We start from the raw sequence: 57,671 nt of genomic DNA, 5'->3' as shown, positions 1-57,671 counted from the left end.
CAATTACTTTTCCAAATGAACGAGCAAACTTCTTTCCAAAATATTCAATTTCGTTATAAAAAATTGCAAGTCTACTCTCTTTAAATTTCGCAGTAAAAGCTACAATACGAGCTTTTTCAAGTAAGAAGAACAAACTTAAAATAAGTGAAAGTAAAAATTGCAAACCAAATTTCCCGACATTGGCAATAGACTTATAAAGAATATCTACACCTTGCCCCACATATTTGGAAAGCTCCATATGGTTAATAGCATTAATTGAAGCCTTTATAATCTCATTATCAGGTGGATTTTTAAGGAACACATTGAACTGGTAGATCAATTGTGAAATTTGTACCGTTAATACCGGTAGATATTTAAATAATGTAATGGAGATCCCACCAACTAACAGTACATATAAGAATGCTATAATAATTTTCCGATTAATCGGCATAAAGTTATTTAATTTCCGAGAAATAAACTTTTGGAATCGATCCATTAAATACGTAAAAATGAACGTAATTAAAATTAAATTAAACATACTTTTTAGCCCGTATAACATAAGGGCTAGTAAGAGTAATACAAGTAACCTCTGAAATCCTTTGCTTTGAAACAGGTTTTTCATTTGCATAATCGACGAGTGATCTCTCCTGTCCTATAAAGTGAAACTTTAAAAAGTGGGTTTTCTCTATCTTCCCCCTATTATCCTCCCTCATAAATCGGGCTTTCCCAGGCAACTTATTCTCTACTTAAATTTTTTGCTGACGCTAGATTTAAGCTCTAGATATTACTGCCTGTTAACGTGTAATAAATCCTGTTACTTTCTATTTTACAATACAATCATCCTTTTCAGAACGCATTCTATAAAGTATTAATGAAGATTTAAGGAAAATTCTTTTTTTCTCGTATAAAAATAGGTCTTACCATTACTGTAACACAAAAAGCGAGCTATCAATAGAAATCTGTTCTACTAACAGCTCGCTTTTATACTTTTTATAAATTATATTCCGTTAACCGATAAATGGCATAACTATCGGAATAACAACTACTGTTACAGCAATGCTTGCCATCACTGCTTCTTAAATACGAAGCAGCTTTTTGAGTTCCTTTGCATATGTCCGACTTACCGGTACTTTGGAAGTATCTTTCATAATCAAATTATAAGTGGAATTAAACCAAGGCTGTATTTCTGAAATATGATTGATATTCGCAATAAAACTACGATGAACGCGCATAAAACTTGTTTGTGGTAATTTTTTTTCTAAAATAACAAGTGTATCATGTGTTACATATGTTTCTCGAATCGTCTTTACAGTTACTTTCCCATCAACGAGCCCTACATAAACGATGTCTTCAATATTCACAAGTACAATAGATTCCTCTATTGGCAACGCAAGCTTATGCATCTCAGCAGTTACGTCTGGTACCTTCACGTCTTGCTTTTTCTCTGTTTCACTTTGCTTTCGTTTCTTATATTTTTTCAGCGTCTGTGCAATTCGCTCTTCATCAAATGGTTTTAAAATATAGTCTAACGCATCCACTTCGAATGCTTGCAGCGCATATTGATCATACGCTGTTGCAAAAACAATGGCCGGCGGGTTCTTCATTTTCTTTAATATATTTGCAATCTCAAATCCATTATCATCTGAAAGCTGAATATCTAAAAAAACAAGATCCGGTTTACTACCCATCAGCTGTTCTAATGCATCTTCTACACAATCTGCTTCCTCAATTACGTCAACTTCCTTTGTTCGTTGTAATAGATACTTCAACTCATCTCTTGCTAACATCTCATCATCTACTACTAATACCTTTAACACTACTTCCTTCCTCCCTTACACTTTGAATCGGAATTGCAAAGAAGATCTCTGTTCCTTTTTCTAGTTCACTCTTAATATGAAGTATTGTTCCCTTCCCAAATAACCCTATTAATCGCTCATTGATGTTATATAAAGCTGTTCCCGTTCCTTTTTTTGATGGTACAACAGCTCTTCCTAATTGCTCTAAGCGCTCTTGTTCAATTCCCTGACCATTATCTTTCACTTTAAAGTGAACCATGTTCCCTTTAGCATGAGCATAAATCTCTACCTGACAAATAGGTTGTTTTTTCGGAAAGGCGTGACGAAGTGCATTTTCCACTAATAACTGTAATACAAATGGTGGCAACAAAACTGTCTGTAATCCTTCTTCAATATACGTTTTCACCTCATATTTATTTGGGAACCGTGCTTGTTCTAATGATAAATATGCATGTACATGATTCAGCTCTTGCTCTAATGGAATAAGTAACTGACGTGCTCCCTGTAAATTACAGCGAAAATAAACGCTAAGTTGTAATAACAGCTTCCTTGCCTTTTCTACATCTGTGCGGCATAAAGCTGATACTGTATTAATCGCATTAAATAAAAAGTGCGGATTGACTTGTGCTTGCAATGCCTTTATTTCTGCATCTTGAAGTAATTTACTTTGTAGTTCTGCCTCGCCTAACTCAAGCTGTGTAGAGAAAATCTTTGCTAATCCTTCTGCTAATTCCTCTTCTACACGACTTAATCGGTTCGGGTTTTTAAAATACAGCTTTAATGTCCCAATTGTATTCCCATGTGACGTTAACGGAATAACCACCGCTGCTTGTAATGGGCAACCTTCATGCTGACACTTAATAGCCACCCTCGATTTCGCTTTCATTATTTTCCCTGTGTTTAACACTTCTTTTGATAGTCCTGTAATTAGACTATGAGAAGGAATATGATGATCGGATGCTAGCCCAATATGCGCTAATATTTTTTCAGTATCGGTTAAAGATACCGCATCTGTCCCTGTAAAGCGATGGATAATTTGTGCCACATGTTTACACGATTCCTCCGTTAAGCCTTGCCGAAAATAAGGAAGGGTCTTATCTGCGATACGTAGTACTTTATGTGTTTGCAACGCTCTCGCATTTTCTTCTTGGCGCAAAATAGCTTGTACCATCGAAAGTAAAATATAACTACCGAAACTGTTTACAAGAATCATAGGTAATGCGATCGTTTTCACAACATTAAAACCATCTTCTACAATAAACAAAATCATAACCATTTCTAAAGTAACAATAAAAACACTTAAAATAGCTGACATTTTAGGTGTAATGACACGATTATACTTTCGGAAAATATACCCAATATAGCCAGTAATAATTCCTGCCAAAATAGATGAAATTGCACAGCTAAGAGCTGTCGTTCCCCCAAGCATATAACGATGAATACCAGCAATAAATCCGACGCCTATTCCGATAATCGGGCCACCTAATAATCCACTAATTCCAACACCCATAATACGCGTATTGGCAATCGTACTTGATGAAGAAACACCTTGCAGCCAATTTTCATTCATAATTGTATTTCCTGCAATCTCAATTCCCGTGTAATTGCTTAGAATTGCAAATAACGAAAAAATACAAATAAGCATCAGCTTGTCTTTATATTCATCCTGTTTATGAAGAATGCGCCGAAATGTTTTAATATGTGAAAGTAAAAAACCCAATATAACAATTAATCCAACGCGCTCAATCATCATAAGTACTAAATCTAGCATCCGTGATTCATCCTCTGTTTGTTTAGTTAGTTTTATTATCGGAAAATAGTGAAGGTACCGTCAAGGAGAACACCGTATATTTCATGTAATTTTATAATATAAGGCATTTAAAATAACCACATATTATTTATCTGACAACAAAACTCAAGAATACTAAAACTAAAGCAATATAATTACAGTCCTTTAACACAGCCCCGTGAGGTTGAGAAGGAAGTCGGAATATAAGAAAGAACTACTCCAAAAGGAACGAAAAGGCACTTTAACAGTTGCTGAATTTGAAACACTGAAGCATATAAAAAAGTTCCCACTTTGCAAATTATTTTCAAATAATAAAGTAACAATGACAACATTCGGGCTCATTATTATGTCATTTATTCAATTGGGCTTATCACAATGCTAGTATGTGTACCGGAGACAAAAGGAAAAGTACTAGACTAAACCTAATCAAAAAAGCATTGAAATTCTTCATTTCAATGCTTTTTTATTATTTATGAAAAAAATTTGGAGTTAGAATATCATTGGGATAAGGTTTGTGATAAATATGAGTTGTAGCCGGCGATAATGGTGGAATGAGCCAGACCCAGTTTCCCGTCACAACGCGTCCACAAGCAGCTTCTTGCTTTTCAAATTGTGCAAATTGCTGCGCTGCTGTATGGTGATCAACAATACTTACTCCCTGTTTCTTGAACGAATGTAAAACAGCTATATTTAACTCTACTAACGCTTTATCTTTCCATAGTGTACCGTTTCTAGATGTATCCAGGTTCATCATTTCTGCAACAGCAGGTAGTAAATTATAACGATCATGATCTGCTAAATTACGTGCACCAATTTCTGTTCCCATATACCAGCCATTAAAAGGAGCAGCGGTATAAGAAATACCTCCAATCTCTAGACGCATATCTGAAATCATTGGTACTCCATACCATTTTGCCCCTAAAGATGCAAATGGATATTCCGGATGCTCAATCTCAACCTCTTTGACCTCTTCTTTAGGAATTCCTCTATATACAGGTTCTCGTCCATCAATAGAAAATACGAGTGGCAATACATCAAAACCTGTATCTTCCCCATGCCAACCCAGCTCCTGACAAAACGCAGTAAATGGAACTGAATGGGAATCACCAATCACTCCCATTTCTGTTTCATATCCCGCATAACGAATCAACTGATGATTATAAATTCGAATATTATTTTGTTCGCCATTATACTGCTTAAAAATTGTAATCGTTGGTTTAATTTTCCCGTTATTCGTTGCATATCGAATATGATGAATAAGTGCATTATATACACCTTCCTCATCATTCACTTCACGGGCATCTAATATATGCATTTTATTCCAAAACAATCTTCCAATACATCGATTACTATTTCTCCATGCCATACGTGCACCATGGACAAGTTCCTCAAAAGTATGCTCATACGTTCCTGTCGCTTCTACTTCCGATGCAATTTGAGTGAGACGTTCTTCTATTTGCCACTCTCTACCTAACTCTTCATAACAAGTCGTAATAAACTTCCTTGCCTCATCTATTAATTCTTTCACTTTATTCATAAGCAATCTCCTTCTATTTCAACAAGACACTATTACTTTACAGTATAAGCAAAAAGAAGTGTAGTAACAAACCAAATCAAGCTACACCTCTAGAAGATTTAACAGCACTATTAAATGAATCTTTCGTAAGTCCCCGCGTTACAATTGTCACATCATATCCAGCTGGCAAGAGGGTTTCTACTAATCTTTTCCAAAATCCCTTGTTTCGCCTAATAATAATATCTTTTTCACATTCATCATTCCCCAGTTATTTTCATTTCTATGGCGACTAAATAAATGATTATACTTAAATTTATTACCACATAAAAAAAGAAGAGAATCCGTATAAATTCTCCTCTTAGTGTAAAACAATTATTGTACTCGATATTTAAAAATGCAATAACAAAAATATAAAATGGAAAGCACTGAAACATAAATCCATACCTGATATACAAGTTGCGTTCCCCATACTCCCATAAAATAAAGAAGAGACGGAAACGTAAGTGTTACCCAAGATTGTACAAATGCTATTCTTCCAAGGTATTGATTTATATTCTTTTTTTGTACGTTTAATACAAAAAATAAATACCAAAGAAGTGCCCACATAAACCAAGTTAGTGCATTAACGATGTCTTGAAATTGGACAAACGATACAACCATATAGAATAATGCAACAATTGCTACCCATAAGGAAAACCATCCTAGCCCATTACCACTCATACCTGTAATAAATGTGATACCTACATATAAATAAGTCAATCCAAATAAGAAAGTGGCTGCATATGAATACACAGTCCAATTACTTTGATCAGAGATCATAATAAGATAAAACGGAATTACAATTTGTAGCACTCCTACAAATAAATTAAAAACCCCTGCACTTTTTTCCTCTGCTTTTCCTAATATAACGAGACTATTTAAAAACAACACCGCACCTGAAAGTAATAATCCAACGTACCCCATATATATTCGTGTGAAAATCATATTTTTCCACACCTTAACCTCCTTATAACGTAAAATCCTACTAGTGATATTGTCCTACCCATTTCAAATTGCATACACAGGGAACAACTATTATTTCATGTGTACTAACATTTTTTATCTAAAAATAAGTCAGACTTCCTACCTTAAAACAGAAAGAAAGCCAAGGAATGCAATCACTGTATCATATAATTAAAACGTTTTCAAAATAGTATATTTCTTTCTAACAATAAATAAAATCCATTTCATATAACACACTCTGAAAACAATAACATCATCATAACAGCATTACCTCTAAAAATAAATGTCAAAGACATTGGAATAAAATTCAAAAACCTATATTATTCTCCGCCCATTTCTTTTAGAAATAAGTAGAATCAATCATTTTCCTTATAGCAAACTAACATCTCTATCATAAAATATCGTAAGCTAAAAATTTATGTTTTATGAAAGGGGAGATCATATGCCTAAACAAGTAGTCCACTCAACAGGTGTATTAACACGTGAACCACAAACAGCTTCTATCCAAATAAATATTGTAAACTTGGATAGAAATTATGCACATTCTATTAATGTAGAGATATTAGATTGGTCCAACCATTCTAATCCAGTACAACTACCAATTCTAGTTGGAGAAAATAAAGTGGTAACTTTCCCATACTACTTGGATAGTGGAAATTTAGCAGTTTTATATGCAGATTTAGATGATAAAATTAATCTTTATGAAATTCGTATCACTCACTTCGATCATTCCAATATTATTACAAATTGCTCCGGACGCAGCTCATCTTCATCTACAGCTCAAGAAGGTGATAAAGTATATCATAAGCAACTCGTTCGAGTTCATCAAGGATATATTCCTCATCAAATCCTGTAATGAACGCGCACTTAATTGAGCAAACTTAGAATCACCTTATCTTCGGTTGATTCTAAGTTTGCCGTCCCCCATACCCTTCCTACTAAAAAGGCCACATACCTCTCGATATGTAACCTTTACATAAATAAAATTTATTAATTCAACTAAATAACATAACAATATACACATATAAAGTGGGCAAGACTACCTAATAGCACAAAAACATGAAAAATTTCATGATGCCCCATATATTTAAATTCTAGCCATTTTGGTTTTGTTCCGTAAATAAATCCACCAATCGTATAAAAAACGCCACCAATTACTAAAAACAACATACCCTCTATACTTAGATTTTCCGATAGCGGTGCAAAGAATAAAACGATTAACCATCCCATCATAAGATAAATTGCTGTTGATAACCACCTTGGACAATTAAACCAAAACATTTTAAAAACGATACCACACACAGCGGTTACATAAACTAAGACGAATAATAGCAAACCATTTGCAGTTTCTAATGTAATTAAACAAAAAGGCGCATATGTGCCTGCAATTAAGATGAAAATCATAGAATGATCCAGTTTTCTAAAGAAATAAATAACACGTTCACTTGCTACAACACTGTGATACACGGTCGAAGCTGCATAAAGAATCATCATCCCTACTCCAAATAGAATCACCGCTGAAATTGTAGAAACAGATGGCATTTTTACAGAGACTTTTACAAGCATAGCTAGTAAAGCAACAAATGATAAAACGGCACCCCCTAGATGGGTAAACGCATTAATCGGCTCCCTCACATAAGCATTCACATTAACAACTCCTCACATAATTACATGTAGTTTTGATAACTACATGTAATTATATACACATTACATATAAAGGTCAACATTTACAATTCATTTGTTTCGTAATACCATATTAAAAGATAAAGTGTACATTATTCCTACAAAGGTGAGGGTTTATATGGAAAACATAAAGAACTTACTCGAAACATTACATTTAGAAAAAAACATTACGCTTGAAGATATCCCTAATGTGGATTTATATGTAGATCAAGTGGTTCAACTATTTGAAAACAGCTACGGTAATACAACACGAACAGAAGATGAAAAAGTGCTTACAAAAACGATGATTAATAACTACGCAAAAGGAAAATTGTTCATCCCCATAAAAAATAAAAAATACTCAAAAGAACATATGATTTTAATTAGTTTAATTTATCAATTAAAAGGCGCCCTCTCAATTAATGATATTAAAAGTGCTTTGGCAAATCTCAACGAGAAAATAATAAACGAAGATACTTTTGAACTAGACACCCTCTATAAAGATTATCTTGAACTCACAAAAATAAATGTTGAAAACTTTAAAAAAGACGTAGATAACCGATTGGCTGAGTTAAAAGCTACTACTCCATTTGAAGATAAAGAGTTGGAAAAATTCTTACTGCTAACCTCATTTGTAACAATGAGCAATATGTATAGACGCTTAGCAGAGAAATTAGTTGATGATTTAAAGAACTCTTAAACATAAAAAAGAGCCATCTATTTCGATGGCTCTTCTTCATAGAGTTTTTACTGATAGCGATCTAAAAATTCAAATATACGACGATACACATACATTTCATTTTCTTTCTTTGTAAATCCTTTTTAATGGTCTCTTTTCGAATGGATCTCTCTATCAAAATACTTAGCTATAACATCTCTATCTGAGTTATTAATAACCATATTAATTCTTCCTTGTAAATACCCATACAACATCCAGCTCGAACACTCTCTTAATTGATCATACTTGTCCTTTTTAGCTTTAAAACATAATACCGTATAGTCTTTTCTTATTTTGTAATAGTATTTAAAGATATCATCATAATCAATAATATATGCCCTTTGAATTTGATAAAGCTCCTTTACTTCATAAATCATAATTTTATGTCTTGTTCCAAAAACGACGAATCGACTTCCTACATCCATAAGCGCTAATGGCATTACAGCATAGTCTGCTGAACACATAATTGCGCCCAAATGATGGCCGCCTGTAGCTTGTGCTTGAAATTGTAATTCGATAAATTCGTTTTCTTCTAATTCATTATTTGCCTTTTCTTCTATCTCTTTAAAATTTTCTCTAGCAATTCGTTTTCTAATATCTTTTTTCTTATTCTCCAAATTCCCAATAAGGCGCTCCCCTATTGCTTCAAATTGGGATATTTCTTGTTCATCCCACTGCTCGAAAACAATTTGATCGATACTATAGTTTTCACAATTCATAATACCCCTCCATTACTCTTTTTAATTTTTGCTTTCCCCTTGATAATCTTGTATACACTGCACTTGTACTCATATGTAGTCCTTTTGAAATATCCTCTATACTCTCATCAGCAATATACCTTCGATAAAAAATATTATGGTCTACATCATCTAGCTGATGAATTGCTTGTAAAACAAACTCTTTTTCCTCTTCTTTGAGTAATACTTTTTCTACATCTCCATCATCTTGTAGAATCAGTTGCTCTATTGTTTGTTCAATATGCTTTTGCTTAAGTTTCCTTTTATAATCTAGCGCCTTAAACTTTGCAATAGAAATAATCCAGTTCTTAAGCTGTCCTTTTTTAATTTGAAAGCTGTCTATTTTATACCAAAGTATGAGGAGAACATCGTTATAACACTCTTCAATTTCTACTCTTTCATGGCGCTCCCCTAATACACTTCCAATTACTCCATAAATCAACTTACTATATTGAAGAATCAATTGATCCAATGCTTCTGTATTTTGTTTTTTTATTTCATCTACTAATTCCCTATCATCCATATTCGCTCCCCCTTCACTTATATATACGAATGTAATAAATATATTCTTACATGATTTCCTTATTTTTCATAAAAAAACTACCCACCTGTTAGATGGGTAGTTCCATTTACTTAATCGCCTCGTGAACTTTTAACTGCTTACCTTTTATCGTCGTATTCTTCATCACTTTTAAGACAAGAGGACCTTTACCATTTAATATATCAACATAAGAAACATTATCTTGTATTGTAATAATTCCTATATCATCTGCTGTGACACCTGGGATTTTAGCAATTGTACCGACAAAATCTACCGCTCGAATCTTCTTTTTCTTCCCACCGTTAAAGTACAGCTTCATAATATCTTTATTTAGCCCTACATTTTTCTCTTTTTTCATAATTGGTTTAGCATTTATTTTTTCTTCAAAAGCTATCTTTCCTTTTGTAACATCCTCTTTTGATGGAGCATCTATTTGTAGAATCTCAAAACCAATATATTCTTCAATTTCAGTCAAGAATCTATCTTCATAAGGCGTTACGAATGTAATTGCTTTTCCACTATTACCAGCACGTCCTGTTCTTCCTGTCCGGTGTACATAACTTTCTTTTTCTAATGGAATATCATAATTAATAACATGAGTAATATTCTCAATATCAATTCCTCGCGCCGCTACATCTGTCGCAACTAAATAACGGAATTTCCCTCTTTTAAAATCATCCATTACTGCAAAGCGATCTTCTTGTACCATGCCGCCATGAATCTTATCACAAGGGTATCCAGAGCGTTTTAACTGTCTAAATACATGGTCTACATTTTCTTGTGTACGACAGAAAATAATACAGCTATCTGGATTTTCAACTGTAGTTATATCTTTTAAAAGTGAAAACTTTTCTTCCTCTCTCACATTCAAAAGACTATGTTCAATTTTATCTGTCGTAATACCAGATGCTTTAATCTCAATGTTAATTGGCGACCTCATATATGTACGAGATAAATTTTCAACGTCTTCTGGTAATGTAGCAGAAAATAGCATTGTCATTCGATTTATAGGTAATTCATCAATGATTGCTTCTACTTGATCGATAAATCCCATATTTAGCATCTCATCTGCCTCATCAATCACTAAATATTTCAGACGCTCTAAAGAAAAAGTTCCCTTTTCAATATGATCTAACACACGTCCAGGAGTTCCAACAACAATATGTGTTTTCTGCTTTAATTCTAATTTTTGACGTGCAAAAGGTGATTTTCCATAAACAGCTGTTGCCTTAATCCTTTTAAACCTTCCTATATTCGTTATATCCTCTTTTACTTGCACAGCAAGTTCCCTCGTTGGTGTAAGTATTAATGCTTGCGGCTTATTTTCTTCCCATTTGACCATTTCACAAAGTGGGATACCAAAAGAAGCTGTCTTTCCGCTTCCCGTTTGTGATTTCACAACAAGATCTTTCTTTTCTAGTGCAACTGGGATGACTTTCCCTTGAACTTCTGTTGGTTGCTCATATTTCAAGCTAGTAAGTGCTCTTACAATTTCCTTACTTAATGCGTAATCTTTAAAACTTCTTTTACTCATGTACTAACCTCATTTTGTTATATAGTATATTCTTTTATGTATTTTTCACCATTGTGTAAATATCATATGCATTATTTCATTATACTTGAATCTGCCCTCAAATCGGGATTAATATATATTTCAAAATAAAAAGCAGACTTATCATTAAGTCTGCCTTCCTATCCTATACAGCTTCCTTCGTCTCCTTCAATACTTTCATATCAGAAATTGCCTCTGCATGCCTTGTTTCATCGAATTCATTTTCACTTTTTGCAACAACGATTGTAGCAATTCCATTCCCAATTAAGTTTACAATCGCTCTTCCCTCACTCATAAAACGATCGACACCAAGAAGTAATGCCAATCCTTCTAAAGGAATAACCTTTAGTGCCGCTAAAGTAGATGCTAACACAATAAATCCACTTCCTGTTACACCAGCAGCGCCTTTAGACGTTAACATAAGTACTAAAATAATAGTGATTTGCTGCCCAATTGTTAAATCGACACCAAATACTTGTGCTAAAAAGACAACTGCCATGGATAAATAAATAGACGTACCATCCAAGTTAAAAGAATAACCAGTCGGAATAACAAGGCCAACAACAGATTTTGAACAGCCATATCGCTCCATCTTATTCATCATTCTAGGAAGTACAGATTCCGAAGAACTTGTTCCTAATACAATTAATATTTCATCTCGAATAAATTTCAAATAATTCCATAAGCTAAAACCATATATCTTACAAATAATATTTAAGACAACAAACACGAATAGAAACATCGTTATATATACTGACATCATTAATTTCCCCAGTGGCACAAGCGAAGCTAGCCCAAAGTGACCGATTGTATATGCCATAGCACCAAATGCCCCAATGGGTGCTGCCTTCATTACATAGCCAATAATGTTAAAAAATACGTGTGAAAGCTTGTCTAGGAAATCAATCACCGATTTTCCCTTTTCTCCAAGTGCAGCTAGCCCAACACCAAATAAAATCGAAAAGAATAATACCTGTAAAATATCACCCTTAGCAAACGCATCAACCATATTCGAAGGAACAATATGAGTAATAAAATCAATCCAATTAATACCCTGTCCCCCGCCTTGTGTATATTTAGATACGTCTCCTTTTGCAAGTTCATTAAAGTTAAGACCTGAACCTGGCTTCATAACATTTACAACGATTAATCCAACAATAAGTGCAAATGTTGTCACAACCTCAAAATAAATAAAAGCTTTTCCCCCAACCTTACCAACCTTCTTCATATCTCCCATTTTGGCAATACCAAGTACAATTGTTAAGAAAATAATTGGCGCAATTACCATTTTTACAGCATTAATAAACGTATCGCCTATCGGCTTCATTTCCTTCCCAACACTTGGCCATATAAGCCCAACTAATACACCGAGTGCAATCGCTGTTAATACTTGAAATGTTAAATTTTTAAATAGTCGTTTCACCTTTAACTCTCCTCCCCTTCTTCACGTTTAAAAACTTTCCCATCCTTATGTTTTACATAATGATAGCGTTTCCAATAAAAGGTGAGAAGTTTATGGTCATAACGAATATTTTGGTCATTTTGGTCTCACTTTTCTACATCACGATACACATAACGATTGACTGGTCTCCCAATCCCTCCATATTGAACTGCTAAATGAATCAAACCTCTTTTTTCTAAATAATCCAAGTAGCGCCGAGCAGTAACTCTAGCTATTCCAATTGCACTTGCTACCTCCTCTGCAGAACGAGGTTCATCTTGTTTTTTTACATATTCTTCGATTTCATTCAATGTAAACTCGTTTAATCCCTTTGGCAAATTACTTGCTGTTTTCTTAGAACGTCCAGAATATAATAATAAATCCAGCTGTTCCTGCGAAATCGCCCCAGTTTCCTTCAAACTCATTCTATATCGTCGATATTTTTCCAATGCTTGTTGAATTCGGTATAGCTTAAAAGGCTTAATAATATAATCCATTGCCCCATTTTGAAGCATAAGTTTAATCGTTTCCCTATCTTTTGCAGCAGAAACAACGATTACATCTGTTTCTAACTCAAGTTTTCTAAATTCCTGTAATACCTTAATACCATCCTTTTTCGGCATAAAAATATCTAAAATAACGAGATCTGGATTCACTTTTTGAACGATGTTAATCCCCTCCTCGCCATTATTAGCAACAGCCACCACTTGAAACCCCTTTACACTTCTAATAAATTCTTTATTTACTTCCTGAACCATCGGATCGTCTTCAACCAATAGTACTTTGATTTCCTCTTTATATTTCATACAATTCCGCCCCCATCTCCATTGGAAAAGTAATGATAAAAGAAGTTCCTTCATCTTGAAAAGATGAAATGTTAATCTCTCCTCTTCCCTTTTCAACAATTTGCTTTACTAGAAAAAGCCCATAGCCTGTTCCACCAATCTTATTCACAGTAAATCCTTTCTCATACACTTTTGGTAAATGCTCCTCTTTTATTCCACATCCATTGTCCTCAATTAATATTGCACATACATCTTCAGACTGTTCAATACTAATATCAATTCTTTTATTCTCTACCTCAGTTTGCTCAAATGATCCAAAGGCATTTTCGATTAAGTTACCTAGTAATACAACGAAATCATGTTGATCCAGTTGATAAGGAAATACTTCTAAATAACTATTTTGGTCAATTACGACCTGTATCCCTAATTCCTTTCCCCGACTTACTTTGCTCAAGAGGAGACCAGCAATAGCATCATTTTTAATCGTTTCATTTAAAAAGTTTGTTACACTTCCTTGTTCTTCTGAAGTGTGGAAAGCAAGTTGTAATGCCTTATCGGCTTTGCCAAGTTGAATTAAACCTGCTATTGTATGAAGCTTATTCATATGCTCATGACTTTGTACTCGAAGTGCCTCAACAAAGGTTTTCACTCCTGTTAATTCCTCTGCAAGCTTCGTAACTTCAGTGCGATCTTGAAAGATTGCCACAGCCCCAATCAGTTCATTATCTTTCTTGATTGGTATGCGATTACTTAGAATTACCTTTCCACTTACTTTTATCTCTTCATTGTATACTGCCTGATTCCTCTCAACGATTTCTGGAAGTCTCGTATCCTTTAAGACTGTACGAATGGGCTTCCCTACAACATTTCCATCTACATGAAAAACCTGCTTTGCTTTTTCATTAAAAATAGTAATAATCTCTTGATTATCAATTGCAATCACACCCTCATTAATCGAATGAAAGGTTGCTGTTCGTTCTTCTAACATCCGTTTAATTTCATAAGGCTCTAACTGAAACATCTGTTTTTTAATATGATTAGCAAGCATCAATGAACCCATCAATCCAAATATTAAAGTTAATATGACAATAAAAGTAATTTCTTCTGCTAATCCCAGCATAATCTCCCAGAAATTCGGTATTTTATTTCCAACAACAACAACACCAATTTGATTTAAATTTTGATCCTTAATAGGCATAAAAGCACGAATTACAGTACCTATCTCTCCTTTTGCTTTTGAAAAGTAAATATGCTCCGCAAATGCCGCTTCTTCATCCGTCCCTTTTGATGGCCTTCCAATCATTTCTTTTACAGGATGCGAATATCGAATTCGCTCCATATTCATTACTACTATATAGTCTGTTTCATTAATTACTCGTATATTTTCAATAGCCGGGTTCAGTGTAAACCATCCCGTTGCTTCCTGAAGTGATTTCTTTACATCTGATAATTCCGCCACTGTCCGCGCCGTATTCATTGATCTAATTCTTAATTCTTTCTCTTCCTTTTGTTGAATATTTGCGATGATAACAATTCCACCAATGAGTAATGAAAAAATAACTACTGCATAGGATAAAATTGTAATTTTCCAGCGGATAGGCAATTGTTTCACTGTTCGTTCCCCTTTCCCCTAAAAGCACCTTTACGAATAAAAATCTTCTCGGTATGCTTACAATAACGACCCACGAGGAGGTTTAAAATGAAAAAAATAGCTACTTTTATACTCCTTTTTATTGTTTTAATTACTAGCGCGTTATTTGTAAAGTTTCAAAGTCCTTTTTCCCAAGGGAAACTTGCATATGATGATGACCAAGAAGGACTAAACAAACAAATTGTTTTCAAATTTAGTCATGTTGTAGCAGAAAATACACCTAAAGGACTTGCAGCTAGTAAATTTGCTGAGCTTGTTAACGAAAAATCAAATGGTAATATAAAAATAGAAATTTTTCCAAACGGGAGTCTCTATTCTGATATAGAAGAAATTCGCGCTTTAAAAGCTGGACAAGTTCATTTTATTGCCCCTTCTACCTCAAAACTTGGAATGTTATCTCACGAATGGGGCGTGCTAGACTTGCCATTTGCCTTTCCAAGTTATGAGGCCATTCAAGAAGGCTTAAACGGAAAAATTGGAGAGCAATTACTTCAATCCTTACAAAAAGATAAGATTAAGGGGCTTGCCCATTGGTCGAATGGCTTTAAACAAATTACTTCAAATAAAGGACCTATTTATACCCCTAAAGATATACAAGGACAATCCTTTCGCATTATGCAAAGTGATGTTATCCAATCTCAATTTGATTTATTAAAAGTTGATGCACATCAAGATTCATTTAATTCTACATATAAATTAATTGAAACTGGTAAAGTTGATGGTGAAGAAAATACAATTTCAAATATCTACTCTAAAAAATTTTATAACGTTCAAAACTATTTGACAATTAGTAATCATGGTTATTTAGGCTATGTTGTAATGATGGATCAAAAAACGTGGAATCAACAAACGGAAAAAACGAAGCAAATATTACTTGAAGCAATGAAAGAAACAACCGAATGGAACAACCATCAATCCATCCGAATGAATGAAAAACAACTTGAACTTATTAAACAAAACTCATCCATCCAAATTCATACACTAACTGATGTAGAAAGAAAAGAATGGGAAAAAGCATTATCTCCTATATACGAAGATCTTACTCCTACAATTGGAGAGCAATTGGTAAATGATTTAAAAGAATTAAAAGAGAAATATCAAGTCCTTGAAGATAATAAATAACAAAAAAAGAAGGAGATTTTAAGCACCTTTCTTTTTTTGTTATTCCATTATTATATTTCAAAATATTATTTGACATTATCAATTAAACTTTAGTCATATATCTTTCAAAAACGAACAATATAAAGATAAAACAACAGATTAATTCGGTATTATTTATGATATTTTAAAATTCCACCCCTATATTTGATAAATAAACACTAAAATCTTTGACTTAATAAAAAAAATAATGTACATTATTTTTTGGACGAACATTTTCTTTTACTAAAGAATAAAATATTCGTATTTAGGGGTGTAATCTATGGAAAAAGTATTCGACTATGAAGATATTCAATTAATTCCTGCAAAATGCATAGTAAATAGCCGTTCTGAGTGTGATACAAGTGTGACTTTAGGAAAACATACATTTAAATTACCTGTCGTACCTGCAAATATGCAAACAATTATAGATGAAAAAATCGCTGTATATTTAGCGGAAAATAGATATTTCTATATCATGCATCGTTTTGAGCCAGAGAAGCGTATCTCTTTCATTAAAGATATGCACTCTCGTGGATTAATCGCATCTATTAGTGTTGGCGTTAAGGGAGAAGAGTACGAATTTGTACAACAATTAGCAACTGAACAGCTTTCTCCTGAATATATTACAATCGATATCGCACATGGGCATTCCAATGCGGTAATAAAAATGATTCAACACATTAAAACACATTTACCTGAAAGCTTTGTTATCGCAGGAAATGTGGGGACTCCAGAAGCAGTAAGAGAACTAGAAAACGCTGGTGCTGATGCAACAAAAGTAGGAATCGGACCTGGTAAAGTATGTATTACAAAAATTAAAACAGGCTTTGGAACTGGTGGCTGGCAATTGGCTGCACTTCGCTGGTGTGCAAAAGCAGCTAGCAAACCAATTATTGCTGACGGCGGTATTCGTACTCATGGTGATATAGCTAAATCAATTAAATTTGGTGCAACTATGGTTATGATTGGTTCATTATTTGCTGGACATGAAGAATCTCCAGGGGAAACAATTGAAAAGGATGGGAAGCTCTACAAAGAATACTTTGGTTCAGCTTCAGAATTCCAAAAAGGTGAAAAGAAAAACGTAGAAGGTAAAAAAATGTTTGTCGAGCATAAAGGATCTTTAGAAGCTACATTGATTGAAATGGAACAAGATCTTCAGTCGTCTATTTCTTATGCTGGTGGAACGAAATTAGATGCAATCCGTACTGTAGATTATGTTGTCGTAAAAAACTCAATCTTTAATGGTGATAAAGTATATTAAGCTCTATTTGCCCTTTAAGGGGAATAAATATTGATTATTATAGAAAAAAATGAGCAAGTACCTTATTTCGTACTTGCTCATTTTTCTTATGCGATCTCATTTCTTATTTTCCAAACCTTTTACGATATCCACATTTTCTACATAATTCCTCTACAGCCACTCTACGTGAAAATCCATCTACAATATTTTTTGCTCTATCCCCTTCGATAATCTCAGAGAATGAGGCCTCATTAATATTTCCAAGATTAATGATTCCCTCACCATCTAAGCAACAAGGAATGACAGTTCCGTTTGCTAAAATACCAGCTTGATTTCGAAGACCATGACAGAAGCCCTTTCCATCATCCTCTTCTTCATGCAAGGCCGGCCATTGAAATTCGTAATCTTGATTAATAAAAATGCGATCTGCAATTTTCACGCCACTTCCTGGTGTGATCTTCTCTTCAATTTTGTATGGTAAATCAAATTCTTTCTCAATAATTTCCAATAATTGTCTGTTTCTTTGTATTTCAAGATTCGTCTTATTGTCTTGTGTCAGGTTCCATAGTCTCAGCGAAACAATTAATTCTGATTGACTTGTTGCTTCTTTAATAAAGGAAAGGATGCTTCTTACATATCCTTCTTTATCTTCAGATCCTGGATGCCCATCAAAACTATGAAGTGAAAAATTCATTTGTCTTAATGCAGGTTTATTTAATAATTTATGTCTCTTTTTATGAATTAACGTTCCATTTGTTGTAATATTAACTTTAAACCCTTTTTCATGACTTAAGTCCAGCAATTGGTCTATTTTAGGATGGAGCAATGGCTCTCCCTTTACATGTAAATAAATGTAGTCTGTGTGAGGTTTAATTTGGTCTAATCTCTTAGAAAAATCCTCCACAGAAAGAAATTGCTTCTGCCGTTCTGTTGGCGGACAAAAGCTACATGCAAGATTACATACACTTGTAATCTCTAAGTAAAACTTCTTGAACTTTTTCAACCTCAATTCCCCACTTCTTTAACTACTTAGAACAAAATAAAATATTGTTCTATCAATATTACAGCACAATTTTTTATAAATAGAAACATACTTATTCAAGGAAACTAATTTTACCATTTTCTCTGTTTGAAAGCATATGATTTTACTTATCTTACTATAATCTAAACAAATAATTCTTCTAATTATTATAAAACATTAAAAAGGCCATCTGGGATTTTTAATTAGGAAGGTTCCTTTGGGGAATCTAGCTTTTATTTGTTGAACATTTACGATGTGAGCACGAAATATAATGGGCACAAAAAAAGAGTCTGGATTCAGGCTCTTTTTTAAATTTAGATATAACAAAACTAATGATACTGATAGTTAAAAATGCATAACCCATTGGTAGTAAATAAAACGGTTCTACAAGAACACCATTTGCTGCAACTGTAGATTCAGCACTAAGAATGTTATAACTAATTAAACATCCCATTCCTAAGATCAGTGGTATTAAAGTTACAATATATTTTTTCATTGTGAAACCTCCTTGGGTAAGAATTGTTTGATATAAAATAAGTACTTTATGGTTAGAATTATAATCTTCACATACAGTTAGTACTATTTAAAAACATGACAAAAAGCTTACAAATTTGTAAGCAAGGAGGTTTATGCGAGGGGCGTGACAGAGTCATCATAAGCCGCACAATATAATCCAACAAAAATATAAAAAGTATAGTCACAATGAAAGGTCATTCAACGAGATTGAGAATGTACTGTTCACTTACGAACATTCTTCGCTGGTATCACACGTAGATAAAACATTGGAATTTTTAAGGATTTATAAAGCAACCCAAATACTTTAAATAAACGATAGAAAACAATATATAGAACAAAAATTACAAGAACCTGCTATTAAAGAAGTTTTGTTTAATAAAGTTTTTGATACTCTTTCTGCTTTTTCAAAATTTCCACCTACACTGCCTGTAGAAAAACACAAATATTTCACACATACATTCGTATATCATTCTGACAAAATAGAAAAAAGAAGCACCGAAGATATTGTTTTATTCTTTGATACTTCTTCCTCAAATAACTATGTGCTTATTTATGATACGGTTCTCCACGATTAATCCGAAATGCCCGATACACTTGCTCTAAAAGTACCAATCTCATCAGCTGATGCGGCAATGTCATTTTCGAAAATGAAAGTGATTCATTAGAACGCTTCATCACTTCTGAACTAAGTCCAAGTGATCCCCCAATGACAAATGCTACTTTACTTTTTCCATATGTAGCAAGACGATCCAGATTCGCTGCAAATTCTTCTGATGACTTTTGTTTTCCTTCAATTGCTAATGCAATAACATGTGTATCATCTGAAATTTTATCTAGTATACGTATCCCTTCTTTTTCTTTTACAATTAACATTTCTGCTTCACTTAAGTTTTCTGGCGCTTTTTCATCCGGCAATTCAATAACTTCTACTTTTGCGTACGCAGAGAGTCGTTTTAGGTATTCTGCAATACCTTGTTTTAAATATTTTTCTTTTAATTTTCCGATTGAAATAATCGAGATATTCACACGTATTCCCCACCTTACAAACACGTTATCCACAAAACTTATCCACATATCCACACCCGTTACCCACATATTGTGTGAGAATCTGTGTTCGATACAACATATGTCGCCTTGTTTTGACAAAATTCACATGTTTTTTGATCTTTTTCTGAGTTATCCACACTGTTGATAACTGGCGCTACTTCACATTCATCCACAATGATATCTAACGCTAATTCTACATGTTCTAAACAACAAGGTAGCTTCATATTTTTCACCTCACTATTTCACAATAGAAAACAGGAGGACGCCCTCCTGTTTTCTTAATAGTTTTGACTGCCTAATTTAACCGTTGTTGTTGCTCGTTTTGTACCACGATAAAACGTCAGAGTCATCTTATCGTCAATCTTTTTATTATATAATACCGTTCGGAAACCGATAATATCATGTATTGTCTTTCCATCAACAGCCACAATTACATCATGTTCCCTGAGTCCTGCATTTGCACCAGGCGATGGGCTTTTCACATCCAAAATACAAACACCCTCCGTTACACTACTTGGTAAATGCAATGTTTCAGACCAGTAATAATTCGGAATTTCATTTAAAGATCTAAGTTCAACCCCAACATAAGGTCTCCTTACTTTCCCATGCTTTTCAAGCTCATTCATAACAGGAACTGCTCTTGTAACTGGGATGGCAAGTCCGATCCCTTCTACTTCTTTTGCTGCAATTTTCATCGAGTTGATTCCAATTAGTTGCCCTGCCGCATTTACAAGTGCACCACCACTATTCCCTGGGTTGATAGCTGCATCTGTTTGCAATACTTCTACTTGCCAATCATAATGCCCATCTTGATCTAAGTCTACAGGAACAATTCGCTCATTTGCAGAAATAATCCCTTGCGTTACTGTTCCAGAAAACTGTAATCCAAGTGGGTTTCCAATTGCAATTACTGCTTCTCCACGACGAACCGTATTAGAATCCCCTATTTCAATAACTTTCTTTACAGGTTTTGCATCTATCTCTAAAACCGCTAAATCTGTAACTACATCACTACCTAATACTTTACCAGGAACCTTTTTACCATCGCTTAAGCTCACTTCAATACGATTCGCCCCTGCGACAACATGATGATTTGTCACAATGTAAGCATGACCATTTGTTTTCTTATAAATTACACCTGATCCTGTCCCAGCTTCCGCATCTGCTTCTGAAAAATTATCACGTTGTATATTAATAACACCAACAACAGCTTCCGATGCACGATCAACAGCATCTACAAAACCAGAGCGGCTCACTGTTTGTGATTGCTTTCCTACCATGTTCCCTTCACTGGCCTCAGCTTGCTCTAAGGGACCGGTTTCAGATTCAGAAAATAAAGGGGCTCCAAATGCAAACAATGAAGCCCCTACAATTGTTCCCGCTATACTAGAAATAACGATACTTTTGCGCTTCTTTTTCCCTGTTCGTTTCATACGGAATTCTTCTTCATCAATAAAGGACATACTTGTTCACCAATCCTTCCGAAAACAACTATATTCTCCTTTATTGTTTACTAAAACCAAGAATTATACGTATTGAATTTTCGTTGGTGCCTTTGGATCTGTATCATGTATCTCAAATGCTTCTCCAACTGCGAAACCTTTTTCCTCTAACACCTGCGCAACAGACATACGTGCTAATTCTTTCATATTATTATCTAAACTCAAATGGGCTAAATAAATGTGTTTCGTTTCATCTGTGATAACATCCGTCATTGCAAGCGCGGCATCTTCATTAGAAACGTGACCCACATCGCTTAAAATGCGTCGTTTTATACTCCATGGATAACGTCCCATACGAAGCATTTCCACATCATGATTACTTTCAAACACAAATGCATTTGCTCCTTTAATGATACCTTTCATACGATCACTCACATAACCCGTATCTGTAATAAGAGCCAGTTTTCTACCATTATGATGAAATGCATAAAACATTGGCTCTGCAGCGTCATGAGAAACGCCAAATGATTCCACTTCAATATCTCCAAATGTTTTTACATCACCAATTGAGAAAACAAATTTTTGATCGGTTGGAATGTTACCAATTAAATGCTCCATAGCACTCCACGTTTTTTCATTTGCATACACAGGTAACTGATATTTACGTGCTAAAACGCCGAGACCTTTAATATGGTCACTATGCTCATGCGTGACAAGAATACCCGATATATCTTGTATGTCTAGTTCAGCTTGCCTAAATAAAGCTTCTGTCGCTTTTCCACTCAAGCCTGCGTCAATGAGCAATTTTTGTTTCTCGGTCCCTACATATAGCGCATTTCCTGTACTGCCGCTTGCAAGCACACTAAAATGCAAACTCATTTCTGCTCACTCCATTATTTTTTCATTTTCCTTTTCTTTCCCTAACTTAATAACTTGTCCTTCAATAGCATTCACAAAATAATCTACTTTTCGATCTGTTTTTAAATTCCATGTCGGAGCAAGCACTTGCATATTAGAAGCAGAAGATGTAACGAGAGTCGCATATCCAATCTGCGCTTCTTTAAAATGCGTATTTTGTTTTATTTCATTCTTAAAGAATAAATTTTCTAAAGCTGTTTGAGCTGTAATAATCTCTTGCTCTTTTGCTTTCTCATTCTCACCCATCTCTTTCAAATCAGTTAGCATTGTTTGTGTATATGAAACAAATTCACCTTTCTCATTTATATCCACAACAATCATCCCATGATCATTATAGAAAATAGGCTTATCTTTATACTTTTGAAAGAAATAGATTTTCGTTGCTTCTGCTTTACCAAACTCATATTTCTGACCATCTAATACATAGCTTTTCAAAAACTCACTATATTTATCTTTAGACAGTGTTTTTGCGTTTAACAATGGTTCCTTTAATTTACTTACAATTGTGTTGGCATCTTGTAAAGTAACTGTTTGATTTTTTAAGGAACGTATATCCTCTTCTTTAAATTCCTTATTTTTCGCTGTAATAAAAGAATCTTTCTTTGGTTCTTTTGGCAAATCACCAACTGTAATGTTATCATCTTTTAATTGTTGATCTACCCTTGTTTCTGCCATTAAGTCTAATTGATTACTATCCTGCTTTGAAATGAATTGAAAAACGAGAAAGAGGTCTAAAATAAAAAAGGTAACAATAAATATTGTTTTAATCCGATTCCAGTCCATTTAGCTCTCCCTCCTTTTCTTCACTCCACTCAAACACTTGATAATTTTCACCATAAACGACATACCAAATCGGCTTTAAGTTTCCACTTGCAACTTGTCCATTTGGCCCATTTGGTCCATTTTCTGTTACTAATTTATAACCAATTCCTATATCTTGAATTAACTTTTTATCTAGATTCGATTTTTTTTGTAATGATTCTATAACAGTCCATCCAGATGGAAGTACCGTCTTTTTATCCTCACCCTTATCGATTAACAAATTAAATAATGGTCGCTTATAGCTAATTAATTCTTCCGATCCCCATACTTGTGTTAATGTAGTCATTCCTTCGCTATTAAATACGGGTAAATCTTCTTCATATAAACGGAACTTTGTTTTCCCCTTGGAATTTAGATAATCAAATCTATATGCATCTGTTAAGCCGCTATGACTATTAACAAATTCGAAACTTTTTTGCATAAGGAGATTTCCATACATGCGCGCACCGCTAGCCACAGATGGATTCGTATACGTTAGCATTCGGTTCTGCTTATTCACTTGCATAAGGCGAATACCATCCGTATAAGTTTCCTCTAATTCATTAGACATAGGGGTTACATAACGCGGATCACTAAATAGTGCATTTTTGAATGATTCTACTCCCATGTCTGTCGCAAAATACATTAAATCTTGCATTTCTGTTGAACCATCTGGTAAGAATATTCTTTTCGTATCACTTATGTCATACGCAAAATATGGTCTTGCCAAAGCTAAAAATTGATTTTGTGCATTTATAACGTCTCTTAGATTCACACCTGTTAATGTCATTTTATACACTTTATGATTGTTATAAGAAACAAAATTCACATCAATATTTTGATCACGACTTTTAGAAGGATCAACAATAATACGATCAAAATTAAACATATCTAATTTCTTATCTTTAATTGTTAATACGCCCCTAATCGCATCAAACGGAACTTCTGTTGGAAAGACAATTTCAATTTTGCCTTCCTCGTGCACATAAGAGAGGAAATCACCTTTAGGGATAGAGCTCGTAATATCCTTAAAATCGTGCAATTCCCCTCTCTCGATAATTGTATATAACAAGTCGATATTATCTTTCTTTTCACTTACAAAATGCTTCTTATCCTTATGAACAATTATAGAAGATGGCACAATTACATTTGAAACATCTTGTTTTAATGCATCTGCATTTCCTTGGACAAACTTTGTGCTTTGCATCGAATTAGAATCAGGTACATACGTCCATAAATTAAAAGTAAGAAACAGACTAATGACAACTAAGTTAATAAGGACAATAGTTTTAAAGTTTTCCATATTCATTCCCAATCGTCCTCTTCTTCCTTCGCCATTGGAAGTGTGAAGTAAATCGTTGTCCCTTTTCCTTCCTCACTTTTTGCCCAAATAGATCCACCATGCGCCTCAATCATTTCCTTAGCAATAGCTAAACCTAAGCCTGTTCCACCCATCTGTCTTGAACGAGCCTTATCTACACGATAAAAACGTTCGAAAATCTTCTCTACATTTTCTTTCGGAATACCCATTCCTTGGTCACTTACACTAATTTCTAACATATCCTCTCGATCACGCAGGCGATACGTTACTGTTCCACCTTCAGGAGAATATTTTAAAGCATTCGAAATAATGTTATATAAAACTTGTGTAATTTTATCAGCATCCATATCAATAAATCTAGATTTCTTAGAGAATGAACGTTTAAAGATTACATTTTGTTCTTTTGACATTTCAAAACGATCAATAACATTATTAAAGAAATCCGTAAAGTCTACCCACTCTTTCATTAAACGATGTTCTGTACTATCTAACTTTGATAATTGCAACAAGGCATTCACAAGTCGAATCATTCTTTCTGTTTCTTCTTGTGTAACTGTTAAAAATTGCGGTGCAATATTCGGATCTTGCCATGCACCATCACTAAGTGCCTCTAAATAGCTCCGCATCGTTGTTAATGGTGTCCGCAGTTCATGTGATACATTCGCCACAAACTCACGGCGCTCACGGTCAATACGCTCTTGTTCGGTCACATCATATAATACAGCGATTAAACCATTTGGTTTACCCGTCTCCTTTTGAATAACGGAAAAACTAGCTCGCAAGATGTATGGTTCATTTCGTGTACTAAAATCTAATAAAACAGAATCTGGCTCTTCATATAGATGATCGAGCGTAAATTCCTCTTGAATACCTAATACGTCTAAAACTGACTGATCTAACGCCGTCTCACGCGAAACATTTAGCATCTTCTCTGCAGGGTCATTTAGTAAGATAATATCCCCTTTTCGATCAGTAGCAATTACACCATCTGTCATATGAGATAAAACGGACGAAAGTTTACGTCTCTCACTTTCAGTTGAAGAACGTGCTTGTTGTAATTTTTTAGATAAATTATTAAATGCTAATGCTAATTGACCAATTTCATCATGACTATTTACCTTTACTTTACGGGAATAATTTCCCTTCGCCATTTCAATTGCTTGTCTTCGCATATCTGAAATTGGTCGTGTAATTGTTTGAGCTAATAAAATACCTAGAACCGCTGTTACTAATAAAGCAATCACTGTCCCAGTCGCAAAAATTTGATTGATATCCTTCATCTGTTTATAGACATCTTCCATCGAAGCAACGATATGAATGACACCAATTATTTTCCCCTTATCGTTTTCAATTGGGGTAGCCATAACTTGAACACGATGGCCCGTATTTCCATCTTTCTCAATCTTACCTTCAGCCTTTTTTTGTACAATAGCCCTTTGCACTGTTATGTCTGTTATTGTTTTACCTACCATACCTTGCTTAGATTGATTAGATATTGCTAATAGACGCCTATTTGGATCAATAACACGTACTTCTTGGATATCTTTTTTACGGTCTGCAGTAAATTCAGTGATTGATGTTTTAAGCGCCTCTTCTAAAGTTGGATCTGTTTTTTCACGCTCTTTTGCAAACTCTTGCTTCAAATTATAAGACAGTAAGTTGGTTTGCTGCGTTAATGAATCCTTAAAACTTTGTACGAGACTTTTCTCCAGTTCACGAACAAAATATACACCAATAACCTGCATTGCTATCAAAATTAATAGCATATATATGAGCACAAACTTTAAATGAATCGATTGAAAAAAACCAACTTTCTTCATATACTATTCCTGCTCTGGATCACGCAAGTAATACCCTACTCCACGTCTTGTTACAATTAAAGTTGGATGACTTGGGTTATCTTCGATTTTTTCACGTAAACGACGTACTGTTACATCTACTGTACGTACATCTCCAAAATAATCGTATCCCCAAACTGTTTGTAATAAATGTTCACGTGTCATAACTTGTCCTAAATGCTTCGCCAAATAGTGAAGTAATTCAAATTCACGATGCGTAAGTTCGATGCTTTCATCTCTTTTTGTTACACTGTACGCATTTGGATTAATTATAATTGGTCCAATAACCATTTCTGTATTTTCTTCTTTTTCGGCTGAGCCACCTTGTTGATGACGACGCAAGTTTGCTTTTACACGTGCCAATAATTCACGTGTACTAAATGGTTTTGTTACATAATCATCTGCACCAAGCTCTAATCCCAACACTTTATCGATTTCAGAGTCTTTTGCAGTTAACATAATAATTGGCATTTCAGAACTTTTTCGTATTTCACGACAAACTTCTAATCCATCTTTCCCCGGTAACATAATATCCAGTAAAACCATATCTGGTTGTTCTTCGTTTGCCTTTTCAATAGCTTCGTCACCATCATGTGCCATGACAATTTCAAAACCTTCTTTTTCTAAATTGAATTTTAAAATATCCGCAATCGGTTTCTCATCATCAACGACTAAGATTTTCTTTCCCATCATTGTATAGTTCCTCCTAATAAAAATATGGTCATTCATCCTCAAACATGCACAATTCTTTACATAGTATATATCTATACAACTTTATCCCTTGTTTGAGTATTTTATCCTCTATTCTCCTAGAATCATGTATGGTTCCCTTACATATGGAACGCTGTATAATCTATAGAAAAACCTCTAGCTTCAACTGCTAGAGGCTTCTCATTCTATTGTAAAATAACTACTCTCATTTGTAAAATTGAACAATATAAAAAGGATATTAAGTGGGCCCACTTAATATCCTTAGAGTGGCTCGGGACGGAATCGAACCGCCGACACGAGGATTTTCAGTCCTCTGCTCTACCGACTGAGCTACCGAGCCAAAACATATATATAAAACCACTAATGGTGGTATAAACAAAAGTGGCGGTCCCGACCGGGGTCGAACCGGCGATCTCCTGCGTGACAGGCAGGCATGTTAACCACTACACCACGGGACCACAAAACATATATATATAACATGACCCGTACGGGATTCGAACCCGTGTTACCGCCGTGAAAGGGCGGTGTCTTAACCACTTGACCAACGGGCCACGAAAAATAAAATGGTGAGCCATGAAGGACTCGAACCTTCGACCCTCTGATTAAAAGTCAGATGCTCTACCAACTGAGCTAATGGCTCGTACTCACCAACGTCATATTTTCGTGACGACAAGAGTTATCTTACCATAAGAACTTTTATGTTTGCAATACTTTTTTATATTTTTTTTACAAAAGATAAGAAAAAACTCATGTAAGCATGAGTTTTTTCTTAAATAAATCCATTTTATCTTAATTAACCACCGTATACGTTACGAACGATGTTTGTTTGATTACGATCTGGACCAACTGAGAACATAGATAATTGAATTCCTGTTAATTCAGAAACACGCTCTACATATTTTCTTGCATTTTCAGGAAGCTCATCTAATGATCTTACACCAGTAATATCTTCCGTCCAACCTGGAAGCTCTTCGTAAACAGGCTCACATTTTGCTAAAATGTTTAAGTTTGCTGGAACTTCGTCTAAAACTTCTCCGTTGTATTTGTAAGCAACACAGATTTTAACAGTTGGAATACCCGTTAATACATCGATAGAGTTTAATGATAAATCCGTTAAACCACTAACACGACGTGCATGTCTTACAACAACACTATCAAACCAACCTACGCGGCGTGGACGACCTGTTGTTGTACCATATTCACGACCAACTTCACGAATTTGATGACCAATTTCATCATGAAGTTCAGTAGGGAATGGACCGTCACCAACACGGCTTGTATATGCTTTACACACACCTACTACACGATTAACTTTTGAAGGACCAACACCAGATCCGATTGTCACACCACCAGCAACTGGGTTAGAAGATGTAACGAATGGGTACGTACCATGGTCAATATCAAGCATAACACCTTGTGCACCTTCAAATAATACGCGACGGTTGTCATCTAATGCATCATTTAATACGACAGATGTATCGCATACATATTGTGCGATTTGTTGTCCATATTCGAAGTACTCCTCAAAGATTTCTTCTACACTGAAACCTTCTGTATCGTACATTTTTTCAAATAAACGATTTTTCTCTGCTAAACTGCGTTCAAGCTTTTCTTTAAATGCTTCACGATCTAATAAATCAGCCATACGGATACCAATACGAGCAGCTTTATCCATATATGCAGGACCGATACCTTTTTTCGTAGTACCGATTTTGTTATCGCCTTTACTCTCTTCTTCTAACTCATCTTGTTTTAAGTGATAAGGTAAGATAACGTGTGCACGGTTACTAATACGTAAGTTATCAGTGCTTACACCACGATCGTGTAAGTATTTTAACTCTACAAGTAATGCTTTCGGATCTACTACCATACCGTTTCCGATTACACAAATTTTTTCTTTATAGAAAATACCAGATGGAATTAAGTGTAATTTATATTTAACTCCGCCAAAAACAATTGTATGCCCAGCGTTATTTCCACCTTGATATCTTGCAACTACTTCCGCATGCTCAGAAAGAAAATCAGTAATTTTACCTTTTCCTTCATCGCCCCACTGTGTTCCTACAACTACTACTGAAGACATTATTAAAGCACCTCCGCAATTTTCAAACGAACTTTTCAAACAATATAATTGTACCAAAATGAAAAAAGAAGTCAATTTAAAAACGAACATTTTTTTACCTTTTATCGGTTTCGTTCGTAAGAATTCTTTATTCGCACGATAAAAGCCCTATCTTATATAAAAAAAAAAAGAAACACATCTTATTATAAGAAATGCGTTTCTTTTTTATACTTCTACTATGCCGGTGGCGCATGTCCATCATCGAAACGTCGCTCTAAGTTTACGAATTTGTTAAATTCCTTCACGAATGCAAGCTCTACAGATCCTACCGGACCATTACGTTGCTTGGCAATAATAATTTCAATCGTGTTTTTATTTTCCGTTTCACGATCATAGTAATCCTCACGATACAAGAAGGCCACAATATCGGCATCCTGCTCAATACTTCCTGATTCACGAATATCAGACATCATCGGACGTTTATCTTGACGAGATTCAACACCACGAGAAAGCTGAGATAAGGCAATAACAGGAACTTGTAGCTCACGCGCAATTCCTTTTAATGTACGGGAAATTTCAGACACTTCCTGCTGACGGTTTTCACCAGATTTCCCACTACCTTGAATAAGCTGTAAGTAATCGATTAAAATCATTCCAAGTCCCTGTTCTTGCTTTAATCTGCGGCATTTCGCACGAATTTCACTAACTCGAATTCCTGGCGTATCATCAATATATATCCCAGCATTCGAAAGACTTCCCATTGCCATTGTCAACTTTGCCCAATCATCCGAAGTTAACGAGCCAGTACGAAGTCTTTGCGCATCAATATTTCCTTCTGCACAAAGCATACGCATAACAAGTTGATCAGCACCCATCTCTAAACTAAAAATTGCTACATTTTCATCTGTTTTAGTTGCCACATTCTGTGCGATATTCAGTGAAAATGCCGTTTTTCCCACCGAAGGGCGGGCTGCCACAATGATTAAATCGTTACGCTGAAATCCTGCTGTCATCTTATCTAATTCAGTAAACCCAGTTGGTATCCCTGTAACTTCACCTTTTTGATTATGCAAAAGTTCAATTTTATCATAAGCATCTACAAGAACATCCTTAATATTTTGGAATGCTTTTGCATTTGTTTGATGTGATACTTCTAATATTTTTTTCTCCGCTTCATTTAGCAAGCCCTCTACATCATCTTCACGTTCATAACCATCTGATACAATGTGAGTTGCTGTTCGAATCAAACGACGCAAAAGTGCTTTTTCTGCAATAATACGTGCATAATACTCTACGTTAGCAGCTGTCGGAACAGCCTCTGCTAATTCAGCTAAATAGGAAACACCACCAACCTCTTCTAGCAAACCTTGGTCAGCAAGTGCTGCTGTTGCAGTAACTAAATCAATTGGTTCTCCTTTATCAGATAGTTCAAGCATAACTCCAAAAATCTTTTGGTGTGCTGTCCGATAAAAAGATTCAGATAGCAGCAGTTCTGAAGCCGACGTTAACGCATCTTGATCGAGGAAAATCGCCCCTAAAACCGCTTGCTCGGCCTCTATATTATGCGGAGGGGTACGATCAGCAAGCACGTCACTCATACGCAATCCTCCTTGCCTAACTTATTTTTATTGTTCACGAACATGAACTTTTACTGTTGCTGTTACTTGTGGATGTAATTTCACAGTTACATTTGTATATCCTAATGCACGAATTGCATCATCCATTTCGAACTTGCGTTTATCAAGTTTAATATTGTGTGCCTTTTGCAACGCATCTACAATTTGTTTACTTGTAATAGAACCAAACAAACGGCCACCTTCGCCTGATTTTGCTTTTAATTCTACTGTTAATTTTTCTAAAGTTTCTTTTTGTTTTTTCGCGTTTTCAAGCTCAGCTGCTGCATCTTTTTCTTCTTTACGCTTTTGCGCCTCTAATGTTTTCATGCTACTATTTGTTGCTTCTGCAGCTAATCCTTGTTTTAATAAGAAGTTATTTGCATAACCGTCTGGTACGTTTTTTACTTCTCCTTTTTTACCTTTACCTTTTACGTCTTTTAGAAAAATTACTTTCATGATTGTGTGCCTCCCTGTAAATAATCATCAATAACACTTTGAAGTTTTTCTTCAGCTTCATCGACCTTTATATTTTGCATTTGTGTAGCAGCATTTGTTAAATGTCCGCCACCACCTAGGTTTTCCATAATTAGTTGCACATTCACTTCACCTAAAGAACGCCCACTAATTCCAATGAAGGTTTCCCCACGTTTCGCAATGACAAAAGAAGCAATTACTCCTGTCATTGTTAGCAAAGTATCGGCTGATTGTGCGATTAATATTTGATCATAATATTCATCGCCTTCTGCTTTTGCAATTGCAATTCCATTTTTATAAATGTAAGCATTTTGAATCGTTTTTGCAACTCGTAAATACTGCTGCATGTCTTCTTTTAATAATTCTTGTACAAGAACTGTATCCGCTCCGTGCGAACGTAGATAAGAAGCTGCATCAAATGTACGGGCACCTGTCCGGAATGTAAAGCTTTTCGTATCCACTATAATCCCTGCAAGTAATGCTGTTGCTTCTAACATCGTCATTTTCAAACGTTTTGGCTGATATTCAAGAAGCTCAGTTACAAGTTCAGCTGTCGAAGACGCATATGGCTCCATGTACACAAGAAGAGGACCCTCAATAAATTCTTCACCACGGCGATGATGGTCGATTACAACTACGTTTTCAATCTTATGCAAAAGTTTTTCCTCCATCACCATTGAAGGTTTGTGAGTGTCAACAACAACAAGTAATGAATCATCCGTTGCAAATTCCATAGCCTGCTGTGGCGTAATAAAATGAGACCATAATTCCTCATTTTGCTTCACTTTATCCATTAAGCGTTTAATACCTTTATCAGAATCATTCTCGTCTAATACAATGTATCCTTCACGCTCATTTAACTGTGCTACTTTTAAAATTCCGATGGCTGCTCCAATTGCATCCATATCAGGAGCCCGATGACCCATTATAATAACATTACTGCTCTCTAACACTAAATCTTTTAACGCATGCGAGATAACTCTCGCACGTACACGTGTGCGTTTTTCAACCGGATTTGTTTTACCACCGTAAAATTTCACTTTTCCTGTTGCCTGTTTAATCACAACTTGATCTCCACCTCGTCCTAAAGCAAGATCTAAGCCAGATTGAGCCATAGCCCCAAGCTCTGATAAAGATAAGTCGCCCGATCCTACACCAACACTTAGTGTAAGTGAAATATTTCGTTTTGATGTTTCCTCACGTACTTGATCTAAAATATCAAACTTTCCTTTCTCCATTTGTGCCAAAATACTTTCATTTAACACAACGAAGAAGCGCTCCGAAGAAGCTCGTTTTAAATATGCGCCGTATTTGAGAGCCCACTCATTTAGGCGTGATGTCACCAAGCTCGTGATGTTCGTACGTAATTGATCATCCAATCCTTGTGTAACTTCATCATAGTTGTCTAAATAAATAATCGCGAGAACTGTACGTTGATCCTCGTACATTTTTTCAATTTCCGTTTGCTCTGTTACATCAAAGAAGTAAATTAACTTTTCTTCTTTTCTTACAAACACACGAAACTTACGTTTATTTAAAGATACAATATCATCAGCTGTTTCTCCTTTAATAAAGAGAAGTAACGTTTCTGACACATCATACAAATGCCATCCTGCTAAAGAGTGTTGCCCCAAACAAGAAGACAAATAAGGATTTGCCCAATCAATTCCATAATCCTTATTGTATAACAAAATACCAATTGGCATTTGATTAAACGCTTCATTGCTCACTTTCTTTACTCTTGTAATCATTTCTGTTGTGTACTTTTCGAAACTCCTCTGAAAGGCCAACTCAAATCGAATTACCAAAAAGAGAACAATACAAAAAATAAAAAAAGCGGCCATTCCCATTATCCAGTGAAAATAACCTAGAATGGTAATAAGCACAAACATAAAAAATGCCAATACATAAACAGGATATAAAAACCGCTGGCTCTTATAAAATTCAGGCATGTACCCAACTCCTATAAAGTAAAACTAACACAAATAGGAAATTATTCAATTTCCATCAGTAGCTAGTTGAACAAATTAAACGCCCTAAGTTAAACTTCCACTAAAAGCTTACGTCACATAATAAACTTTATATAAATACAAATTGAAAAACCGATATAAAACCTTACTTTTTAGGTATGAGAAAGCCTCCAACTATGCATAGAAACGGTCAGATTCTCTTCCCACCCATGCCAAGTGAAAACAGAGTGAGAAAATCAGTGCGGGTCTCCTTTCATTTCATTGCAGTGATTTATATGCAAAAAAACGAAAAGCACGATTGGTAATGAGAGTTTCACCGAGCTGGTTTCATTTCTCGTTCTCGCTTATTTTGATTGTATTTTAAAACGTAACGAAAAGCCTAAATCAATTATACCTAAGATTGTGACTAGAGGAAACAACATTGGAATAATCATACATACGATAAAGCTGAGAATAGGAATAGCTTTTGCATAACCTTTTGCATGCGCGAAGAAGGCTATAAATGAAAAACCTTGGAATAAAAGTAGCAATGAAAAGATGGCATATAGATTAGAAAATGCCATATATACATATGAATCTGATTCAACCTTCATAAATGTTGAAAGTAAAATGAATACAACATAATACCAAACAATGCTTTTTGGCAATTGCATATCCTTAAACTTAGGCCACGGTGCTACAGTATACTTCAATCTCTTTAAAACATTACCTGCTATTAATACTGTAATCCAAGAATATATTAAAGAAACCATTACAAACAAACTTGGCAAAAGAATTCGTAGCATATCACTGAATTGCCCTAACAAATCTTTTTGCTCTTGGCTAATTGGCACACCCGCTGCCTTCATTATTTCTTCACTTTGTTCCATTCCTTGTTTGAACATATCTTGCATTTCCTTAAGAAAATCTATGTTAAAAAATTGTATACTCGCTACATAGACTAGTACAAAATTAAGCAAATATACAAGCGTCCCTACCAATAATATCTCCGCTGGCTCTTTTTTCTTCTTATACATATATCCTAAAGAGATGCCTATTATGCCTGACATAAATGTATTCACAAGACTAAGTGGTGAACTAACAATAATAGTAATAAGAATTGCCGCCCCAAGAAGCATGCATGTATTAGAAAACGGGTATCTTACCATAAACAATAAAAAAGGTAATGGCAGTGCAAATATTGCAACCATACTTATAACGGGTACATACAAGAACGTTAAAAGTAAAACTGCATATACAGCTAACAAAACTGCCCCTTCTGTAATAAGCCTTGTACGTTTCATCTTTTACCTCCTCTTTCTAAAAAGAAAAGCATAGCAAAATGCACAGTAGAGTCCGACTCTACTGTGCATTTCATACGCTATTATTCACCAACATATGGTAAAAGTGCCATTTGACGAGCACGTTTAATTGCAACTGTAAGTTTGCGTTGGTATTTTGCGCTTGTTCCTGTTACACGACGAGGTAAAATTTTACCACGCTCAGAAACGAAACGTTTTAATAAATCAACATCTTTATAGTCAATGCGAGTAATACCGTTAGATGTGAAGAAACACACCTTACGACGTTTCGCACGTCCACCTTTGCGTCCTGCCATGTCTATTTCCCTCCATTCTTTGTTAAAAATAACCGATTCATACCATTAAAATGGTAAATCGTCGTCCGAAATATCAATCGGTTGACCTACATTTGAAAATGGATCGTCATTCTTCGTAAATCCAGAGTTACCTGAATTACTAGATTGACCAAATGGGTTAGAGCCTTGGTTACCGTAACCAGCTCCTGATGGTTGCTGATTGAATGAACCACGTTGCTCCCCGCCGCTATTACGCGGCTCTAAAAATTGTACGCTCTCCGCAAGAACCTCTGTTACATATACACGTTTACCATCTTGTCCCTCATAATTACGAGTTTGAAGACGTCCATCTACGCCTGCTAAGCTACCTTTTTTCAAATAATTCGCCACGTTTTCTGCTTGTTTACGCCATATTACACAATTAATAAAGTCAGCTTCACGCTCACCTTGTTGATTCGCAAATGCGCGATTTACAGCTAACGTGAAAGTAGCTACCGCAACACCATTGGGCGTGTAACGTAAGTCAGGGTCCTTAGTTAAACGACCAACGAGGATAACACGATTCATCAATCGAACCACTCTCCCTATATATCTTAATTATTTTTCTTCTTCTTTAACAACGATGTGACGAAGGATATCTTCGTTGATCTTAGCTAAACGATCGAATTCTTTAACAGCTTCTGCGTTAGAATTTACGTTTAAGATCATGTAGAAACCGTCACGTAAGTCGTTGATTTCGTAAGCTAAACGACGCTTACCCCACTCTTTCGTGTTAATGATTTCTGCACCATTGTTAGTTAAAACGCCTGCAAAGCGCTCAACTAAAGCTTTTTGAGCTTCTTCCTCCATGTTTGGACGGATGATGTACATGATTTCGTACTTTTTCATTACACTTTCACCTCCTTTTGGTCTAAACGGCCCATAATGGGCAAGGAGCAATTAATTATATAGTAATTACTCACGAGTTTAGATTATATCATAGTAAGTTAGATGAATCAACTCACCAATAAATAAAAAACTTGGCAAACATATGATATGTTCACCAAGTTTATATCCCTATTTTTCCTAGGAAATATAGAATTACACGTTAAAGCGGAAGTGCATAACATCTCCATCTTTTACGATATACTCTTTTCCTTCTAAACGTACTTTTCCAGCTTCCTTAGCCGCTGTCATAGAGCCGTTCTCCATTAAATCAGCATAAGAAACTGTTTCAGCACGAATAAATCCACGTTCAAAGTCTGTATGAATAACACCAGCACATTGAGGTGCCTTCATACCTTTTTTGAATGTCCACGCACGCACTTCTTGTACACCAGCTGTGAAATAAGTAGCTAATCCTAATAAATCGTATGCGGCACGAATTAACTGGTCTAGGCCTGATTCTTCAATACCTAACTCCTCGAGGAATACCTTTTTCTCTTCCTCGTCTAGCTCAGCAATTTCCGATTCAATTTTTGCACAAACAACGATTACTTGTGAATTTTCATTCGCTGCAAATTCTTTTACCATCTGCACATATTTATTCTCAGATGGATCCATAATATCATCTTCACTCACGTTCGCTACATATAACATTTCTTTCGTTGTAAGCAAATGAAGACCTTTAACAATTTTCATTTGTTCTTCTGTAAATTCAACAGTACGAGCTGGTTTTCCCTCTTCAAACGCCTCTTTTAAACGAACTAAAATTTCATGTTCATATACGGCTTCTTTATCCTTTTGTCTTGCTAATTTTGCTACACGTTCAATACGCTTATCAACAGATTCTAAATCAGCTAAGATTAACTCTAAGTTAATCGTTTCAATATCATCAATTGGATCTACTTTTCCTGAAACGTGTGTAATATTTTCATCCTCAAAACAACGAACAACTTGGCAAATCGCATCTACTTGACGGATATGAGATAAAAATTTATTTCCTAGTCCTTCACCTTTACTTGCGCCTTTTACGATACCTGCGATATCAGTAAATTCAAATACAGTTGGAACAGTTTTCTTAGGTTCTACTAGTTCCGTTAGTTTATTTAAGCGATCATCCGGTACCTCTACAATCCCTACGTTCGGATCAATTGTACAAAACGGATAGTTTGCAGATTCTGCTCCCGCTTGTGTAATTGCATTAAATAATGTTGATTTCCCTACGTTAGGTAAACCAACAATCCCAGCCGTTAATCCCATATTTTTCACTCCTATGTCTCAATCTTCCATCATTATAGATAGTAACGAATAAAATGACAAGTTCCCTAAAAGCCAAAAAAAGTAACAGCCGCTTAAAGCAACTGTTACTTCTTCTCTATTCTTCGTGCTTTACAAGAATTTTTTTCACCTTACGATCAAACTCTCTTCGAGGAATCATTACCGAATGGCCACACCCCTCGCACTTAATGCGGATATCCATTCCCATACGAATAATTTTCCAACGATTTGCACCACACGGATGGGCCTTCTTCATTTCCACAACATCGTACAAGTTATATTGCTTTTGTTCCACCCTCTAAACTCCCCTCGTCATTAATTTGCTTTTTGATTAACCATCTCTTTACGATTATATAAAACCATATGTGGATATGGAATCTCAATGCCGTGTAAATCAAGACGATTTTTAATTTCTTTACGAAGCGCTCTAGCAGTAGGTGCATGCTGCATCGGTTCCACTTCAGCAATTACACGGAGCACAACGTCAGATGCACCAAGTGTTTGAATACCTAATAATTGAGGTGTTGCTACCATTTGCTCATATTTTTCTGGTAATTCTTCTAGTAACTCTTCAATTATCTGCTCTGCACGCACGATATCACTATCATAGGAAATCGATACATCAACAAATGCAACACTATTACTAATGGAAAAGTTTGTTACCTGTATAATGCTCCCATTAGGAAGAATATGGATTTCCCCTGTCCAACTTTTCATCTTCGTTGTACGTAATCCAATTTCTAAAACGACACCTTCAAATTGGCCGATACGAACATAATCACCAACTGAAAATTGATCTTCTAACAAAATAAATAATCCTGTAATAACATCTTTCACTAAACTTTGAGCACCAAAACCGATTGCTAAACCAATGACCCCAGCACCGGCCAATAAACCTGCTGCATTAATCCCAAATACCCCTAAAATCGCAATTAACATAATAAATATAACAACGTATGCTACAATATTTTCAAGTAATTTAGCTACAGTAACTGTACGACGCTCCGAAATTTGAATCGGTGAGCGGCTTCCCATATGAAATGCCTTTCGAACAATCGCTCTAGCAAGACGAACAACTATTGCACCAAGTACTAAAATAATAATTATTTTTAGTGCGCCCATTCCTATATGAGCCCAATTTATAGCATGAAACCATTTCTCTAATAAATCCATATACCTCTACCTCTCCAGCAAAAATTTCTGTTTCTATCCTCTTTATTGTATCAGAAGTTTTCCCTATTTCTGAAAAAAATTTATTATCTTATTTGTGCTTGTTTACTTCTATCCAGGTATAAAATGGTAGTGATATATATATACTAGTACTATTATTTCCGATTTTATAAACGGCTTACAAAAATAAAGAACTTATAATTTTCCATATTAATTTTTCTTGAATTCCTGAGAATTAACCTCCCAATTACTAAAGCTTTATAAAATAAATTCTAAAGCCAAAAACTTTTACAACGAATTATAAAATTTATCAAAAGGATGGATGCTTCATGAATATCGGAAGTTTTCGCTTACCTTTTTTTGAAAAAAAATCGCAAAATGTCATGCATCATGATTTAGAAGCTTGTACAATAATTAGTGATTTTCTTCTCTCACACATACCTACTCATGAAAATACACCCCTCAGCATAATCTGCATTGGAACAGATCGCTCAACCGGTGACGCACTTGGCCCATTAGTCGGATCTAAACTAGAACAAATGAACATTCAAAACTTCCACGTATTTGGCACACTTGACGAACCCATTCACGCCCTAAATCTCGAAGATAATATTCAGAATATACAAAACTCTGTACCGGATTCTTTTATTATTGCAATCGATGCTTGTCTTGGAAAATCCCAAAACATCGGTTCCATAACTGTTGGTGAAGGACCTAGTAAACCTGGTGCAGCGATGAATAAAAAGTTACCAGCAATCGGTGAGCTACACATACATGGTATCGTGAATTTAAACGGTTTTATGGAATTTTTTGTCTTACAGAATACGAGATTAAATCTAGTTATGAAAATGGCAGACGTTATTGCCCAGAGCATAAAGGAAACGGACCAAAAATTATCCGTATTGAAAAAAGCAAACCATCTATAAACAAAAAGATGGTTTGCTTTTCAGTTTTCCCTAGATAATAATTCTAAAATACGATTTAAATCTTCTTTATTGAAAAATTCTATTTCAATTTTCCCTTTTTCTTTCTTTGTTTCTTTAATTTTTACACCCGTTCCGAATTTTTCCCTTAATAGCGTTTCACGTTCTTCGAAAAATATATTTCGTTCGCGTTTCACTTTCTTTGTTTCACGTGAAACGCGCTGGTGCATCTGTTGAACAATTTGCTCTAGCTGTCTAACATTCAATCCTTCCTTTTCAATGCGCTTCAACAATGACTTTAGTTTTTCCTCGTCTTTTATTGTAAGTAATGTCCGTCCATGTGCCATCGATAGATTTCCATCGGCAATCATTTCTTGAACAAATGAAGGGAGTGTAAGCAACCGAACATAATTAGCGATATATGGTCTACTTTTTCCGAGACGTTTTGCTAATTGCTCCTGAGTCACATTCAACTCATCCATTAGCATTTGATATGCCACAGCCTCTTCCATTGGATTTAAATCTTCACGTTGTAAATTTTCTAACAAAGCAAATTCCATCATTTGCTGTTCATTTAATTCTCGAACAACAGCTGGAACTTTTTCAAGATGTGCCTCTTTTGCAGCTCGGTACCTTCGTTCACCAGCAACAATTTCGTATCCTTTAATACTTTTCCTTACGATCAAAGGTTGTAAAATGCCATGTTCTTTAATGGATGCTGCCAATTCTTGAATTGCTTCTTTTTGAAAGTTTTTACGCGGTTGATAGGGGTTGGGTCTTAATTCATTTAATGTAATTTCTTGAATTTTCTCTTCCTCTTTCACATCTAAATCTGGAAAGAACGCATTAATCCCTCTTCCTAATCCTTTAACCACCAGCAATCACTTCCTCTGCTAAATCTATATACACTTCTGCACCCCTCGATTTAGCATCATACTGCATAATTGGTTTCCCATGACTTGGCGCTTCACTCAAACGAACATTACGTGGAATAATAGAACGATATACTTTATCTCGGAAATATTTCTTCACTTCATCTATAACCTGAATTCCTAAGTTTGTACGTGCATCTAACATCGTTAATAGTACACCTTGAATTGCTAAATTTTTATTTAAATGCTTTTGTACAAGACGAACTGTATTCAGTAATTGACTCAATCCTTCCAATGCATAGTATTCACATTGAACTGGAATAATAACGGAATCTGCTGCTGTTAATGCATTAATTGTTAATAAGCCCAAAGATGGGGGGCAATCAATGATAATATAATCATATTCATTACGAATTGGCTGCAAAGCCCTTTGTAAACGAACTTCCCGGGAAATGGTTGGTACCAGTTCAATTTCAGCACCTGCCAATTGAATTGTAGCAGGTAGAACATCTAAGTTTTCAGTTGCGGTTTTTTGTATAACCTCTTGAACTTCTGCATCTTCTACAAGAACATTATAAATGCATTGATCTAACTCCGATTTTTCAATTCCTACACCTGTCGTTGCGTTTCCCTGAGCATCAATGTCAATGAGTAATACTTTTTTTCCTACCTGTGCTAATCCAGCACCTAAGTTAACAGACGTTGTTGTTTTTCCTACGCCGCCTTTTTGGTTAGCAATTGCAATGATTTTTCCCATGATGTCACCTACTTTCAACCTTTCTGTCTTATTCTAAAAATAATTATGTTTATTGTAACATGAAATAAAAACTTTTCTTTTGCATCCTTATTAAACTTCAAAATTTATTCTAAAACTCCTTCTTCATTTAAGAAGAAAAATATAGGAAAAGAGACCCCCCAAAAAAGTGAGATCTCTATTACATATGAATTATTTCTTTTTAGGAATCTTAATTGTAATTTGATAGTACTCATCAAATTCTTCTTCTTCAGAATTCACATTAAGTCCACTGTTTGCAACCATTTGTAATGATTGTCTAATTGTATTCATCGCAATTCGCATATCACGACTTACCGCTTTCTGTTTTGCCTTACGCTTTGGTTTTACTTCTTCCAGTAGTTTAGCAATACGTTCCTCAGTTTGTTTTACATTCAACTGTTTTTCTATAATCTCTTGTAAAACTTTCAACTGTAATTCTTTATTTTTTAAAGGAATGAGAGCACGGGCATGTCGTTCTGTAATACTTTTTTCTAGCAATGCTTGTTTAATTTCTTCAGGCAACTTTAATAATCGCAACTTATTTGCGATTGTTGATTGTCCTTTTCCGAGCCTTTGTGCTAATGCTTCTTGTGTTAAATTATGTAACTCAATTAACTTTTGGTAAGCGATAGCCTCTTCAATTGCTGTTAGCTCTTCACGTTGCAAGTTCTCAATTAGAGCAACAGAAGCTGTTTCAGTATCATTTAAGTTTTTTATAATTGCCGGAACCTTTTCCCAGCCTAATTTCGTTGCAGCACGAAAACGTCTTTCCCCGGCAATAATTTCATACTTACCTTCTTCATATTGCCTTACAACAATTGGTTGGATAAGTCCATGTGTACGAATGGTCAAAGCAAGTTCATCAATACGTGCATCATCAAAAACTGTGCGAGGTTGATAACGATTTGGGACGATATTTGCTATCAGAATTTCTTGTATTTCTTCATGTATCTTTTTATTTATTTCTTCATGGCTTTCTTCCTGTAATTCGAATTCGCTCTCTTTATCTCCAAAGCCAAATAAACGAGAAAACGTATTTTTCATACATATTCCACCACCTTTGGGCCTATTGAATGTCCTACACAGAAATGTTTCCTATGAAACATTTACGTTTTCATTTATATAATTTAATCTTACGTCTAATAAGATTTATTTTTCAATAGGTAATTTATTGGGTGTCCCTGGCTTACGAGGATATTTCTTTGGTGTTTTGCGCTTTTTCATAATTGATAAAATGTTACGTTCACTTTCTTCGAATGGTAATTGGAAAGTAGAGATCTCTTTTAGTTCACCACCAAGCACCTCTAAAGCATACTTACCGTTTTCAATTTCTTCATTGGCAGCCGCACCTTTCATTGCGATAAATGTCCCACCTACTTTTACAAGCGGCAAGCACAACTCACTCAGTACAGAAAGACGCGCTACAGCACGGGCCATTACGATATCAAATGATTCACGAACACCCTCTTTTTTCCCGAATGTTTCGGCACGATCGTGGCAGAACGCCACATCACTTAACTCTAATTTTTGAGCTAAATGATTTAAAAAATTGATACGTTTTTGCAATGAATCTACAATTGTTATTTTTAAATGCGGGAAACAAATCTTCAATGGAATACTTGGAAATCCAGCACCTGCACCGACATCACAAATGGAAAATGATTTTGAAAAATCAAAATAAAAAGCAGCTGTAATCGAGTCAAAAAAGTGTTTTAAATACACTTCCTCTTTCTCTGTAATAGCTGTTAAATTCATTTTCTCATTCCATTCCACTAATGTTTCAAAGTAGATTTCAAATTGCTCTAATTGCCTAGGAGAAAGAGTAATCCCTCTTTCTCCTAGCATAGATTGAAATTTTTCTATGTTCATCTTGCCATATCTCCTTACTTATTTATTGGTTCGATACTCGCGCAATTTTTCCTTGTTCAATATACACAAGTAAAATGGAAATATCAGCTGGATTTACTCCGGAAATACGGGATGCTTGCCCCATAGACAGAGGACGAACATCTTTTAATTTTTGTCTCGCTTCAGAAGCGATTCCAGAAATCGCATCGTAATCAATGTCGACAGGAATCTTCTTGCTCTCCATTTTCTTCATACGTTCTACTTGTTGTAAGGATTTTTCAATATATCCCTCATACTTAATTTGAATTTCTACCTGTTCAGCGATTTCATCGTGTATTTCCACTTCACTTGGTGCAAGAATACGAATATGTTCATACGTCATTTCCGGACGACGTAGTAAATCACTTGCACGTATTCCATCTTTTAATTCGCTTCCTCCAACACTGCGAATTAATTCCTGCACTTCAGGACGCGGTTTAATAATAATGCTTTCTAAACGTGACTTTTCTTGATCAATCTGTCCTTTTTTCGCGCTAAAACGCTCATAGCGCTCTTCTGGAATTAAGCCAATTTCATGACCAATCTCCGTTAAACGTAGATCTGCATTATCATGACGCAATAATAAACGATATTCAGCTCGGGATGTTAAAAGACGATACGGTTCATTTGTCCCTTTCGTCACAAGATCATCAATTAAAACACCAATATAAGCATCAGAACGACCTAAAATAACCTCTTTTTTCCCTAAAGAACGACATGCAGCGTTAATTCCGGCCATAATTCCTTGTCCTGCTGCTTCTTCATAGCCAGACGTACCGTTAATTTGCCCCGCTGTATATAAATTTTTAATCTTTTTCGTCTCAAGTGTCGGCCACAACTGTGTCGGTACAATTGCATCATATTCAATGGCATAACCTGTACGCATCATTTCAACATTCTCTAAACCAGGAATTGTTTTAAGCATTTCACGTTGTACGTCCTCTGGTAAGCTTGTTGACAAACCTTGTACATATACTTCCTGTGTATTACGTCCTTCTGGTTCTAAGAAAATTTGGTGACGTGGTTTATCATTGAAACGTACCACTTTATCTTCAATTGAAGGACAGTAACGAGGACCCGTTCCTTTAATCATACCAGAATACATAGCTGAACGATGTAAATTTCGGTCGATTAAACGATGTGTCTCTTCACTCGTATATGTTAACCAGCATGGAATTTGATCCATAATAAATTTTGTTGTTTCAAAAGAGAAAGCGCGAGGTTTATCATCACCTGGTTGAATTTCTGTTTTGCTATAATCAATCGTATTACTATTTACACGAGGAGGCGTACCTGTTTTAAATCGCACAAGTTCGAGACCAAGCTCCTCTAAATGCTCAGATAATGTGATGGACGGTTGTTGATTATTTGGACCACTTGAATATTTTAAATCACCCATGATAATCTCACCGCGTAAAAATGTACCCGTTGTAATTACAACTGTTTTCGCTGTGTATTCAGCACCTGATTGTGTAATTACACCTTTACATACATCATCCTCAACAATTAGACGTTCCACCATTCCTTGACATAATGTTAAATTTGGTGTTTCCTCAATCGTTTTCTTTAATTCGTGTTGATATGAAAATTTATCTGCTTGTGCACGAAGAGCGCGTACAGCCGGGCCTTTTCCTGTATTCAACATACGCATTTGGATGTGTGTTTTATCAATATTACGTCCCATCTCGCCGCCTAAAGCATCAATTTCACGGACAACAATCCCTTTTGCTGGTCCACCAACAGAAGGGTTACAAGGCATAAAAGCTACCATGTCTAAATTAATTGTTAACATTAATGTTTTTGAGCCCATACGTGCTGCTGCAAGACCAGCTTCGCATCCTGCATGACCTGCACCGATTACTATGACATCGTAAGAACCGGCATTGTATCCCATTGTTTATTCCTCCTAAGATTATCTATCCTTCTAAAACACTTATATGTTATTTTCCTAAACAAAATTGAGAGAACAATTGGTCGATTAAGCTTTCATGAACTGTATCTCCAGTAATTTCACCAAGTATTTCCCATGTTCTTGTTAGATCAATTTGAACCATATCAATTGGAACACCATTTTCTATTGCCTCAATAGCATCCCCAATTGTTTTTTCTGCTTGTGTCAATAAACCAATATGTCTTGCATTAGAAACATACGTCATATCTGCTGACTCAATTGTTCCTTCAAAGAATAGGTCTGCTATAGCTTGTTCTAGCTCATCTATACCTTTTTCCTCAATTAGCGACGTTGTAATCATGCGATTTGTACCTGCTAATTCTATAACACGTTCCATATCAATTTGCTTTGGTAAGTCTGTTTTATTTACAATAACAATAAAATCTTTCCCTTGCACAGCACGGAATAATTCTTCATCTTCAGTCGTTAATGCTTCACTATAATTTACTACAATTAGGACTAAATCAGCCTGCCCCATCATTTCTTTTGAACGTTCTACACCAATTCGTTCAACAATATCTTCTGTTTCACGAATTCCCGCTGTATCTATGAGTTTAAGTGGAACCCCACGTACATTGACATACTCTTCAATGACATCACGAGTTGTTCCTGCAATATCAGTTACAATCGCCTTTTTCTCTTGAACAAGACTGTTTAATAATGAAGACTTTCCAACGTTCGGTCTCCCAATAATCGCCGTTGCAATTCCTTCTCGCAAAATTTTCCCTTGCTTAGACGTTTCCAATATTTTTTTAATTTCACCGCGAACATGTGTAGCTTTTTCAATTAAAATATTGTGCGTCATTTCTTCTACATCATCGTATTCGGGATAATCTATATTCACTTCTACATGAGCCAATGTTTCTAAAATTTCTTGACGAAGGCGTCCAATTAATTTGGATAATCGCCCTTCCATTTGATTAATTGCTACATTCATCGCTCGATCTGTCTTCGCACGAATCAAATCCATTACAGCTTCCGCTTGCGATAAGTCAATACGTCCATTTAAAAATGCACGCTTTGTAAATTCACCTGGCTCTGCCAAACGTACTCCTTGAGCCAAAATAAGTTGTAATACTTTATTTACGGAAACAAGGCCACCGTGACAATTGATTTCTACAATATTTTCACGCGTAAATGTCTTTGGCGCTCGCATAATTGATACCATTACTTCTTCGATTACCTGATTTTTATCTAAGTCTACAATATGACCGTAATGAATTGTATGAGAAGAAACCTTCGTTAAATCTTTCCCTTTAAAAATGCGATTGACCTTTTCAATCGCATCTTCTCCACTTACTCGAACAATGGCAATTGCCCCTTCCCCAAGTGCCGTGGAAATTGCAGCAATTGTATCAAAATCCATGTCCTTTCACCTCGCTTGCTTATTTCTCTCTATTTCAACATTATTTTTTCCTTCACTAAACTATTAGGATACCATAACGAACCTATCTACAAAAGAATAATAACTCATTTTATTATGTCCTCATGTAAAAAACACTAAACTTATTCACAGTGGATAAGTTTAGTGTTTTTAGTTATCCACAATTTATTTTTTCATACACTCACAAAAAAACCGGTACTCAAATGAGCAACCGGTTATTTGGAAGATATTACTACATGCCGATGTGGTTCTTTACCTTCAGAAGTTGTAATTACATTCGGATGATTGGATAATGCTTGATGAATAATTTTTCTCTCAAAAGAGGGCATTGGTTCTAATACAACATTTTTTTTGGTTACCATTACCTGTTTTGCTAATCGATAAGAAAGCGATTCTAACGTATCTTTTCTCTTACTACGATAGTTTTCAGCATCAATTGTAATACCGATATATTGCTTCGTATTACGATTTGCAACAAGTTTTGTTAAATATTGTAAAGAATTTAACGTATGGCCTCTTTTTCCGATTAATATCCCTACATCTTTCCCAGAAAGTGTAAATTCAATTTCTCGACCTTTTACATTTTTCGTAATCATCACTTCCACACCCATTTCCCGAACAACACTTTTTAAGTACTGCTCAGCTTCTTGGATAGGATCTTTCTTCACTACAACTTCCACGATAGCTGGACGATTCCCTATAAGGCCGAGGAACCCTCTCTTGCCTTCATCAACAACGTTCACATCTACTTGATCTCTTGAAACTTTTAATTGTCTTAAAGCATCTTGTACTGCCAGCTCGACTGTTTGTCCTTTAGCAGTAATTATACTCACTTGCTTGATCCTCCTGCCTTACTAGCCTTAATATCAGGCCCTTTGATCATATACATTTGAGCAATACCAAAGATGTTACCAACTACCCAGTATAGTGATAATGCTGCTGGGAAGTTAATTGCGAAGACTAAAATCATGATCGGCATAAGCCAAACCATCATTGCCATTTGTGGGTTTTGTCCAGCAGTACCCGCCATGGCAACCTTTTGCTGAATAAATGTTGTGATTGCCGCAACAACCGGAAGGATATAGTACGGATCTGCCTGACCTAAATCAAACCATAAGAATGTATGTTTACTAATCTCTGCCGTTCTCATAATCGCATGGTAAAATGCGAATAAAATCGGCATTTGAACAAAGATTGGTAAACAACCTGCTAATGGGTTTACACCATTCTTTTGATATAGCTGCATCATTTCTTGTTGCAGTTTTTGTTGTGTTGCTTGGTCCTTAGAGCTATATTTCTCTTTTAATTTCACCATTTCTGGTTGCAGCGCTTGCATTGCTTTCGTACTCTTCGTTTGTTTAATCATTAATGGTAATAACGCAAAACGAATAATAAGAGTTGTAACAACAATCGCTAAACCATAATTATTACCAAATAATTTTGCAAAATACGTGATTAACTGAGAAAGCGGGTATACGAAATATTCATTCCAAATCCCTGTGCTTTTCGATGTAATCGGCAGATTTGTTTCACTACAGCCTGCAGTAACTGCCATTAATGCAATAACCATGGCTAGTAAGCCTATCTTCTTTTTCACAGCCTACTCCTCCTTGTTTCGGTATGTATATAGTGTAATTCATTTTCCTTTTCCTACGCTACTTGTTTGTTATTTTCATACCAGAGCGCTTAAAGGCATGAATTAAGCTTTTCTTCAATTGTTCATATGTCATATCTGCACAAGGCTTCCTTGCTATTATAACAAAATCTTTTCCAGAATCTATCTCATCTTTTAATTCTGTAATCGATTGGCGAATCATACGCTTAATTCGATTACGCACTACTGCATTGCCCAACTTCTTGCTAACGGAAAGACCAATTCGAAAGTATGGTTGCTCCACTTTTTCAAGCTGATATACCACAAACTGACGATTTGCATTTGATTTCCCATTTTGAAAAACATCCTGAAATTCATCATTTTTCTTTACACGATTCTTTTTCTTCATATCAATTGACACTCCTGTATTTCATCAGCGGAAATTCATTATTACTAGAAAAAAAGACCACTGAACGATCAGTGGTCTACGCAGATAATACTTTTCTTCCTTTACGACGACGAGCTGCTAGCACTTTACGTCCGTTCGCTGTGCTCATACGGCTGCGGAAACCATGTACTTTGCTGCGCTTACGTTTATTTGGTTGGTAAGTTCTTTTCATTATATGACACCTCCCTGAGGAATATCTGTTAAAGACAGTCTTATAAATTATAGTTAATCAACTAGGAAAATGTCAATGGTTCTCCAAATTTTCATCAAATATTCATATTGAACCTATTCACAAATTTTTTCACAGCTGTTTTATTTCGTTGTGGATAATGTATTTTTTATTTTTTTATATCCACAAATTATTTTCCCGCTTTTACACAGTATATCGTATTGTGGACAAGTTTATTCCACAAGGTATTGATTTTGTGGATAACTTTTTGAATTTCATTGCTATAGCTATCTTTTTTTGATATTATAGTTGTGTTTTCACCTTGAACAAGTTTTCCACAGTTTTAATTTATCCACAATTTGTGCATAACATGTGGACAGTTTTAATCACATGTGGGTAAACACTTGTCCACATTTGTGTTTTTTGTCGAAAACTCTATCTCGTATACAAACGACGTTTTTGGGTTTTAAAATACGTTTCGTATAAATATACATTTACGTTTTGGAAGGTTGTACAATCATTGCGCAACCTTATTCTTTTACCATCTTTGTAAAGGAGGGACACCTTTGGAAAATATCTCTGATTTATGGAATAGTGCCTTGAAAGAACTAGAAAAAAAGGTGAGTAAACCAAGTTATGAAACGTGGTTGAAATCCACTAAAGCACATGCTTTGAAAAAAAATATATTAACGATTACAGCTCCAAATGAATTTGCTCGTGACTGGCTAGAATCTCATTATTCAGAACTGATTTCAGAAACACTTTATGATTTAACAGGAGCAAAACTAGAAATTCGCTTTATTATTCCCCAAAGTCAAACTGAAGAGGAGATTGACTATCCTCCTGCTAAAAAGAAGAGAATAAATGATGAATCTAGTCACTTACCACAGAGCATGTTAAATCCAAAATATACGTTTGATACATTTGTTATTGGCTCTGGGAACCGTTTTGCTCATGCAGCTTCATTAGCAGTTGCTGAAGCACCAGCCAAAGCATATAACCCGCTATTTATTTATGGGGGCGTTGGGCTTGGAAAAACACACTTAATGCACGCAATTGGCCATTATGTCATTGAGCATAATCCAAATGCCAAAGTGGTTTATTTGTCATCGGAAAAATTTACAAACGAATTTATTAACTCAATTCGAGATAATAAAGCGGTCGACTTCCGTAATAAATATCGTAATGTTGATGTCCTGCTTATAGATGATATTCAATTCCTTGCTGGAAAAGAACAAACACAAGAAGAGTTCTTCCATACATTTAATGCATTGCATGAAGAAAGTAAGCAAATCGTAATCTCAAGTGATCGACCGCCAAAAGAGATTCCAACATTAGAAGATCGCCTTCGTTCCCGTTTTGAATGGGGGCTTATTACAGATATTACGCCGCCAGATTTAGAGACGAGAATTGCAATTTTACGAAAGAAAGCGAAAGCGGAAGGCCTCGATATCCCAAACGAAGTCATGCTCTATATTGCAAATCAAATTGACTCGAACATCCGTGAATTAGAGGGTGCACTTATTCGAGTTGTTGCTTATTCATCTCTAATTAATAAAGATATAAATGCAGATTTAGCTGCTGAAGCACTTAAAGATATTATTCCAAACTCTAAACCAAAGATTATTTCTATCTATGATATTCAAAAGGCAGTTGGAGATGTTTTTCAGGTTAAATTAGAGGACTTTAAAGCAAAAAAACGTACAAAATCAGTCGCATTTCCGCGCCAAATTGCAATGTATCTATCACGTGAGTTAACAGATTCATCTTTACCTAAAATTGGGGAAGAATTTGGTGGACGTGATCATACAACCGTTATCCATGCGCACGAAAAAATTTCAAAGCTATTAAAGACTGATACGCAACTGCAAAAACAAGTTGAAGAAATCAATGATATTTTAAGGTAGTAGCTGAATAGTGTGAATAACTTTATTTGTTTTACACACAGTCTATCCACATGTAGATAGACTGTTTTTCCGTCTCTAAATACAGTTATCCACATATCCACAAGCCCTATTACTATTACTACTATTTTTTATCTTTATTAAATAAATAAAATCTTATATTTCCCGGAGGTTTTTATTATGCGTTTTACAATTCAAAAAGACTATCTTGTAAGAAGTGTACAAGATGTAATGAAAGCAGTTTCCTCTCGTACAACAATTCCCATTCTTACAGGAATTAAAGTTGTTGCAACTGAAGAAGGTGTTACGTTAACAGGAAGCGATGCTGATATTTCAATTGAATCTTTTATACCAGTTGAAGAAGATGGAAAAGAAATTGTTGAAATTGAACAATCAGGAAGTATTGTTTTACAAGCAAAATATTTTAGCGAGATCGTAAAAAAATTACCAAAAGATACAGTAGAAATTTCTGTAGAAAATCATTTTATGACAAAAATAAAATCTGGAAAATCAGAGTTTAATTTAAATGGCTTAGATTCTGCAGAATATCCATTATTACCACAAATCGAGGAGCACCATGTATTTAAGCTTCCAACAGATTTACTCAAACATATGATTCGTCAAACTGTATTTGCTGTTTCAACTTCAGAAACGCGTCCAATCTTGACAGGTGTAAACTGGAAGGTATATAACAGCGAGTTGACTTGTATTGCAACAGATAGTCACAGACTAGCACTTCGTAAAGCAAAGATTGAAGGTCATACAATTTCTGAGGAATTTCAAGCGAATGTTGTTATTCCTGGAAAAAGTTTGAATGAATTAAGTAAAATTTTAGATGAGTCTGAGGAAATGGTAGATATCGTCATTACAGAGTATCAAGTATTATTCCGAACGAAACATTTATTATTCTTCTCAAGATTATTAGAAGGAAATTACCCAGATACAACTCGATTAATTCCAGCAGAAAGTAAAACAGACATATTTGTGAATACAAAAGAGTTTTTACAAGCAATTGATCGTGCTTCTTTGCTAGCAAGAGATGGTCGCAATAATGTTGTAAAATTATCAACGTTAGAAGAGCAAATGCTAGAAATTTCTTCAAATTCACCGGAAATCGGGAAAGTAGTAGAAGAAGTTCAATGTGAAAACGTAGAAGGGGAAGAATTAAAAATTTCCTTTAGTGCAAAATATATGATGGACGCATTAAAAGCGTTAGATAGTACAGAAATTAAAATTAGTTTTACTGGAGCAATGAGACCGTTCTTAATTCGTACAGTAAATGATGATTCCATCATCCAATTAATTTTACCGGTTCGTACTTACTAAGTGAGAGTGAGGGTTGCTAGTTAAAATATGCTAGTAGCCCTTATTTGATTTTCGGGGTATTACTTTCCTAATGCTGGTTTATTTAGTACAATGAAAGAATGAACACTTTCAGAAAGTGAGAGATTTTATGAAACGTATTAAGATTTCAACAGAGTATATTACACTAGGGCAATTTTTAAAGTTAGCTGATGTAATCGATACAGGTGGCGCTGTTAAATGGTTCTTACAGGAGTATGAAGTATACGTCAATCAAGAGCCTGAGAATAGAAGAGGCAGAAAGTTATATGCAAATGATATTATTGAAATTCCGGGAAACGGAACATTTCAAGTTCAATCATAAAGGGGGAGCCCTTTGTATATTACAGAATTACAATTAAAAAATTATCGCAATTATGAATATCTAGATCTTTCCTTTGAGGATAAAGTGAATGTAATTATTGGTGAAAACGCCCAGGGGAAAACGAATTTGATGGAAGCTATTTATGTATTAGCGATGGCCAAATCTCATCGAACTTCGAACGATCGTGAACTTATCCGATGGGATGAGGATTATGGTAAAATAAAAGGTAGATTACAAAAACGAAATAGTTCTTTGTCTTTAGAATTAAATATTTCTAAAAAAGGCAAAAAGGCAAAATTAAACCAACTAGAACAACAAAAGTTGAGCCAATACATTGGTGAAATGAATGTTGTTATGTTTGCCCCAGAAGATTTAAATCTTGTAAAAGGAAGCCCTCAAGTACGAAGACGCTTTTTAGATATGGAGCTTGGACAAATAGCACCTGTCTATTTGTATGAATTAAGTCAATATCAAAAAGTGCTCACGCAGCGAAATCACTTGCTAAAAAAAATGCAAGGGAATAGTAAAAATGAGGAAACGATGTTGGATGTATTTACACTTCAACTCATTGAACATGGTACGAAAATCTTACAAAAACGTTTTGAGTTTTTGAAATTACTACAAGAATGGGCTGCTCCAATCCATCGTGGTATTAGTAGAGGATTAGAGGAGTTAGAAATAGTCTATAAACCGAGCGTAGATGTATCAGAATCAATGGATTTGTCGAAAATAAAAGAAGTATACTATGAAAGTTTTCAGTCTGTGAAACAACGTGAAATTTTCCGTGGTACAACTTTAATTGGTCCTCATCGTGATGATTTACAATTCTTCGTTAATAGTAAAAATGTTCAAGTCTTTGGTTCACAAGGACAACAACGAACAACCGCACTTTCCCTAAAGTTAGCTGAAATTGAATTGATTTATTCAGAGGTGAAAGAATACCCAATCCTCTTATTAGATGATGTATTATCAGAGTTAGATGATTATCGTCAATCGCATCTCTTAAATACAATTCAAGGAAAAGTGCAAACATTTGTGACAACGACGAGTGTCGACGGAATTGAACACGAAACATTAAAGCAAGCGAAAACAATTCATGTAAAAAGCGGCACGGTAGATTGTGAAATAGACAGAGCATAATTTCTGTTTAAATGGAAAAGTAGGTGATCTTTGTGTCAATGGAACAAAAGCAAATGCAGGAAAATTCATATGATGAAAGTCAAATACAGGTGCTTGAAGGACTAGAAGCAGTTCGAAAACGTCCTGGTATGTATATTGGATCTACAAGCGGAAAAGGTCTTCATCATCTTGTATGGGAAATTGTTGATAATAGTATTGATGAAGCATTAGCAGGATATTGTGATGAGATTAACGTTAGTATTGAAGAAGATAATAGCATTCGTGTAACGGATAATGGTCGTGGTATTCCAGTTGGTATACAGGAAAAAATGGGACGTCCTGCTGTAGAGGTTATTATGACTGTACTTCACGCTGGCGGTAAATTTGGCGGTGGCGGTTATAAGGTTTCGGGTGGTCTCCATGGCGTAGGGGCATCTGTTGTAAATGCTCTATCAACAGAGTTAGAGGTATTTGTACACCGTGAAGGTAAGATTCATTACCAAAAGTATGAACGAGGTGTTCCGGTTGCGGATTTAAAAGTAATTGGTGAAACAGATCGTACAGGGACAATAACTCGCTTTAAGCCAGATTCAGAAATTTTTAAAGAAACGACAGAATATGATTTTGATACGTTAGCAACTCGTATGCGTGAGTTAGCATTTTTAAATCGTAATATTAAATTGACAATTGAAGATAGACGTGAAAATAAGCAAAAGAAAGAGTTCCATTATGAAGGTGGGATTAAATCTTATGTTGAGCATTTAAATCGCTCGAAGCAACCGATTCACGAAGAACCTGTATATGTAGAAGGTTCGAAAGATGGAATTCAAGTTGAAGTTTCTCTTCAATACAACGAAGGCTATACAAACAATATTTATTCATTTACGAATAATATTCATACGTATGAAGGTGGTACACATGAGGTTGGCTTTAAGACTGCTTTAACGCGTGTAATAAATGATTATGGACGAAAAAACAACATCCTAAAAGATGCTGATAGTAACCTCACAGGTGAAGATGTACGTGAAGGATTAACAGCAATTGTATCTATCAAGCATCCAAACCCACAGTTTGAGGGACAAACGAAAACAAAGCTTGGAAATAGTGAAGCGAGAACGATTACAGAATCAGTTTTCTCAGAAGCATTCGAAAAGTTTTTACTTGAGAACCCAAACGTTGCCCGTAAGGTTGTAGAAAAAGGAACAATGGCAGCACGTGCACGTGTAGCAGCGAAGAAGGCGCGTGAATTAACACGTCGAAAGAGTGCGTTAGAAGTATCAAGTTTACCAGGGAAGCTTGCGGATTGTTCTTCTAAAGATCCATCAATAAGTGAGATTTATATCGTAGAGGGTGACTCTGCAGGAGGATCGGCAAAACAAGGACGTGATCGCCATTTCCAAGCAATCTTACCACTGAAAGGTAAAATTATTAACGTTGAAAAGGCGCGATTAGATAAAATTTTATCTAATGATGAAGTACGTACGATCATTACGGCAATTGGTACAAACATCGGTGGAGATTTTGATATTGAAAAAGCTCGCTATCATAAAGTTATTATTATGACAGATGCTGATGTCGATGGTGCACATATTCGTACCCTATTATTAACGTTCTTCTATCGTTATATGCGTCAAATTATTGAGCATGGCTATATTTATATCGCACAACCACCATTGTTTAAAGTGCAACAAGGGAAAAAAATTCAATATGCCTATAATGATAAAGAGCTTGAAAAGATATTAGCAGAGTTACCAGCTCAGCCAAAACCAGGCATTCAACGTTACAAAGGTCTTGGAGAAATGAACCCGACTCAGCTATGGGAAACGACAATGGATCCAGAAGTACGTTCATTACTTCAAGTTTCTCTGCAAGATGCAATTGAAGCAGATGAAACGTTTGAAATTTTAATGGGTGATAAAGTTGAACCGCGTCGAAACTTTATCCAAGAAAATGCAAAATACGTGAAAAACCTTGATATTTAAGTAAGTAATGACAGGAATCTGAGCGTTCCTGTCTTCTACGTATAAATCAATGTATGTGTAACGGAAATGTAAGAGGAGGTGCTCGTTGATGTCAGACAATCAACAACAAGCACGAATTCGAGAAATTAATATTAGCCACGAAATGCGTACTTCATTTTTAGATTACGCGATGAGTGTTATCGTATCTCGTGCACTACCAGATGTTCGTGATGGATTAAAGCCTGTGCATCGCAGGGTTTTATACGCAATGAATGATTTAGGGATTACTGCTGATAAAGCATATAAGAAATCAGCACGTATCGTTGGTGAAGTAATCGGTAAGTATCATCCGCACGGTGATTCAGCTGTTTACGAAACAATGGTACGTATGGCACAAGATTTTAGCCAACGTTATATGCTGGTTGATGGACACGGTAACTTCGGTTCTGTTGATGGAGATTCGGCTGCAGCAATGCGTTATACAGAAGCAAGAATGTCTAAGATTTCTATGGAACTATTGCGTGATATTACAAAAAACACGATAGATTACCAAGATAACTATGACGGCTCTGAAAGAGAACCGATTGTACTACCTGCACGTTTCCCTAACTTATTAGTAAATGGTACAACGGGTATAGCGGTTGGTATGGCAACAAATATTCCGCCACATCAACTGGGGGAAGTAATTGATGGCGTACTAGCATTGAGCCATAACCCTGAAATAACTATTGCAGAATTAATGGAATTTATTCCGGGACCAGATTTTCCGACGGCGGGTCTAATCTTAGGAAGAAGTGGCATTCGAAGAGCATACGAAACAGGACGAGGTTCTATTATACTTCGTGCTAAAGTTGAAATTGAAGAAAAAACCAATGGAAAACAAGCAATTATTGTAACAGAGCTACCTTATCAAGTTAACAAAGCAAGATTGATCGAGAAGATTGCGGAATTAGTTCGAGATAAGAAAATTGAAGGTATTACAGATTTACGCGATGAATCAGATCGAAATGGTATGCGCATTGTCATGGAAGTACGCCGTGATGCAAATGCAAACGTACTATTAAATAATTTATATAAACATACAGCGCTTCAAACTAGTTTCGGTATTAATATGCTGTCCCTAGTAAATGGAGAGCCACAAGTATTAAACTTAAAACAAACTTTATATTATTATTTAGAGCATCAAAAGGTAGTTATCCGTAGACGTACTGCTTATGAATTAGAGAAAGCAGAAGCGCGCGCTCATATTTTAGAGGGACTACGAATCGCATTGGATCACCTTGATGAAGTAATAACATTAATTCGTAGTTCAAAAACTGCTGATATTGCAAAACAAGGATTGATGGAACGTTTCGGTTTAAGTGAAAAACAAGCGCAAGCAATTTTAGATATGCGCTTGCAACGCTTAACAGGACTAGAACGCGAAAAAATTGAACAAGAATACCAAGACTTAATGAAGTTAATTGCTGAATTAAAAGCAATTTTAGCAGATGAAGAAAAGGTTCTTGAAATCATCCGTGAAGAATTAATGGAAGTAAAAGAACGTTTTAATGATAAAAGAAGAACAGAAATTACAATTGGTGGTATGGAAGCAATTGAAGATGAGGATTTAATCCCAGAGCAAAATATTGCTATCACACTTACTCATAATGGTTACATTAAACGATTACCCGCTTCTACGTATAAAACACAGAACCGCGGGGGACGTGGTGTACAAGGGATGGGTACGAATGATGATGACTTCGTTGAGCACTTATTGACAACGTCTACACATGATCATATTCTATTCTTCACAAACAAAGGTAAAGTATACCGTACAAAAGGATATGAAATTCCAGAGTATAGCCGTACGGCAAAAGGTATACCAATTATTAATCTGTTAGAAGTAGACAAAGGTGAGTGGGTCAATGCCATTATTCCAATTCGTGAATTTGGTGATGATCAATTCTTATTCTTTACAACAAAACAAGGTATTTCTAAGAGAACACCTCTTTCGTCGTTTGCAAATATACGTACGAATGGTTTAATTGCAATTTCTCTTCGTGAAGAGGATGAAGTAATCTCTGTACGATTAACATCTGGTGATAAGGACATTATCGTTGGAACAAGCAACGGTATGTTAATTCGTTTTAATGAGCAAGATGTGCGTTCTATGGGACGTAATGCTGCTGGTGTAAAAGCTATTACACTAGGCGATGAAGATCAAGTTGTAGGCATGGAAATTGTTGAAGAGGATATGAATGTTTTAATTGTAACAAAAAATGGTTATGGAAAACGCACACCAGTTGAGGAATATCGTCTGCAAAGCCGTGGTGGTAAAGGTCTAAAAACTTGTAATATTACAGAAAAGAACGGTAAATTAGTGGCAGTTAAATCTGTAACAGGTGAAGAAGATATTATGCTAATTACAGCTGCAGGTGTCATTATTCGTATGCCGGTTGATCAAATTTCTCAAATGGGACGTAATACACAAGGTGTTCGACTAATTCGTTTAGGTGATGAACATGAAGTTGCAACGGTAGCAAAAGCGCAAAAAGATGATGATAACGATGAGGGAAGCGAAGAAGCTTCTGAAGAATAAGAGGAGGATCTCCCCCCTCTTATTTTTTTTGGAATAGTACTTGCATAGAGAAGAGAAAGCCTATATAATAGGCAGAGTCAGCAAATGAGAGATACAAGTTATCAAAAAAACTTGTTGACGAAAATGATATATTATGTTATATTATGAAAGTCGCCGAAACGCGATATTGAACTTTGAAAACTAAACGAAACAAACAACGTGAA

Annotated in this window: 54 protein-coding genes, 4 tRNA genes and 1 pseudogene (1 of these 59 running past the window's edge); 12 read left to right on the top strand and 47 right to left on the bottom strand. The window is 35.3% G+C overall.

Annotated features, from left to right (window positions below; all coding sequences use genetic code 11):
• The 3 genes from CN288_RS19860 to CN288_RS19850 all read right to left on the bottom strand — a co-directional run.
• On the bottom strand, positions 1-607 hold the 5' portion of the coding sequence (locus CN288_RS19860; protein ID WP_026592126.1) for an AI-2E family transporter. 425 nt of this gene lie to the left of the window's left edge; the window shows 607 of its 1,032 coding nt (coding positions 1-607); it begins with the start codon at positions 605-607; its stop codon lies off the left edge, out of view.
• 448 nt (positions 608-1,055) lie between these two features.
• Entirely contained in the window at positions 1,056-1,796 is a 741-nt protein-coding gene (locus CN288_RS19855; protein WP_026592127.1) for a LytR/AlgR family response regulator transcription factor, read from the bottom strand.
• Positions 1,771-3,546 (bottom strand): sensor histidine kinase, encoded by a 1,776-nt coding sequence (locus CN288_RS19850; RefSeq protein ID WP_098302937.1) that lies wholly within the window; start codon positions 3,544-3,546, stop codon positions 1,771-1,773. The genes CN288_RS19855 and CN288_RS19850 overlap by 26 nt, the downstream gene beginning before the upstream one ends.
• A 208-nt stretch (positions 3,547-3,754) precedes the next feature.
• On the opposite strand from CN288_RS19850, the pseudogene CN288_RS19845 reads away from it, so the two are divergent.
• Positions 3,755-3,925 (top strand): annotated as a pseudogene (locus CN288_RS19845) (MFS transporter); the annotation flags it as partial.
• Between the two features lie 105 nt (positions 3,926-4,030).
• Here CN288_RS19845 and CN288_RS19840 read toward each other — a convergent pair.
• Positions 4,031-5,101 (bottom strand): nitric oxide synthase oxygenase, encoded by a 1,071-nt coding sequence (locus CN288_RS19840; protein ID WP_026592129.1) that lies wholly within the window; start codon positions 5,099-5,101, stop codon positions 4,031-4,033.
• Between the two features lie 351 nt (positions 5,102-5,452).
• On the bottom strand, positions 5,453-6,043 hold the full coding sequence (locus CN288_RS19830; RefSeq protein WP_026592130.1) for an AmiS/UreI family transporter: 591 nt from the start codon (positions 6,041-6,043) through the stop codon (positions 5,453-5,455).
• A 481-nt stretch (positions 6,044-6,524) separates the two neighbouring features.
• Between CN288_RS19830 and CN288_RS19825 the strand changes: the two genes are divergently transcribed.
• Positions 6,525-6,938, top strand: a complete 414-nt coding sequence (locus tag CN288_RS19825) for a hypothetical protein (RefSeq protein WP_098302936.1) — start codon at positions 6,525-6,527, stop codon at positions 6,936-6,938.
• Positions 6,939-7,081: 143 nt separating this feature from the next.
• Here the strand turns inward: CN288_RS19825 and trhA are convergent, their stop codons facing one another.
• Positions 7,082-7,729: a PAQR family membrane homeostasis protein TrhA gene (gene trhA, locus CN288_RS19820; protein ID WP_098302935.1), complete on the bottom strand. Its 648-nt coding sequence runs from the start codon at positions 7,727-7,729 to the stop codon at positions 7,082-7,084.
• 154 nt (positions 7,730-7,883) lie between these two features.
• Between trhA and CN288_RS19815 the strand changes: the two genes are divergently transcribed.
• Positions 7,884-8,444: a DUF1836 domain-containing protein gene (locus tag CN288_RS19815; RefSeq protein ID WP_026592133.1), complete on the top strand. Its 561-nt coding sequence runs from the start codon at positions 7,884-7,886 to the stop codon at positions 8,442-8,444.
• A gap of 122 nt (positions 8,445-8,566) precedes the next feature.
• Here the strand turns inward: CN288_RS19815 and CN288_RS19810 are convergent, their stop codons facing one another.
• The 6 genes from CN288_RS19810 to CN288_RS19785 form a co-directional block, all read right to left on the bottom strand.
• Entirely contained in the window at positions 8,567-9,181 is a 615-nt protein-coding gene (locus tag CN288_RS19810; RefSeq protein WP_098302934.1) for a hypothetical protein, read from the bottom strand.
• Positions 9,171-9,722, bottom strand: coding sequence for a sigma-70 family RNA polymerase sigma factor (locus tag CN288_RS19805; protein WP_026592135.1), 552 nt, complete (start codon positions 9,720-9,722; stop codon positions 9,171-9,173). Before CN288_RS19805 ends, CN288_RS19810 begins: the two co-directional genes overlap by 11 nt.
• A gap of 106 nt (positions 9,723-9,828) precedes the next feature.
• Complete coding sequence (locus CN288_RS19800) at positions 9,829-11,274, bottom strand: DEAD/DEAH box helicase (RefSeq protein WP_098302933.1); 1,446 nt, start codon at positions 11,272-11,274, stop codon at positions 9,829-9,831.
• Positions 11,275-11,437: 163 nt separating this feature from the next.
• On the bottom strand, positions 11,438-12,715 hold the full coding sequence (gene dctP, locus CN288_RS19795) for a C4-dicarboxylate transporter DctP (RefSeq protein ID WP_026592137.1): 1,278 nt from the start codon (positions 12,713-12,715) through the stop codon (positions 11,438-11,440).
• Between the two features lie 125 nt (positions 12,716-12,840).
• Positions 12,841-13,539 carry a response regulator gene (locus tag CN288_RS19790; protein ID WP_026592138.1) on the bottom strand — a complete coding sequence of 233 codons (699 nt, stop codon included), beginning with the start codon at positions 13,537-13,539 and terminating at the stop codon, positions 12,841-12,843.
• Positions 13,529-15,130 (bottom strand): ATP-binding protein, encoded by a 1,602-nt coding sequence (locus CN288_RS19785; RefSeq protein ID WP_098302932.1) that lies wholly within the window; start codon positions 15,128-15,130, stop codon positions 13,529-13,531. The genes CN288_RS19790 and CN288_RS19785 overlap by 11 nt, the downstream gene beginning before the upstream one ends.
• Positions 15,131-15,217: 87 nt before the next feature.
• On the opposite strand from CN288_RS19785, the gene CN288_RS19780 reads away from it, so the two are divergent.
• Both CN288_RS19780 and guaC read left to right on the top strand, forming a co-directional pair.
• The gene (locus CN288_RS19780; RefSeq protein WP_090692800.1) at positions 15,218-16,291 is read left to right on the top strand and encodes a DctP family TRAP transporter solute-binding subunit; all 1,074 of its coding nucleotides are present in this window, start codon (positions 15,218-15,220) and stop codon (positions 16,289-16,291) included.
• A 298-nt stretch (positions 16,292-16,589) separates the two neighbouring features.
• Positions 16,590-17,573, top strand: a complete 984-nt coding sequence (gene guaC, locus CN288_RS19775) for a GMP reductase (protein ID WP_098302931.1) — start codon at positions 16,590-16,592, stop codon at positions 17,571-17,573.
• Between the two features lie 103 nt (positions 17,574-17,676).
• On the opposite strand, the gene CN288_RS19770 is transcribed toward guaC, so the two are convergent.
• From CN288_RS19770 to CN288_RS19650, 25 genes are all read right to left on the bottom strand, one after another.
• Positions 17,677-18,555, bottom strand: coding sequence for a radical SAM/SPASM domain-containing protein (locus tag CN288_RS19770; protein WP_026592142.1), 879 nt, complete (start codon positions 18,553-18,555; stop codon positions 17,677-17,679).
• A gap of 244 nt (positions 18,556-18,799) precedes the next feature.
• On the bottom strand, positions 18,800-19,069 hold the full coding sequence (locus CN288_RS19765; RefSeq protein ID WP_098302930.1) for a DUF3955 domain-containing protein: 270 nt from the start codon (positions 19,067-19,069) through the stop codon (positions 18,800-18,802).
• A 566-nt stretch (positions 19,070-19,635) separates the two neighbouring features.
• A complete protein-coding gene (rlmH, locus tag CN288_RS19760; RefSeq protein ID WP_001026999.1) occupies positions 19,636-20,115 on the bottom strand; it encodes a 23S rRNA (pseudouridine(1915)-N(3))-methyltransferase RlmH in 480 nt (159 codons plus the stop codon).
• Positions 20,116-20,174: 59 nt separating this feature from the next.
• The gene (locus tag CN288_RS19755; RefSeq protein WP_098302962.1) at positions 20,175-20,360 is read right to left on the bottom strand and encodes a CxxH/CxxC protein; all 186 of its coding nucleotides are present in this window, start codon (positions 20,358-20,360) and stop codon (positions 20,175-20,177) included.
• 54 nt (positions 20,361-20,414) lie between these two features.
• Positions 20,415-21,599 (bottom strand): S1C family serine protease, encoded by a 1,185-nt coding sequence (locus CN288_RS19750; RefSeq protein ID WP_098302929.1) that lies wholly within the window; start codon positions 21,597-21,599, stop codon positions 20,415-20,417.
• 63 nt (positions 21,600-21,662) lie between these two features.
• Entirely contained in the window at positions 21,663-22,457 is a 795-nt protein-coding gene (locus CN288_RS19745) for an MBL fold metallo-hydrolase (RefSeq protein ID WP_026592147.1), read from the bottom strand.
• 6 nt (positions 22,458-22,463) lie between these two features.
• Positions 22,464-23,279, bottom strand: a complete 816-nt coding sequence (locus CN288_RS19740) for a two-component system regulatory protein YycI (protein ID WP_026592148.1) — start codon at positions 23,277-23,279, stop codon at positions 22,464-22,466.
• The gene (locus CN288_RS19735; RefSeq protein WP_098302928.1) at positions 23,260-24,606 is read right to left on the bottom strand and encodes a YycH family regulatory protein; all 1,347 of its coding nucleotides are present in this window, start codon (positions 24,604-24,606) and stop codon (positions 23,260-23,262) included. Before CN288_RS19735 ends, CN288_RS19740 begins: the two co-directional genes overlap by 20 nt.
• Complete coding sequence (gene walK, locus CN288_RS19730) at positions 24,603-26,438, bottom strand: cell wall metabolism sensor histidine kinase WalK (RefSeq protein WP_026592150.1); 1,836 nt, start codon at positions 26,436-26,438, stop codon at positions 24,603-24,605. Before walK ends, CN288_RS19735 begins: the two co-directional genes overlap by 4 nt.
• A gap of 3 nt (positions 26,439-26,441) precedes the next feature.
• Complete coding sequence (gene walR / locus CN288_RS19725; protein ID WP_026592151.1) at positions 26,442-27,149, bottom strand: cell wall metabolism DNA-binding response regulator WalR; 708 nt, start codon at positions 27,147-27,149, stop codon at positions 26,442-26,444.
• 285 nt (positions 27,150-27,434) lie between these two features.
• Positions 27,435-27,507, bottom strand: a tRNA-Phe gene (locus CN288_RS19720).
• A gap of 42 nt (positions 27,508-27,549) precedes the next feature.
• A tRNA-Asp gene (locus CN288_RS19715) sits at positions 27,550-27,625 on the bottom strand.
• Between the two features lie 21 nt (positions 27,626-27,646).
• Positions 27,647-27,718 (bottom strand) — tRNA-Glu (locus CN288_RS19710).
• A 13-nt stretch (positions 27,719-27,731) separates the two neighbouring features.
• Positions 27,732-27,807, bottom strand: a tRNA-Lys gene (locus CN288_RS19705).
• 153 nt (positions 27,808-27,960) lie between these two features.
• Positions 27,961-29,250, bottom strand: a complete 1,290-nt coding sequence (locus tag CN288_RS19700) for an adenylosuccinate synthase (RefSeq protein ID WP_026592152.1) — start codon at positions 29,248-29,250, stop codon at positions 27,961-27,963.
• A 215-nt stretch (positions 29,251-29,465) separates the two neighbouring features.
• On the bottom strand, positions 29,466-30,827 hold the full coding sequence (gene dnaB / locus CN288_RS19695) for a replicative DNA helicase (protein WP_026592153.1): 1,362 nt from the start codon (positions 30,825-30,827) through the stop codon (positions 29,466-29,468).
• A gap of 27 nt (positions 30,828-30,854) precedes the next feature.
• Positions 30,855-31,301, bottom strand: a complete 447-nt coding sequence (gene rplI, locus CN288_RS19690) for a 50S ribosomal protein L9 (RefSeq protein WP_026592154.1) — start codon at positions 31,299-31,301, stop codon at positions 30,855-30,857.
• Complete coding sequence (locus CN288_RS19685) at positions 31,298-33,271, bottom strand: DHH family phosphoesterase (protein WP_026592155.1); 1,974 nt, start codon at positions 33,269-33,271, stop codon at positions 31,298-31,300. The genes rplI and CN288_RS19685 overlap by 4 nt, the downstream gene beginning before the upstream one ends.
• Positions 33,272-33,633: 362 nt before the next feature.
• Positions 33,634-34,572, bottom strand: a complete 939-nt coding sequence (locus tag CN288_RS19680) for a YybS family protein (protein WP_026592156.1) — start codon at positions 34,570-34,572, stop codon at positions 33,634-33,636.
• A gap of 80 nt (positions 34,573-34,652) precedes the next feature.
• A complete protein-coding gene (gene rpsR, locus CN288_RS19675; protein WP_000918874.1) occupies positions 34,653-34,886 on the bottom strand; it encodes a 30S ribosomal protein S18 in 234 nt (77 codons plus the stop codon).
• Positions 34,887-34,931: 45 nt separating this feature from the next.
• Entirely contained in the window at positions 34,932-35,435 is a 504-nt protein-coding gene (gene ssb / locus CN288_RS19670) for a single-stranded DNA-binding protein (protein WP_026592157.1), read from the bottom strand.
• Between the two features lie 27 nt (positions 35,436-35,462).
• Positions 35,463-35,753 carry a 30S ribosomal protein S6 gene (gene rpsF / locus CN288_RS19665; RefSeq protein ID WP_026592158.1) on the bottom strand — a complete coding sequence of 97 codons (291 nt, stop codon included), beginning with the start codon at positions 35,751-35,753 and terminating at the stop codon, positions 35,463-35,465.
• Positions 35,754-35,945: 192 nt separating this feature from the next.
• Complete coding sequence (gene ychF / locus CN288_RS19660; RefSeq protein ID WP_026592159.1) at positions 35,946-37,046, bottom strand: redox-regulated ATPase YchF; 1,101 nt, start codon at positions 37,044-37,046, stop codon at positions 35,946-35,948.
• A gap of 115 nt (positions 37,047-37,161) precedes the next feature.
• Positions 37,162-37,359, bottom strand: coding sequence for a DUF951 domain-containing protein (locus CN288_RS19655; protein ID WP_016112820.1), 198 nt, complete (start codon positions 37,357-37,359; stop codon positions 37,162-37,164).
• Between the two features lie 20 nt (positions 37,360-37,379).
• The gene (locus tag CN288_RS19650) at positions 37,380-38,237 is read right to left on the bottom strand and encodes a mechanosensitive ion channel family protein (protein WP_026592160.1); all 858 of its coding nucleotides are present in this window, start codon (positions 38,235-38,237) and stop codon (positions 37,380-37,382) included.
• Positions 38,238-38,563: 326 nt separating this feature from the next.
• On the opposite strand from CN288_RS19650, the gene yyaC reads away from it, so the two are divergent.
• Positions 38,564-39,160, top strand: coding sequence for a spore protease YyaC (gene yyaC, locus CN288_RS19645; protein WP_098302927.1), 597 nt, complete (start codon positions 38,564-38,566; stop codon positions 39,158-39,160).
• 20 nt (positions 39,161-39,180) lie between these two features.
• Here the strand turns inward: yyaC and CN288_RS19640 are convergent, their stop codons facing one another.
• The 10 genes from CN288_RS19640 to rpmH all read right to left on the bottom strand — a co-directional run bounded on the left by CN288_RS19640 (position 39,181) and on the right by rpmH (position 48,240).
• The gene (locus CN288_RS19640; RefSeq protein ID WP_026592162.1) at positions 39,181-40,032 is read right to left on the bottom strand and encodes a ParB/RepB/Spo0J family partition protein; all 852 of its coding nucleotides are present in this window, start codon (positions 40,030-40,032) and stop codon (positions 39,181-39,183) included.
• Positions 40,025-40,786, bottom strand: coding sequence for a sporulation initiation inhibitor protein Soj (gene soj / locus CN288_RS19635; RefSeq protein ID WP_026592163.1), 762 nt, complete (start codon positions 40,784-40,786; stop codon positions 40,025-40,027). The genes CN288_RS19640 and soj overlap by 8 nt, the downstream gene beginning before the upstream one ends.
• Before the next feature lie 189 nt (positions 40,787-40,975).
• Entirely contained in the window at positions 40,976-41,848 is an 873-nt protein-coding gene (gene noc, locus CN288_RS19630; protein ID WP_026592164.1) for a nucleoid occlusion protein, read from the bottom strand.
• Between the two features lie 105 nt (positions 41,849-41,953).
• Positions 41,954-42,673, bottom strand: coding sequence for a 16S rRNA (guanine(527)-N(7))-methyltransferase RsmG (gene rsmG, locus CN288_RS19625; protein ID WP_026592165.1), 720 nt, complete (start codon positions 42,671-42,673; stop codon positions 41,954-41,956).
• A gap of 22 nt (positions 42,674-42,695) precedes the next feature.
• Positions 42,696-44,585 carry a tRNA uridine-5-carboxymethylaminomethyl(34) synthesis enzyme MnmG gene (gene mnmG / locus CN288_RS19620; protein WP_026592166.1) on the bottom strand — a complete coding sequence of 630 codons (1,890 nt, stop codon included), beginning with the start codon at positions 44,583-44,585 and terminating at the stop codon, positions 42,696-42,698.
• Positions 44,586-44,631: 46 nt separating this feature from the next.
• Positions 44,632-46,008, bottom strand: coding sequence for a tRNA uridine-5-carboxymethylaminomethyl(34) synthesis GTPase MnmE (gene mnmE / locus CN288_RS19615; RefSeq protein ID WP_026592167.1), 1,377 nt, complete (start codon positions 46,006-46,008; stop codon positions 44,632-44,634).
• A gap of 233 nt (positions 46,009-46,241) precedes the next feature.
• A complete protein-coding gene (gene jag, locus CN288_RS19610; RefSeq protein WP_098302926.1) occupies positions 46,242-46,859 on the bottom strand; it encodes an RNA-binding cell elongation regulator Jag/EloR in 618 nt (205 codons plus the stop codon).
• The gene (gene spoIIIJ, locus CN288_RS19605) at positions 46,856-47,623 is read right to left on the bottom strand and encodes a YidC family membrane integrase SpoIIIJ (RefSeq protein WP_026592169.1); all 768 of its coding nucleotides are present in this window, start codon (positions 47,621-47,623) and stop codon (positions 46,856-46,858) included. Before spoIIIJ ends, jag begins: the two co-directional genes overlap by 4 nt.
• 58 nt (positions 47,624-47,681) lie before the next feature.
• Positions 47,682-48,029, bottom strand: a complete 348-nt coding sequence (rnpA, locus tag CN288_RS19600; protein ID WP_090692836.1) for a ribonuclease P protein component — start codon at positions 48,027-48,029, stop codon at positions 47,682-47,684.
• Between the two features lie 76 nt (positions 48,030-48,105).
• A complete protein-coding gene (rpmH, locus tag CN288_RS19595; RefSeq protein WP_000831901.1) occupies positions 48,106-48,240 on the bottom strand; it encodes a 50S ribosomal protein L34 in 135 nt (44 codons plus the stop codon).
• Positions 48,241-48,803: 563 nt separating this feature from the next.
• Between rpmH and dnaA the strand changes: the two genes are divergently transcribed.
• From dnaA to gyrA, 6 genes are all read left to right on the top strand, one after another.
• A complete protein-coding gene (gene dnaA, locus CN288_RS19590) occupies positions 48,804-50,144 on the top strand; it encodes a chromosomal replication initiator protein DnaA (RefSeq protein WP_026592171.1) in 1,341 nt (446 codons plus the stop codon).
• Between the two features lie 177 nt (positions 50,145-50,321).
• Positions 50,322-51,467, top strand: a complete 1,146-nt coding sequence (gene dnaN / locus CN288_RS19585; protein ID WP_026592172.1) for a DNA polymerase III subunit beta — start codon at positions 50,322-50,324, stop codon at positions 51,465-51,467.
• A gap of 127 nt (positions 51,468-51,594) precedes the next feature.
• Positions 51,595-51,807 (top strand): S4 domain-containing protein YaaA, encoded by a 213-nt coding sequence (gene yaaA / locus CN288_RS19580; protein ID WP_026592173.1) that lies wholly within the window; start codon positions 51,595-51,597, stop codon positions 51,805-51,807.
• A 12-nt stretch (positions 51,808-51,819) separates the two neighbouring features.
• The gene (recF, locus tag CN288_RS19575; protein ID WP_026592174.1) at positions 51,820-52,947 is read left to right on the top strand and encodes a DNA replication/repair protein RecF; all 1,128 of its coding nucleotides are present in this window, start codon (positions 51,820-51,822) and stop codon (positions 52,945-52,947) included.
• Positions 52,948-52,985: 38 nt separating this feature from the next.
• Positions 52,986-54,908 (top strand): DNA topoisomerase (ATP-hydrolyzing) subunit B, encoded by a 1,923-nt coding sequence (gene gyrB / locus CN288_RS19570; RefSeq protein ID WP_035415036.1) that lies wholly within the window; start codon positions 52,986-52,988, stop codon positions 54,906-54,908.
• Between the two features lie 88 nt (positions 54,909-54,996).
• Positions 54,997-57,468: a DNA gyrase subunit A gene (gene gyrA, locus CN288_RS19565; protein ID WP_026592176.1), complete on the top strand. Its 2,472-nt coding sequence runs from the start codon at positions 54,997-54,999 to the stop codon at positions 57,466-57,468.
• The last annotated feature ends 203 nt before the right edge of the window (positions 57,469-57,671 follow it).

Source organism: Bacillus sp. AFS023182 (genome assembly GCF_002560575.1).
Taxonomy (GTDB): domain Bacteria; phylum Bacillota; class Bacilli; order Bacillales; family Bacillaceae_G; genus Bacillus_A; species Bacillus_A arachidis.
This window is presented reverse-complemented; position numbering and strand designations above follow the sequence as displayed.

Excerpts from the sequence above, each read along its gene's own strand:
- rpsR (WP_000918874.1), bottom strand. The coding sequence starts at position 34,886 with ATGGCAGGACGCAAAGGTGGACGTGCGAAACGTCGTAAGGTGTGTTTC.
- CN288_RS19745 (WP_026592147.1), bottom strand. The coding sequence starts at position 22,457 with ATGAGTTTGCATTTTAGTGTGCTTGCAAGCGGCAGTACAGGAAATGCG.
- yyaC (WP_098302927.1), top strand. The coding sequence starts at position 38,564 with ATGAATATCGGAAGTTTTCGCTTACCTTTTTTTGAAAAAAAATCGCAA.
- guaC (WP_098302931.1), top strand. The coding sequence starts at position 16,590 with ATGGAAAAAGTATTCGACTATGAAGATATTCAATTAATTCCTGCAAAA.
- CN288_RS19740 (WP_026592148.1), bottom strand. The coding sequence starts at position 23,279 with ATGGACTGGAATCGGATTAAAACAATATTTATTGTTACCTTTTTTATT.
- CN288_RS19800 (WP_098302933.1), bottom strand. The coding sequence starts at position 11,274 with ATGAGTAAAAGAAGTTTTAAAGATTACGCATTAAGTAAGGAAATTGTA.
- CN288_RS19850 (WP_098302937.1), bottom strand. The coding sequence starts at position 3,546 with ATGCTAGATTTAGTACTTATGATGATTGAGCGCGTTGGATTAATTGTT.
- CN288_RS19685 (WP_026592155.1), bottom strand. The coding sequence starts at position 33,271 with ATGCCTGAATTTTATAAGAGCCAGCGGTTTTTATATCCTGTTTATGTA.
- CN288_RS19700 (WP_026592152.1), bottom strand. The coding sequence starts at position 29,250 with ATGTCTTCAGTAGTAGTTGTAGGAACACAGTGGGGCGATGAAGGAAAA.
- CN288_RS19650 (WP_026592160.1), bottom strand. The coding sequence starts at position 38,237 with ATGGATTTATTAGAGAAATGGTTTCATGCTATAAATTGGGCTCATATA.
- CN288_RS19810 (WP_098302934.1), bottom strand. The coding sequence starts at position 9,181 with ATGAATTGTGAAAACTATAGTATCGATCAAATTGTTTTCGAGCAGTGG.
- rsmG (WP_026592165.1), bottom strand. The coding sequence starts at position 42,673 with ATGAACATAGAAAAATTTCAATCTATGCTAGGAGAAAGAGGGATTACT.
- mnmE (WP_026592167.1), bottom strand. The coding sequence starts at position 46,008 with ATGGATTTTGATACAATTGCTGCAATTTCCACGGCACTTGGGGAAGGG.
- CN288_RS19815 (WP_026592133.1), top strand. The coding sequence starts at position 7,884 with ATGGAAAACATAAAGAACTTACTCGAAACATTACATTTAGAAAAAAAC.
- CN288_RS19790 (WP_026592138.1), bottom strand. The coding sequence starts at position 13,539 with ATGAAATATAAAGAGGAAATCAAAGTACTATTGGTTGAAGACGATCCG.
- ychF (WP_026592159.1), bottom strand. The coding sequence starts at position 37,046 with ATGGGATTAACGGCTGGGATTGTTGGTTTACCTAACGTAGGGAAATCA.
- CN288_RS19840 (WP_026592129.1), bottom strand. The coding sequence starts at position 5,101 with ATGAATAAAGTGAAAGAATTAATAGATGAGGCAAGGAAGTTTATTACG.
- CN288_RS19765 (WP_098302930.1), bottom strand. The coding sequence starts at position 19,069 with ATGAAAAAATATATTGTAACTTTAATACCACTGATCTTAGGAATGGGA.
- rpsF (WP_026592158.1), bottom strand. The coding sequence starts at position 35,753 with ATGAAAAAGTACGAAATCATGTACATCATCCGTCCAAACATGGAGGAA.
- CN288_RS19830 (WP_026592130.1), bottom strand. The coding sequence starts at position 6,043 with ATGGGGTACGTTGGATTATTACTTTCAGGTGCGGTGTTGTTTTTAAAT.
- dnaN (WP_026592172.1), top strand. The coding sequence starts at position 50,322 with ATGCGTTTTACAATTCAAAAAGACTATCTTGTAAGAAGTGTACAAGAT.
- rpmH (WP_000831901.1), bottom strand. The coding sequence starts at position 48,240 with ATGAAAAGAACTTACCAACCAAATAAACGTAAGCGCAGCAAAGTACAT.
- yaaA (WP_026592173.1), top strand. The coding sequence starts at position 51,595 with ATGAAACGTATTAAGATTTCAACAGAGTATATTACACTAGGGCAATTT.
- noc (WP_026592164.1), bottom strand. The coding sequence starts at position 41,848 with ATGAAAAATACGTTTTCTCGTTTATTTGGCTTTGGAGATAAAGAGAGC.
- mnmG (WP_026592166.1), bottom strand. The coding sequence starts at position 44,585 with ATGGGATACAATGCCGGTTCTTACGATGTCATAGTAATCGGTGCAGGT.
- dnaB (WP_026592153.1), bottom strand. The coding sequence starts at position 30,827 with ATGAGTGACGTGCTTGCTGATCGTACCCCTCCGCATAATATAGAGGCC.
- CN288_RS19825 (WP_098302936.1), top strand. The coding sequence starts at position 6,525 with ATGCCTAAACAAGTAGTCCACTCAACAGGTGTATTAACACGTGAACCA.
- soj (WP_026592163.1), bottom strand. The coding sequence starts at position 40,786 with ATGGGAAAAATCATTGCAATTGCTAACCAAAAAGGCGGCGTAGGAAAA.
- walK (WP_026592150.1), bottom strand. The coding sequence starts at position 26,438 with ATGAAGAAAGTTGGTTTTTTTCAATCGATTCATTTAAAGTTTGTGCTC.
- walR (WP_026592151.1), bottom strand. The coding sequence starts at position 27,149 with ATGATGGGAAAGAAAATCTTAGTCGTTGATGATGAGAAACCGATTGCG.
- CN288_RS19680 (WP_026592156.1), bottom strand. The coding sequence starts at position 34,572 with ATGAAACGTACAAGGCTTATTACAGAAGGGGCAGTTTTGTTAGCTGTA.
- rnpA (WP_090692836.1), bottom strand. The coding sequence starts at position 48,029 with ATGAAGAAAAAGAATCGTGTAAAGAAAAATGATGAATTTCAGGATGTT.
- CN288_RS19780 (WP_090692800.1), top strand. The coding sequence starts at position 15,218 with ATGAAAAAAATAGCTACTTTTATACTCCTTTTTATTGTTTTAATTACT.
- rplI (WP_026592154.1), bottom strand. The coding sequence starts at position 31,301 with ATGAAAGTAATTTTTCTAAAAGACGTAAAAGGTAAAGGTAAAAAAGGA.
- CN288_RS19755 (WP_098302962.1), bottom strand. The coding sequence starts at position 20,360 with ATGAAGCTACCTTGTTGTTTAGAACATGTAGAATTAGCGTTAGATATC.
- CN288_RS19735 (WP_098302928.1), bottom strand. The coding sequence starts at position 24,606 with ATGAATATGGAAAACTTTAAAACTATTGTCCTTATTAACTTAGTTGTC.
- CN288_RS19805 (WP_026592135.1), bottom strand. The coding sequence starts at position 9,722 with ATGGATGATAGGGAATTAGTAGATGAAATAAAAAAACAAAATACAGAA.
- gyrB (WP_035415036.1), top strand. The coding sequence starts at position 52,986 with ATGGAACAAAAGCAAATGCAGGAAAATTCATATGATGAAAGTCAAATA.
- CN288_RS19750 (WP_098302929.1), bottom strand. The coding sequence starts at position 21,599 with ATGTCCTTTATTGATGAAGAAGAATTCCGTATGAAACGAACAGGGAAA.
- gyrA (WP_026592176.1), top strand. The coding sequence starts at position 54,997 with ATGTCAGACAATCAACAACAAGCACGAATTCGAGAAATTAATATTAGC.